This is a genomic window from Enterococcus infantis (assembly GCF_049166715.1).
Taxonomy (GTDB): Bacteria; Bacillota; Bacilli; order Lactobacillales; family Enterococcaceae; genus Enterococcus_C; species Enterococcus_C leclercqii.
The window spans coordinates 57,672-115,342 of sequence record NZ_JBMHFB010000010.1; the positions used below are offsets into that span (position 1 = coordinate 57,672).

At 39.4% G+C, this 57,671-nt stretch carries 53 protein-coding genes, 1 pseudogene and 1 riboswitch (2 of these 55 cut by a window edge); of the genes and pseudogenes, 31 read left to right on the forward strand and 23 right to left on the reverse strand.

Features of this window, described 5'->3' with window-relative positions; translation table 11 throughout:
* A protein-coding gene (locus ACOMA8_RS12290) for a CTP synthase (protein WP_161899330.1) crosses the window boundary here: on the forward strand, positions 1–273 show its 3' portion. 1,338 nt of this gene lie to the left of the window's left edge; the window shows 273 of its 1,611 coding nt (coding positions 1,339–1,611); its start codon lies off the left edge, out of view; it ends in the stop codon at positions 271–273.
* An 83-nt stretch (positions 274–356) separates the two neighbouring features.
* Here the strand turns inward: ACOMA8_RS12290 and ACOMA8_RS12295 are convergent, their stop codons facing one another.
* The 7 genes from ACOMA8_RS12295 to folB all read right to left on the reverse strand — a co-directional run bounded on the left by ACOMA8_RS12295 (position 357) and on the right by folB (position 4,719).
* Positions 357–1,136 carry a nucleoside phosphorylase gene (locus tag ACOMA8_RS12295; RefSeq protein ID WP_421371109.1) on the reverse strand — a complete coding sequence of 260 codons (780 nt, stop codon included), beginning with the start codon at positions 1,134–1,136 and terminating at the stop codon, positions 357–359.
* A gap of 85 nt (positions 1,137–1,221) precedes the next feature.
* On the reverse strand, positions 1,222–1,878 hold the full coding sequence (locus tag ACOMA8_RS12300) for a hypothetical protein (RefSeq protein WP_421371111.1): 657 nt from the start codon (positions 1,876–1,878) through the stop codon (positions 1,222–1,224).
* Entirely contained in the window at positions 1,871–2,677 is an 807-nt protein-coding gene (gene folP, locus ACOMA8_RS12305; protein WP_421371113.1) for a dihydropteroate synthase, read from the reverse strand. Before folP ends, ACOMA8_RS12300 begins: the two co-directional genes overlap by 8 nt.
* The gene (locus ACOMA8_RS12310) at positions 2,670–3,269 is read right to left on the reverse strand and encodes a non-canonical purine NTP pyrophosphatase (RefSeq protein WP_421371115.1); all 600 of its coding nucleotides are present in this window, start codon (positions 3,267–3,269) and stop codon (positions 2,670–2,672) included. The genes folP and ACOMA8_RS12310 overlap by 8 nt, the downstream gene beginning before the upstream one ends.
* 39 nt (positions 3,270–3,308) lie before the next feature.
* Complete coding sequence (folE, locus tag ACOMA8_RS12315) at positions 3,309–3,866, reverse strand: GTP cyclohydrolase I FolE (protein ID WP_420022081.1); 558 nt, start codon at positions 3,864–3,866, stop codon at positions 3,309–3,311.
* 2 nt (positions 3,867–3,868) lie between these two features.
* Positions 3,869–4,354, reverse strand: coding sequence for a 2-amino-4-hydroxy-6-hydroxymethyldihydropteridine diphosphokinase (folK, locus tag ACOMA8_RS12320; RefSeq protein ID WP_421371117.1), 486 nt, complete (start codon positions 4,352–4,354; stop codon positions 3,869–3,871).
* A complete protein-coding gene (folB, locus tag ACOMA8_RS12325) occupies positions 4,351–4,719 on the reverse strand; it encodes a dihydroneopterin aldolase (protein ID WP_161899337.1) in 369 nt (122 codons plus the stop codon). Before folB ends, folK begins: the two co-directional genes overlap by 4 nt.
* 375 nt (positions 4,720–5,094) lie before the next feature.
* On the opposite strand from folB, the gene ACOMA8_RS12330 reads away from it, so the two are divergent.
* Positions 5,095–5,964 carry a class II fructose-bisphosphate aldolase gene (locus ACOMA8_RS12330; RefSeq protein ID WP_161899338.1) on the forward strand — a complete coding sequence of 290 codons (870 nt, stop codon included), beginning with the start codon at positions 5,095–5,097 and terminating at the stop codon, positions 5,962–5,964.
* Positions 5,965–6,123: 159 nt separating this feature from the next.
* Here ACOMA8_RS12330 and ACOMA8_RS12335 read toward each other — a convergent pair whose 3' ends face one another.
* Positions 6,124–6,501 carry a YxeA family protein gene (locus ACOMA8_RS12335; RefSeq protein WP_161899339.1) on the reverse strand — a complete coding sequence of 126 codons (378 nt, stop codon included), beginning with the start codon at positions 6,499–6,501 and terminating at the stop codon, positions 6,124–6,126.
* Between the two features lie 194 nt (positions 6,502–6,695).
* Positions 6,696–6,794: riboswitch (TPP riboswitch) on the forward strand.
* 156 nt (positions 6,795–6,950) lie between these two features.
* Between ACOMA8_RS12335 and thiD the strand changes: the two genes are divergently transcribed.
* The 4 genes from thiD to ACOMA8_RS12355 all read left to right on the forward strand — a co-directional run bounded on the left by thiD (position 6,951) and on the right by ACOMA8_RS12355 (position 10,998).
* Entirely contained in the window at positions 6,951–7,742 is a 792-nt protein-coding gene (thiD, locus tag ACOMA8_RS12340) for a bifunctional hydroxymethylpyrimidine kinase/phosphomethylpyrimidine kinase (RefSeq protein WP_421371191.1), read from the forward strand.
* A gap of 284 nt (positions 7,743–8,026) precedes the next feature.
* The gene (locus ACOMA8_RS12345) at positions 8,027–9,298 is read left to right on the forward strand and encodes a UDP-N-acetylglucosamine 1-carboxyvinyltransferase (protein ID WP_421371121.1); all 1,272 of its coding nucleotides are present in this window, start codon (positions 8,027–8,029) and stop codon (positions 9,296–9,298) included.
* A 39-nt stretch (positions 9,299–9,337) separates the two neighbouring features.
* Positions 9,338–10,633, forward strand: a complete 1,296-nt coding sequence (gene rho, locus ACOMA8_RS12350) for a transcription termination factor Rho (protein ID WP_421371124.1) — start codon at positions 9,338–9,340, stop codon at positions 10,631–10,633.
* A gap of 101 nt (positions 10,634–10,734) precedes the next feature.
* The gene (locus tag ACOMA8_RS12355; RefSeq protein ID WP_421371126.1) at positions 10,735–10,998 is read left to right on the forward strand and encodes a type B 50S ribosomal protein L31; all 264 of its coding nucleotides are present in this window, start codon (positions 10,735–10,737) and stop codon (positions 10,996–10,998) included.
* A gap of 31 nt (positions 10,999–11,029) precedes the next feature.
* Here the strand turns inward: ACOMA8_RS12355 and ACOMA8_RS12360 are convergent, their stop codons facing one another.
* The 4 genes from ACOMA8_RS12360 to ACOMA8_RS12375 all read right to left on the reverse strand — a co-directional run bounded on the left by ACOMA8_RS12360 (position 11,030) and on the right by ACOMA8_RS12375 (position 14,047).
* Positions 11,030–12,253, reverse strand: a complete 1,224-nt coding sequence (locus ACOMA8_RS12360) for a site-specific integrase (protein WP_349734437.1) — start codon at positions 12,251–12,253, stop codon at positions 11,030–11,032.
* Positions 12,254–12,347: 94 nt separating this feature from the next.
* Entirely contained in the window at positions 12,348–12,623 is a 276-nt protein-coding gene (locus ACOMA8_RS12365; protein ID WP_349733975.1) for a DNA-binding protein, read from the reverse strand.
* Between the two features lie 21 nt (positions 12,624–12,644).
* Complete coding sequence (locus tag ACOMA8_RS12370; protein ID WP_421371129.1) at positions 12,645–13,490, reverse strand: rolling circle replication-associated protein; 846 nt, start codon at positions 13,488–13,490, stop codon at positions 12,645–12,647.
* 206 nt (positions 13,491–13,696) lie between these two features.
* Positions 13,697–14,047 (reverse strand): hypothetical protein, encoded by a 351-nt coding sequence (locus tag ACOMA8_RS12375; protein WP_349733971.1) that lies wholly within the window; start codon positions 14,045–14,047, stop codon positions 13,697–13,699.
* Positions 14,048–14,228: 181 nt separating this feature from the next.
* On the opposite strand from ACOMA8_RS12375, the gene ACOMA8_RS12380 reads away from it, so the two are divergent.
* A complete protein-coding gene (locus ACOMA8_RS12380; RefSeq protein WP_349733970.1) occupies positions 14,229–15,101 on the forward strand; it encodes a helix-turn-helix domain-containing protein in 873 nt (290 codons plus the stop codon).
* Between the two features lie 312 nt (positions 15,102–15,413).
* Here the strand turns inward: ACOMA8_RS12380 and ACOMA8_RS12385 are convergent, their stop codons facing one another.
* On the reverse strand, positions 15,414–15,875 hold the full coding sequence (locus tag ACOMA8_RS12385; RefSeq protein ID WP_349733968.1) for a helix-turn-helix domain-containing protein: 462 nt from the start codon (positions 15,873–15,875) through the stop codon (positions 15,414–15,416).
* Between the two features lie 484 nt (positions 15,876–16,359).
* Between ACOMA8_RS12385 and ACOMA8_RS12390 the strand changes: the two genes are divergently transcribed.
* The 6 genes from ACOMA8_RS12390 (at position 16,360) to ACOMA8_RS12415 (ending at position 23,249) form a co-directional block, all read left to right on the forward strand.
* Positions 16,360–17,073 carry a hypothetical protein gene (locus ACOMA8_RS12390; RefSeq protein ID WP_349733966.1) on the forward strand — a complete coding sequence of 238 codons (714 nt, stop codon included), beginning with the start codon at positions 16,360–16,362 and terminating at the stop codon, positions 17,071–17,073.
* Between the two features lie 518 nt (positions 17,074–17,591).
* The gene (locus ACOMA8_RS12395) at positions 17,592–18,092 is read left to right on the forward strand and encodes a hypothetical protein (protein WP_349733965.1); all 501 of its coding nucleotides are present in this window, start codon (positions 17,592–17,594) and stop codon (positions 18,090–18,092) included.
* Between the two features lie 366 nt (positions 18,093–18,458).
* Positions 18,459–19,658, forward strand: a complete 1,200-nt coding sequence (locus ACOMA8_RS12400) for an SIR2 family protein (RefSeq protein ID WP_349733963.1) — start codon at positions 18,459–18,461, stop codon at positions 19,656–19,658.
* Positions 19,655–21,565 (forward strand): ATP-binding protein, encoded by a 1,911-nt coding sequence (locus ACOMA8_RS12405; RefSeq protein ID WP_349733961.1) that lies wholly within the window; start codon positions 19,655–19,657, stop codon positions 21,563–21,565. Before ACOMA8_RS12400 ends, ACOMA8_RS12405 begins: the two co-directional genes overlap by 4 nt.
* Before the next feature lie 177 nt (positions 21,566–21,742).
* Positions 21,743–22,210: a hypothetical protein gene (locus ACOMA8_RS12410; RefSeq protein WP_349733960.1), complete on the forward strand. Its 468-nt coding sequence runs from the start codon at positions 21,743–21,745 to the stop codon at positions 22,208–22,210.
* A gap of 223 nt (positions 22,211–22,433) precedes the next feature.
* Positions 22,434–23,249, forward strand: a complete 816-nt coding sequence (locus ACOMA8_RS12415; RefSeq protein WP_349733958.1) for a DUF2971 domain-containing protein — start codon at positions 22,434–22,436, stop codon at positions 23,247–23,249.
* A gap of 586 nt (positions 23,250–23,835) precedes the next feature.
* Here ACOMA8_RS12415 and ACOMA8_RS12420 read toward each other — a convergent pair.
* Positions 23,836–24,066, reverse strand: a pseudogene (locus tag ACOMA8_RS12420) (tyrosine-type recombinase/integrase); the annotation flags it as partial.
* Between the two features lie 441 nt (positions 24,067–24,507).
* Between ACOMA8_RS12420 and ACOMA8_RS12425 the strand changes: the two are divergent.
* From ACOMA8_RS12425 to ACOMA8_RS12450, 6 genes are all read left to right on the forward strand, one after another.
* The gene (locus ACOMA8_RS12425) at positions 24,508–24,954 is read left to right on the forward strand and encodes a thioredoxin family protein (RefSeq protein WP_421371134.1); all 447 of its coding nucleotides are present in this window, start codon (positions 24,508–24,510) and stop codon (positions 24,952–24,954) included.
* 406 nt (positions 24,955–25,360) lie between these two features.
* Positions 25,361–27,265 carry a hypothetical protein gene (locus tag ACOMA8_RS12430; RefSeq protein ID WP_421371136.1) on the forward strand — a complete coding sequence of 635 codons (1,905 nt, stop codon included), beginning with the start codon at positions 25,361–25,363 and terminating at the stop codon, positions 27,263–27,265.
* 16 nt (positions 27,266–27,281) lie between these two features.
* Complete coding sequence (locus ACOMA8_RS12435) at positions 27,282–27,560, forward strand: hypothetical protein (protein WP_421371139.1); 279 nt, start codon at positions 27,282–27,284, stop codon at positions 27,558–27,560.
* 278 nt (positions 27,561–27,838) lie between these two features.
* Positions 27,839–28,501 (forward strand): hypothetical protein, encoded by a 663-nt coding sequence (locus ACOMA8_RS12440; protein ID WP_421371142.1) that lies wholly within the window; start codon positions 27,839–27,841, stop codon positions 28,499–28,501.
* Between the two features lie 423 nt (positions 28,502–28,924).
* On the forward strand, positions 28,925–29,947 hold the full coding sequence (locus ACOMA8_RS12445; protein ID WP_421371144.1) for a hypothetical protein: 1,023 nt from the start codon (positions 28,925–28,927) through the stop codon (positions 29,945–29,947).
* A 3-nt stretch (positions 29,948–29,950) separates the two neighbouring features.
* On the forward strand, positions 29,951–31,357 hold the full coding sequence (locus ACOMA8_RS12450; RefSeq protein ID WP_421371146.1) for a hypothetical protein: 1,407 nt from the start codon (positions 29,951–29,953) through the stop codon (positions 31,355–31,357).
* A gap of 558 nt (positions 31,358–31,915) precedes the next feature.
* On the opposite strand, the gene ACOMA8_RS12455 is transcribed toward ACOMA8_RS12450, so the two are convergent.
* Positions 31,916–32,509: a TetR/AcrR family transcriptional regulator gene (locus tag ACOMA8_RS12455; RefSeq protein WP_421371148.1), complete on the reverse strand. Its 594-nt coding sequence runs from the start codon at positions 32,507–32,509 to the stop codon at positions 31,916–31,918.
* Between the two features lie 121 nt (positions 32,510–32,630).
* Between ACOMA8_RS12455 and ACOMA8_RS12460 the strand changes: the two genes are divergently transcribed.
* Both ACOMA8_RS12460 and ACOMA8_RS12465 read left to right on the forward strand, forming a co-directional pair.
* The gene (locus tag ACOMA8_RS12460) at positions 32,631–33,332 is read left to right on the forward strand and encodes an ABC transporter ATP-binding protein (protein ID WP_161899344.1); all 702 of its coding nucleotides are present in this window, start codon (positions 32,631–32,633) and stop codon (positions 33,330–33,332) included.
* Between the two features lie 10 nt (positions 33,333–33,342).
* Positions 33,343–37,104 carry an FtsX-like permease family protein gene (locus tag ACOMA8_RS12465; RefSeq protein WP_421371150.1) on the forward strand — a complete coding sequence of 1,254 codons (3,762 nt, stop codon included), beginning with the start codon at positions 33,343–33,345 and terminating at the stop codon, positions 37,102–37,104.
* Positions 37,105–37,276: 172 nt separating this feature from the next.
* On the opposite strand, the gene ACOMA8_RS12470 is transcribed toward ACOMA8_RS12465, so the two are convergent.
* On the reverse strand, positions 37,277–38,161 hold the full coding sequence (locus ACOMA8_RS12470) for a LysR family transcriptional regulator (RefSeq protein WP_421371152.1): 885 nt from the start codon (positions 38,159–38,161) through the stop codon (positions 37,277–37,279).
* 112 nt (positions 38,162–38,273) lie between these two features.
* On the opposite strand from ACOMA8_RS12470, the gene ACOMA8_RS12475 reads away from it, so the two are divergent.
* The 6 genes from ACOMA8_RS12475 (at position 38,274) to ACOMA8_RS12500 (ending at position 46,357) form a co-directional block, all read left to right on the forward strand.
* The gene (locus ACOMA8_RS12475) at positions 38,274–38,870 is read left to right on the forward strand and encodes a DapH/DapD/GlmU-related protein (protein WP_161899347.1); all 597 of its coding nucleotides are present in this window, start codon (positions 38,274–38,276) and stop codon (positions 38,868–38,870) included.
* The gene (locus ACOMA8_RS12480; RefSeq protein WP_161899348.1) at positions 38,854–39,594 is read left to right on the forward strand and encodes an SDR family oxidoreductase; all 741 of its coding nucleotides are present in this window, start codon (positions 38,854–38,856) and stop codon (positions 39,592–39,594) included. The genes ACOMA8_RS12475 and ACOMA8_RS12480 overlap by 17 nt, the downstream gene beginning before the upstream one ends.
* A gap of 15 nt (positions 39,595–39,609) precedes the next feature.
* The gene (locus ACOMA8_RS12485; protein WP_421371155.1) at positions 39,610–40,119 is read left to right on the forward strand and encodes a cyclophilin-like fold protein; all 510 of its coding nucleotides are present in this window, start codon (positions 39,610–39,612) and stop codon (positions 40,117–40,119) included.
* A 152-nt stretch (positions 40,120–40,271) separates the two neighbouring features.
* Positions 40,272–41,681 (forward strand): aldehyde dehydrogenase family protein, encoded by a 1,410-nt coding sequence (locus ACOMA8_RS12490; protein ID WP_421371157.1) that lies wholly within the window; start codon positions 40,272–40,274, stop codon positions 41,679–41,681.
* A gap of 431 nt (positions 41,682–42,112) precedes the next feature.
* Positions 42,113–44,971: an endo-beta-N-acetylglucosaminidase gene (locus ACOMA8_RS12495; RefSeq protein WP_421371160.1), complete on the forward strand. Its 2,859-nt coding sequence runs from the start codon at positions 42,113–42,115 to the stop codon at positions 44,969–44,971.
* Positions 44,972–45,247: 276 nt separating this feature from the next.
* Positions 45,248–46,357 (forward strand): DNA/RNA non-specific endonuclease, encoded by a 1,110-nt coding sequence (locus ACOMA8_RS12500; protein WP_421371162.1) that lies wholly within the window; start codon positions 45,248–45,250, stop codon positions 46,355–46,357.
* Between the two features lie 235 nt (positions 46,358–46,592).
* Here ACOMA8_RS12500 and ACOMA8_RS12505 read toward each other — a convergent pair whose 3' ends face one another.
* The 3 genes from ACOMA8_RS12505 to metE form a co-directional block, all read right to left on the reverse strand.
* Positions 46,593–47,702: an ABC transporter ATP-binding protein gene (locus ACOMA8_RS12505; protein WP_161899353.1), complete on the reverse strand. Its 1,110-nt coding sequence runs from the start codon at positions 47,700–47,702 to the stop codon at positions 46,593–46,595.
* A gap of 187 nt (positions 47,703–47,889) precedes the next feature.
* The gene (gene metF, locus ACOMA8_RS12510) at positions 47,890–48,786 is read right to left on the reverse strand and encodes a methylenetetrahydrofolate reductase [NAD(P)H] (RefSeq protein ID WP_421371165.1); all 897 of its coding nucleotides are present in this window, start codon (positions 48,784–48,786) and stop codon (positions 47,890–47,892) included.
* Between the two features lie 172 nt (positions 48,787–48,958).
* Positions 48,959–51,208, reverse strand: a complete 2,250-nt coding sequence (gene metE / locus ACOMA8_RS12515; protein WP_421371168.1) for a 5-methyltetrahydropteroyltriglutamate--homocysteine S-methyltransferase — start codon at positions 51,206–51,208, stop codon at positions 48,959–48,961.
* A 176-nt stretch (positions 51,209–51,384) separates the two neighbouring features.
* On the opposite strand from metE, the gene ACOMA8_RS12520 reads away from it, so the two are divergent.
* Positions 51,385–52,311 carry a LysR family transcriptional regulator gene (locus tag ACOMA8_RS12520; RefSeq protein ID WP_161899356.1) on the forward strand — a complete coding sequence of 309 codons (927 nt, stop codon included), beginning with the start codon at positions 51,385–51,387 and terminating at the stop codon, positions 52,309–52,311.
* A gap of 77 nt (positions 52,312–52,388) precedes the next feature.
* Here the strand turns inward: ACOMA8_RS12520 and ACOMA8_RS12525 are convergent, their stop codons facing one another.
* Positions 52,389–53,258 (reverse strand): helix-turn-helix domain-containing protein, encoded by an 870-nt coding sequence (locus ACOMA8_RS12525; protein ID WP_421371170.1) that lies wholly within the window; start codon positions 53,256–53,258, stop codon positions 52,389–52,391.
* Positions 53,259–53,593: 335 nt separating this feature from the next.
* Between ACOMA8_RS12525 and ACOMA8_RS12530 the strand changes: the two genes are divergently transcribed.
* From ACOMA8_RS12530 to ACOMA8_RS12540, 3 genes are all read left to right on the forward strand, one after another.
* Positions 53,594–53,959 (forward strand): hypothetical protein, encoded by a 366-nt coding sequence (locus tag ACOMA8_RS12530; RefSeq protein ID WP_421371172.1) that lies wholly within the window; start codon positions 53,594–53,596, stop codon positions 53,957–53,959.
* Between the two features lie 33 nt (positions 53,960–53,992).
* Entirely contained in the window at positions 53,993–54,307 is a 315-nt protein-coding gene (locus tag ACOMA8_RS12535; RefSeq protein ID WP_161899359.1) for a hypothetical protein, read from the forward strand.
* A 177-nt stretch (positions 54,308–54,484) separates the two neighbouring features.
* A complete protein-coding gene (locus ACOMA8_RS12540) occupies positions 54,485–54,895 on the forward strand; it encodes a DUF2871 domain-containing protein (RefSeq protein ID WP_421371174.1) in 411 nt (136 codons plus the stop codon).
* A 71-nt stretch (positions 54,896–54,966) separates the two neighbouring features.
* Here the strand turns inward: ACOMA8_RS12540 and ACOMA8_RS12545 are convergent, their stop codons facing one another.
* The 3 genes in view from ACOMA8_RS12545 to ACOMA8_RS12555 are tightly spaced (at most 21 nt apart) and all read right to left on the reverse strand, a layout consistent with a single transcriptional unit that may run on beyond the window.
* Positions 54,967–55,785: a TPM domain-containing protein gene (locus ACOMA8_RS12545; protein WP_421371177.1), complete on the reverse strand. Its 819-nt coding sequence runs from the start codon at positions 55,783–55,785 to the stop codon at positions 54,967–54,969.
* Complete coding sequence (locus ACOMA8_RS12550; protein ID WP_421371179.1) at positions 55,782–56,924, reverse strand: TFIIB-type zinc ribbon-containing protein; 1,143 nt, start codon at positions 56,922–56,924, stop codon at positions 55,782–55,784. The genes ACOMA8_RS12545 and ACOMA8_RS12550 overlap by 4 nt, the downstream gene beginning before the upstream one ends.
* Positions 56,925–56,945: 21 nt before the next feature.
* Positions 56,946–57,671 carry the 3' portion of an SPFH domain-containing protein gene (locus ACOMA8_RS12555; protein ID WP_161899363.1) on the reverse strand. Its footprint extends 510 nt past the window's final position, so the window shows 726 of its 1,236 coding nt (coding positions 511–1,236); its start codon lies beyond the right edge, outside the window — the gene reads right to left on this strand; its stop codon occupies positions 56,946–56,948.

Here is a 57,671-nt window from a genome sequence, read left to right on the forward strand (position 1 = left end):
GCGACGGCTTATGATGGCGAGGATGTTGTCCAAGAGCGCCACCGTCACCGTTATGAATTCAACAATCGTTACCGTGAAATCTTCGAAGACAACGGCATGACATTCTCAGGTGTTTCTCCTGATAACCGTCTGGTAGAAATCGTTGAATTGACGGACAAAAAATTCTTTGTCGGTTGCCAATTCCACCCAGAATTGATCTCTCGTCCCAACCGCCCACAACGCTTAATCAAAGCCTTTGTCGGCGCGGCGTTGGCAGATAAAGAAAGCAAATAAACAACTAGCATCCTTTTGCTGGTTTGATAAGTGAAAGCAGATTAAAAGAGAAACGGCGACCGCAGCAATAGTCGCCGTTTCTCTTATTTTGTCTTTGATAATTCATCAGCAAATAGTAAGGCCACATCGAAATAGTCGCCAACATGGCGCCTGCGTTGATTTTTCCGACGATCCCAACCTTTCGTATGGATATGATCGGCAGAATAGAAAAAATGGAGCAGACGATGACCACGAAATTGAGCCCAGGCAAAGGTTGCTGCTGCCTCCATATCAACGAAAACGGCACCTTGTTCTTTGCGATGCGCTAATTTTTTTGGCGTTTCCCGAAAAAAAGCATCTGTTGTCCAAGTAAGTCCTTTCTCATAGCGAATCTCATGACGTTGCAAAACTTTTTCCATCAAGTGAATGGCATGAGGATCCGCTTTGATGACATCAGCTGGCGGAGCGTAATGGTAACTCATTCCCTCGTCTCGTAAAGCTGCCGTAGGGAGGTTAATTTGATCGGAAGCCTGTTCTGCCTTTAACACACCGCAACTGCCAAAAATAATGAAATTTGTGATTCCTAAAGGAGCCAGGTCTTCCAACGTCCCGATGCAGGCGGGGCTGCCTACTTTTGCCAGCGTGACAAGTACATCAGGACCGGCTGGGCGAGACAATAAATAAATTGGTGATTTTCCATTGATACTTTTTGTATAGCCAATCGGACGAATTTGCTTTCTCTGGAGTAGATGAGTGATGATTTCTCCAGAGAAAGGACAAAGAATTGTTGTCGGGAGCGGTAATCGATAATCTAGTAGTACAACATCGGAATCATCTGGATTGATGATAGCCTTTGGAGTTGGATCGAATTCTTCTAATAACATGGCAGACTCCTTTCTAAAATCGGGATCAGCAGCCTAAAACGTTACATAAACAGTAAAAAGTCGTTATTTTCTATTAAGCAGCTGTCTAAGACTCTGTCTCTAAATTATCAAACCAGGACCATAAATAGCGCCTAACATATAAAAATAAACGGAAAAAAAGATAGCCTGCCGCCAATAAAAAGAAGGCAAAGTGCCAAGCGAACAGCTGCCACACCATTGCCGGAAAGGTAATAAAAACCGTTCGACAAACTTCAGGAGCTAACACAAACCAATAGAGTAAGTGACTTCCTATACTACTGCCGACTAGTAGATAACCGATAAAATAAATACTCTGTAAGGCGAACTCAATACTGATAATTTCGGTACGTTCGCCAATTAAACTCATGATTTTGAAATCTGCTCTTTGGGTCATAGCAAACAGTCGGAAGATTCGGTGACAATAAGCGATTAGAAGAACACCGGCGCACAAGATGACAAGCATCGCTAGCCCTTGGAATAGTCGGATGGGAAGTAGTGGTGTCTGGATCATCTGTATCAATGAGCCAGTTGTCTCATTATTTTCAGCAGCAGTTGTGACGATTTCTTGGTACCAATGCTCAAGCAAATAAAAGCCATTTACTCCACAGTAGGTAATTATTCCAAGTAAAAAAATCAGCATGCCACTGGACCAGACCCCTGGGGTGCGCAACAGGTTTTTACCAGCATTTCCTGCGACATAACCAGCTTTTTGGAAATTAGACATGGGCATCGTCATTTTTCAAACGCGACCAGACCTTTAGCCCATCTACCATTCCTTTGACATTGTGCACTCGCAGAATCTCGACATTATCTCTATCACAGGCAAACAAAGAAGCTGCGATAGTACCATAATCTCTTTTTCGGGGATTCGGCTCGTCTGTCAGATGTTCGATAGTTCGTTTGCGAGAAACCCCGTAAAGGACTGGAAAATCGCGAAAACGAAACTTTTCCGGCTCACGGATAATCGTGACATTTTCTGCGGGCGTTTTACCAAAACCAACACCAGGATCAAAACACAGTCGCTGCGGATTGATACCACTGGCTAGACAAGCTTCGTATTTTTCCAGATAGAAAGATTGGATGTCCTGGGCAACAGTCAATTCCTTGCGTCGAGGACGAGAATGCATGATGATAATCCCGATATGGGGCGCTTTGGCTAAGACGGCTAGCATTCCCGGCGTGTCCAGTCCGCGGATATCATTGATGATGTCACAGCCGGCAGCAATAGCGGCTTCTGCAACTTCTGGAAAATAAGTATCTACTGATAGGGGAACAGAGGTGGTTTTCTTCAATTCTCGAATCACTGGTACGATACGAGCGATTTCTTCTGCCGGTGACACTTCCACATAACCTGGTCGAGTGGACTGGCCACCGATATCCAAAATGGCGGCGCCGTCAGCGATTAGTTGTTGTGCATGAAGTAGCGCCTCGTGGGTATCAAAATGTTCACCACCATCAGAAAAAGAATCTGGTGTGACGTTTAAGATGCCCATTACTTGATATTTTTTTGTAAAATCAACCATGTTCTTCACCTCGTAGTTGTTCAATAAGTGCCAGCAGTGCTTGTACCCGTGGACTGTAGCCATCTCGTTGTGACTGAGGCAACTGCGCCAGCGTCTTTTTTTCAGTTGGCAACCAAAAGATTCGATCGAAGCCGTAGCCCATCTCGCCTTTTTCAGAAACAATTTCCCCTGTCAAGGTGCCCTCTGCTGTCAGAAAATCCTCGGAGGAGCGATAATAGACGAGGCAGGCATGCAAATGGGCTTTTCGTGATGCAGCAGTATTTTCAAACAAGGAAAGGATTTCTTGATTTTTGGCCCGGTCACTTTCGCCTTTAAAAAAACGACTGGTGTGAAGGCCCAACAAGTTGGGAAAAGCTGTCAGCTCAAGACCGCCATCGTCGGCAATGACTGGTCGGCCTAGTAAATCAGCATAAAAGGTAGCCTTAATCAGAGCGTTTTCCAGATACGTCGAGCCATTTTCTGCGGGAGCATCCGGTAAAGAGGAAAGAAAATCAGTCACCGGTCGCAACCGAACCGTCGGGGCCGCTTCTCTTAGTCCTCTGCGCATTTCCTCGAGCTTTCCCAAATTATGTGTTGCAACAATCAGCTCCATTGAATGAGTTCACCTCCAGAAATAACTTCGTGGGATTACTTATGAACGAATTGCCAATAGAAAATCATCTTTTTGTTCACGGTCTTCATTGAAGCAACCGGAATAATAGAAGGTTTTCGTTTTAGATTGGGGACTGCGAACGCCCCGCATCGCCATACACATATGCTCGGCTTCGATAGCGACAGCTACTCCTTTGACCGGGATATGGGCTTCCAATTCCTGACCAATCATCTTGGTCAGGTTTTCTTGAACAGACGGACGGCGGGCACAATGTTCCACCAAGCGCGGCAGTTTTGAAAGACCAATCACTTTATTTTCTGATGGAATATAGGCGATGTGGACGTGGCCAAAAAAGGGTAGTAGGTGATGCTCACACATCGAATAAAAGAGAATATCCTTAACTACGACCATTTCGCCAGCACTTTCAGAGTCAAATAATTTATAGTCATCAAACTCGTTGTTCAGTCCACTGAACACTTCTGCATACATGCGAGCAACTCGTGCCGGGGTTTCTTTTAAACCGGACCGTTGGGGATCTTCTCCGACAGCTGTCAGTATTTCCGTGACGGCTTTTTCAATAATTGCTTGTTCTTCCATCCTTACCACACCTTTTCACTTTTTCGTACTTCTGAGCGATTTCCGGAAGCGGTGATCCACTCGGTTAGCGGGCGCCCCAGTAAGTTTTCATCGGGGTAGATATCTTGTAGGGGAACCAACACAAAAGAACGCTTGGTCAGCTCTTTGTGAGGAATCGTCAATTGTGGTGTATCCATCACAAGATCTCCCAGTAAAAGAATATCAATATCTACCGTACGAGGCCCCCAGTGAATTTCTCGAGTTCGCCCCAATGCGGCTTCGATACGATGAATCTCTGCTAATAACATTTCCGCAGGGAGCTGGCACTCGATTTGAAGCACCGCATTTAAAAAATCATCTTGAGCCACTGGACCATAGGGATCAGTTTCGTATAGCTTGGAGGACTGTAAAACAGTGACTCCCTCTAACTGATCCAATTGGTCGCGGGCGGCAGTTAGGTTTTTCAAGGAATCACCCATATTGGAGCCCAGAGCCAAATAGCCAATCATTTGGGGAACCTTCTTTCCAGCTGCACCTCAACATTGTCAAAGGTGCCGGGCATTGGTACCCCGTATTTACGCACCCGTACCAAGGCACTAGCCAACTGCTGAGAAAAATCGGCTTCGATGTCATCTAAAAGAGCAGAAGCGACAGCCTCAATCAAGTTGAAGGAGCGAGTAGTGATCGTTTGGCTGATTTTTTCATTTACCTCCGCATAACTCACCGTATCAGCAACGTCATCGCTTTTACCAGCTTTGGCTAAATCAAGGCGTAATTCGATATCGACCTCTAGTTGTTGGCCCAAAACCCGTTCTTCAGGCAGGACCCCATTTTTCGTATAAAATTTCAGATTGTTGATTTTGATCAAATCCACCAAAACAACCTCCAATCACAGTTTGGATAGAAAGCGACACAAATAGCCAAGTGTTGCATTAGACCATTGGCCGCAAACTATCATTGGGCTTATTATACCAAGAAGCAGCCGCAAGTCGACTGTTTCCGGCTTTTTTAAAGATTTACGGGGCTTAAACAGTTGCTTTAGTTATTTTTTCTATCAGGCAGACCGCTTTCTTTGTTTTAACAATCATTAGTTTTCTGAAAAAAGCCGGAAAATTTCGCTATTTTATTGTAAATCAGCTAAGAAAAAGTCGGTAACACTAGCGCTTAGCGGATAAGTTTGCTAAAATATAAGCGTTGGTTAAGTCAAGGCTTAACAAATAAAGTACTCAATTTTAGGAGGAATTTTATCATGCCAGTAGTATCATCAGCAGAATTTCTGAAAGCAGCTCGTAAAGGCGGCTATGCAATCGGCGGTTACAACACAAACAACTTGGAATGGACACAAGCTATTTTGGAAGCTGCAGAAGCTAAAAAAGCGCCAGTTCTGATCCAAACATCTATGGGTGCTGCTAAATACATGGGCGGCTACAAAGTTATCAAAAATATGATTGAAAACTTGGTTGAATCCATGAATATCACAGTTCCAGTTGCTATCCATTTGGACCATGGTGACTACGATGCAGCTATGGAATGTATCGAAGTTGGCTACACTTCAGTTATGTTCGACGGCTCTCATCTGCCTTTTGAAGAAAACTTGGCAAAAGCTCGCGAAGTTGTTGCAGCAGCACATGCAAAAGGTATCGCAGTAGAATGTGAAGTTGGTTCTATCGGCGGTGAAGAAGACGGAATCATCGGTGCTGGCGAATTGGCTGACATTGAAGAATGTAAACAAATGGTAGCTACAGGGATTGACTCTTTGGCTTGTGGTATCGGTAACATCCACGGTGTTTACCCTGAAAACTGGCAAGGTTTGGCATTTGACCACTTGCAAGAAATCGCTGACGCTGTTGGCCATGAAGTACCATTGGTATTGCACGGCGGCTCAGGTATCCCTCAAGAACAAATCCAAAAAGCAATCTCTATGGGTATCTCTAAAGTCAACGTAAACACTGAATTCCAATTGTCATTTGCTAAAGCAACTCGTGAATACATCGAAGCTGGCAAAGACCGCGAAGGTAAAGGCTTTGACCCTCGTAAATTGTTGGCACCTGGTAAAGCTGCCATCATTAAAGACGCTGAAGAACACATCGACTGGTTTGGTTCAGCTAACAAAGCATAATCTAACATTTGCATGATAAAAATCCCTGCTTCTGATAGAGGCAGGGGTTTTTTCTATTTTCTGAGAAAGTCATTTCGGCTGCTAAGGCCAACAAGCGGGAAGCCTTCTTACAAATTGTGGCCTGTGGGTTGTTACTATCAGCTCAGAGGGGGGAAAAGATTATTTCTTCAATACCGCCAAGGCGGCCGCTGGGATTTCATCTTCAAAGACCTCTTCATAAGTCTCCACGTAAGCTCCTTTATTTTTCAACTTCAGGTAATGACCCACTTTTAGCTCGCTCATACCGGAAAATTCGATGGTTCTGGTTTGACCGTCTTTGTCCACTGCAGTTTGCCGATAAGTAGCGGTGCCGTAGCCGTTGACTTCATCGGCTTTTTTGGTTTTGACATAGACTTCACCTTCTGCTACCAGGGGATTGAAACGGTCAATGATGCCAGCGATTTCCCCACCACTGTTCTTGGTAAGCTGAGGAATCACCAGTAGTGCACCGCCAATTAATGTGCCGCCTGCGAGTAGTGTAATGAACAATTTTTTCATAGTTAATTCTCCTTTGGTTTGTTTGTTGCTTGCCCAGGGGCAGCTCAACTTGATGTTCTTATCTTATCAAGGAGAAAATCGTGTGATATCGGCCTTGAGAACCAGTTTACTCTTACACTTTCGTCATTTTATCTCTCTTAGGTAAAAGAATAAACTTGTCAATAGCGATTCGATGCGCTATGATGCAATCAAATCACTGTTTGCAGGGGGACGCATTTGGCGTTGAGAAGGTAAAACCTGACCCTTTGAACCTGTTGGCTAACACCAGCGTAGGGAGCAACGTCGAGCGCAGTCTTGTAGCTTTCAGCGGCTACCGACCCAGCGGATTCAGACATCTTCCTATTGCGGGAAGGTGTCTTTCTTTTTTGCAAGGTGATTGTCAGAAAATCGTCAGCTTATTTACCAAAGCAGTGAGAATCAGCCTAAACCTAAAGGAGAACAAGCAAATGATGAAAACAGCATTGACCATCGCCGGCTCTGATTGCAGCGGCGGTGCAGGGATCCAAGCGGACTTGAAGACATTTTCGGCTCACGGTGTTTTCGGGATGTCTGCTATTACCTCAGTTGTCGCAGAAAATACGGTGCGGGTAATCAGCGTACAAGATATCACTCCCGAAGTCATTCAGCAGCAAATCGATGCCGTCTGTGAAGATATTTTTCCTGATGCCGTCAAAATCGGCATGTTGTCAGGAGTGGAGACGATGAAAGCCGTCGCAGAAAGCCTAGAAAAATGGCAGCCACAAAATATTGTATTGGACCCGGTAATGTATGCGAAAAATGGTGCGCCATTGATGGCTCTGTCTGCCATCGAGACCTTGATTGAAAAAGTGCTGCCCTTGGCGACGTTGATCACGCCAAATATCCCGGAAGCTGAGCATATTGCCGGGATGAAGATCGAATCACTGGAACAGATGAAAGAAGCCGCCGCTGTGATTCAGCAACGCACCGGTGCCGCGGTTTTAGTAAAAGGGGGGCATGCAGCAGGGGATGCCACCGATATTTTATTTGATGGGAAAAGCTACTATAGTTTCAATTCTCCTCGGATCGACACGAAAAATACTCATGGTACCGGGTGTACCTTGTCTTCAGCAATCTGTGCCCAGTTGGCGTTGGGAGCGGAGATAAAAGAAGCCGTAGCTAGTGGAAAAGACTACATCACACAGGCAATCCGCTATTCGTTGCCATTAGGAAAAGGACATGGCCCTACCAATCACTTTTGGAAATTTTTTGCAGCAGAATAAACCGAGTTCAGTTAACACCCGTCGATTTTCGGCGGGTGTTTTGCTAGAAACGAAGACCGCTAGCGAGTACCAAACACTTAGTTATAAGGAAACCAGTTGTTATTTAAATAAAAAAAGAGTTATCATTTAGGATCACCACAAGCAGTTAGCTCGTGAATTTTTGAAGGAGCTGCGGCAGCGAGCAAGGGGATTTACTGTTTAGAAATGACAGTGCCTGTGTTAAAATCGAAAGTGAATGTAGTCAATACATACCAATAAAAAAACGTGATATAAGGTGACGATAGATGAAAAAAATAAAAATTCGCGGTGGCCGTCCATTGAAGGGCGAAGTCACCATCAGCGGTGCAAAAAACAGCGCCGTGGCACTGATCCCAGCTGCGATTTTGGCAGATTCGCCGGTGACTTTAGAAGGCGTACCGGATATTCAAGACGTCCATTCTTTAATTGAGATTCTGGAAATCATGGGAGTGCGCACAAACTTTTCTGACAACACCTTGATGATTGATCCCACCGACATCGTGTCAATCCCAATGCCGAGTGGTAAGATCAACAGCTTGCGGGCGTCTTATTACTTTATGGGAGCATTGCTGGGGAAATTCGGCGAAGCAGTTGTCGGTCTGCCGGGGGGCTGCTATTTAGGCCCTCGCCCTATTGACTTGCATATTAAAGGCTTTGAGACTCTCGGTGCACAAGTGACCAACGAGCACGGGGCAATGTATCTGCGAACGCAGGACAAAACCCTTCATGGGGAACGAATCTTTTTGGATATGGTATCCATCGGCGCCACCATCAATATCATGCTGGCAGCGGTCAAAGCAGAAGGCCGAACGATTATCGAAAATGCTGCCCGGGAGCCAGAAATTATCGACGTAGCGACCCTTTTAAACAACATGGGGGCGAAGATTCGCGGTGCCGGTACCAATGAAATTAGAATTGAAGGCGTAAAAGCACTTCATGGCTGTCGACATGCGATTATTCCCGATCGCATCGAAGCCGGTACCTATCTGGCTTTAGCCGCTGCGGTAGGTGAAGGAATCAAAGTAAACAACGTCATTTATGAGCATTTGGAAAGCTACATTGCCAAACTGGAAGAGTTAGGGGTGCCGATGTCGATTTCCGAAGATACCATTGAAGTTGGAACAGCCACGGATTTGAAACCAGTTGTGGTAAAAACCTATCCTTATCCGGGATTTGCTACCGATTTGCAACAGCCCATCACGCCACTTTTAATCAAAGCCGGTGGTACCTCAGAAGTTATCGATACGATTTATTCCAAACGAATCAACCATATTCCGGAACTGAATCGCATGGGGGCAGACGGACAAATCGAAGGCAACATGATGATTATCAATGGTCCAACAAAACTCCACGGAGCCGAAGTCGTGGCTAGCGATTTGCGGGCAGGAGCTTGTTTGGTAATCGCCGGGCTCATGGCGGATGGTGAAACGACTATCACAAATGTAGAATTTATCCTGCGGGGCTACGACCATATCGTCGAAAAACTCACAGCATTGGGTGCAGACATCGAAATGATCGAGTTAGATGAATGCCAATGATTTACGGTGAAGAGCTGACAAAAAAAGACGAGGTGGCCCATGGCTGATTATTTGACAATGGCGGAGTTGGAAAACAAAACCTTAAAGGAAATTTACAACTACGCAAAGCAATTCAAGATTCCTTATTACAGTCAGATGAATAAAAAGGAATTGTCCCTGGCAGTTATCCGCGCACAGGCTGAGAAACAGGGCTTTTATTACATGGAAGGAATCTTAGATATCATTGGGCAAGAAGGTTATGGCTTTTTACGGCCAATCAACTATGGCCCCAGTGCTGAAGATATCTATATTTCTTCTTCGCAAATTCGACGTTTTGGTCTTCGCAATGGAGACAAGGTAGCCGGAAAAGCCCGGCCACCTAAGGAATCCGAGCGTTATTATGGATTGATGCACGTAGAGTCTGTCAACGGCAAAGATCCTGAAGAAGCCAAACAGCGTCCGCATTTTCCGGCACTCACTCCCTTATATCCGCAAAGACAACTACAATTAGAAACCACTTCGGGACGTCTGGCTACCCGCATGATTGATATTTTCGCACCAGTGGGCTTTGGTCAACGAGGCTTGATCGTCGCCCCACCAAAAGCCGGAAAAACCAGTATCTTAAAAGAAATTGCCAACGGGATTACCGATAATTATCCCGAAGTAGAATTAATCGTACTTCTCATCGACGAACGACCAGAGGAAGTCACCGATTTGGAACGCAGTGTCAAAGGGGATGTGGTATCTTCGACATTTGACTTGCAGCCGCAAAACCACACGCGGGTTTCTGAGCTGGTCTTAGAGCGAGCCATGCGTCTGGTTGAAGATAAGCGGGACGTTGTCATTCTGATGGACAGTATCACTCGATTGGCTCGCGCTTACAATCTGGTTGTTCCTCCCAGCGGTCGGACACTAAGCGGCGGGATTGACCCGGCGGCATTATACAAGCCAAAGAAATTTTTCGGTGCCGCCCGTAATATTGAAGAAGGCGGCAGCCTCACCATCTTAGCCACTGCCTTAGTGGATACCGGCAGCCGCATGGATGACGTGATCTACGAGGAATTCAAGGGAACCGGTAACATGGAACTCCACTTATCTCGGGAACTCTCGGAGCGTCGCATCTTCCCAGCCATCGACATCAAGCGTTCTGGTACCCGCAAAGAAGAATTGCTGATGACGGCAGCTCAGTTGGATGAAACCTGGAAGCTGCGCAACAATATGATCGGTGATGCCTTGGAATATACGGAACAGTTCCGCCAACTTCTGAAGAAAACCAAGAACAATCAAGCGCTCTTTGAAGCATTTTCCGAAGTTTCTTTCGGTCGTAAAAATAATAGCCGGAATCAAAAAAGATAATTGCATCTGATTTTGAATCATGGTAAGATGTTCATGTTGTAAATCAGACAAAATGAACTCTGGTGCAGCAGATGGACCAGGGCAAAGGAGCGAAAACGACTATGAAAAAAGATATCCATCCGGATTACCATCCAGTTGTATTTATGGACTCAACAACAGGTTTTAAATTCTTGTCAGGTTCTACTAAATCTTCACAAGAAACTGTTGAATGGGAAGACGGCAACACTTATCCGTTGATCCGTGTCGAAGTTACTTCCGACTCTCATCCATTCTACACTGGCCGTCAAAAATTCACCCAAGCAGACGGACGCGTGGACCGTTTCAACAAGAAATACGGTCTCAAAGACAAGAACGCTGCACAATAAGAAAAACGCTGATATATCAACGTTTAGCAGACTATCTGATAGGGATAGTCTGCTTTTTTTCGCTTTTGACCATACTTTTGACCTTCTGCAAATTTTCTTGATTTTCCTCTGTGGAACTCATGAAATCTGCAAAGCGATTTGCCGTTTCTTCTGTCTGTCGTTTCGTAACATGGGTATAGATGTCCATAGTCGTTTTAATATCTGTGTGACCAAGTCGAACTTGAACTTCTTTGAGTGAAGCACCGGATTCAAATAGCAGACTACAATGAGTATGACGAAAGCCATGAGGTGTGATCCGTTTTAAGTTGTTCTCTTTTATAATGATTTTTAAGTTGTGATTTACATAGTCTAAATACAATGGTTTATTTTCTTCTGATACAAATAGGAGTTGTTCCCCATTTTTTGCCGGTTTGATTCCCATTTTTAGAAAATATTCTTTTTGCTTCAATTGCCATCGTTTAATCACTTGTAATGTTTCAGAGTCTATCGAGATTGTTCGAAGGCTCTTTTCTGTTTTTGGAACTTGAAATTTAATTTCCCATTTGTCACAAGTAGCTAAGGTTTGTTTGACGGAAAGGGTTCTTTTCTCAAAATCAATGTCTTTCCAACGTAAGGCTAAGAGTTCACCTTTACGTAATCCTGTAAAAGCTAAAATCCGAAAAATCGGATAAATCGGATCTGGATAGTTTTTCGCAATTTCGAGGAACTCCAATAGTTCTTCCTTTTCATAGTAAGGTGCGGAATAGCGTTCTTCGTCAATTCGCTTCTTACGTTTTGGACGAATCACAGCGTCCATGGGATTATTCCGAATAAGACGTAAACTCAAAGCATATTTTAAAATGGAAGAAGTCAAACCAATCAAATTGGAATACTTTTTGTAGTAGCTGTACCAATGATTTACTTGTTTTTGACAGTATGGAATTGAAATTCTTGAGATTTTCAAATTACCAAAGAGAGGGAAGATATGCTTTTTGTAAGCTAATTTTTGGGCGACATAGGTACTTTCACGAACCGTATTTTTGTATTGTTCAAACCACTCATCTGCCAATTCTGAAAAAGGACGTTGTGAATCTGTCACTACATCATTTTCTTCTACTTGTACCATCAAGCGATTGTAAGCTTTTCTGGCTTCTTTCGATGATTTAAAACCACGTTTTGTGGTATATTTCTTTTTTCCTGTAACAGGATCAATGCCAAGATAGGCTTTGAACATATAGGCGATTGTGCCATTTTTCTTTTGATATTTTTTGATCATAATTGTCTCCTTTGATTCACTCGCCAGTATATCAAAGAGAAGATTGACTCCTTTCTTATGGGTATCATAGGCAGCCACAACAGGTAAGTCAAGGCTAGATTTTCAGACTATCTAAAAATAGTTTTACATCTTCACGGTCAAATCGAGTTTCTTTCCCAAAAGGAATGATTTTTAAACCATGATTAATCCAGCTATTGAGGCGAGTATCCCCAATTTTTAGGTGTTGCTTTAATTGTTTCCTTGTTGGATAGGGAGGCAACTCGTTTAAGTTTGATTGTTGTGCGCTTTCTTCCTCAATTTTTTGCTTTGTTAATTGAACAAGTTCTTCAATTATTTCTTGATTAAATTCAATCGGTACAGTAACAGTCATATTTTTACCTACTTTCGAGATTCATTTTTTTATTTTTGTATAGCGAACAATGCTTTCTTGAAAATCCATCTCTTGTTCAGGATTTCCACCTTCATTTACAGCACTGTAAAAAATTGGGCGCCTTACGAGGTACTCATTGGTATATAGCACGTCTTGGTTGGTGGTATCAAAAGGTTGCTCCACCAGTTGTTTTGTGACGCTGGGTATTTTGAGGTTGCGGGATTTGAAGAAGGCTTTTTTCTTATGCTCTTTCATATCCAAATCCTTATCGAAATATTTGCTGATGTAGCGCCCACGATTTTCGATACTATCCACATCGATCTTGTTGATTTTGACAAATCCATGTCCCCAGATGGTAGTAAGGCGATTGACGGAGATAAAAGAAAAGTCAAACAGGATAATGTGGTAATGGATCGCACCTCGTTCTTGTTTTTCCCACGTGGCAAGGTATTTTAGGTTTGCCTTTTTTGTGTGATAGAGTTCGTAATTGAGTCGTTTGATAAATTTTTTGAATTCATTGTTCGCATAGGAAATGTCTTGAATGTTTTCTCTGAAAGTGAGGGTTAAAAATTTCGTCTGATTGTCAAAGTTTGTGTCCACGAGTCGGGCAATTTCAAAACGCATATTTTGATAGTATTTTTGTTTTCGCTTTAAACTGTCGTATTGTCCTTGAGCAGATAATTCATCATAGTTTCTTCTTTTATCGGTAGTGGTATTTTCTTCTTCATAAAGCCAAGCGAGTTCTTTTTTTCGTTTTGGATTGGTTTCATTTTTGTCTGTTTTTTGTTTGGGAGTAATGATTGCTTCATAATCATAAATTTCAAGGTACGTGGGAGTTTCAATGATTTTCTGATTATAAGCGTTCAAAAATCATCACTCCTTGATGTGTATTCAATTGTCAAAGAACCATCATTTTTCGCCTGATGTTGTTCTATAAATCAAGTTAAGGGGAAGTCCTGCAAAGCAGTCCTTCCAGCCTATGGATTTATTGGGCGGTCTTAACGGACAGAAACGGCTCTGTGGGCGCTGCCCCGCCGTTCCCGTCCTAACCACCCAACAAACCCATAGGAGAATTAGATTTGTGAAGTATTGCCTTGTTTTTTCGGAATCAAAGTTGCCGCATCTGCCGTTGCTGATAAACCGTAGCTGACGAATTGACCATTTGAACGTCCCCAAGGAGAAATTTCTAAATTAGTAAACGTAACCATGGCTAGACCTTGTTGAGTAAGCTCTTCAAGAGTAATCACAGGCTGTTCAGATTTGACTTTGACACTGATTTTCTCGTAGCGGAGTTTAGGTAGGATACATTCGTAACTCCAACCTAGAATTTCTCCGTCTTTTTGCCAGCGAGTAACATTGACGACTTGGTATTCTTTTTCGAGTTTTTCTTTTGGTAAAGTGAGATCATTGATTTTGATTGGCATAATAGCCCTCCTTTTTAATATACGATAATTTATACGTTTGGTTTAAAAAAATATAGACGGCCATCTATGATTTGTATTTTATACGTTTGTTTATACGAAGTCAAGTGATTTTATCAAAAAATGTATACGAAATTTTATACGAGTGATATAATAAGTAAAAATGACAAGGAGGAAGTAATCTATGTTTGGCTTATTACAACCTGATAAAGTGAAGGTAGGACAACGAATCAAAGAAATCAAAGAAAGTATGAATCTTTCCTTTACAGAGTTAGGCAATCGCTTGGGTGTAAAGAAACCAACAATCAGTTCCTATGTTCAAGGCTATGCATTGGCCCCTGAAAGTGTCATTAATCAATTATCTAGTATTAGTGGGAAACCGGTAGGATGGTTTTACTTTGGTGATATTGAAGAATATATTGCGGACTATTTGCAGTTAAAAGGGCAGAACAGGATTGTGCAAGAACATCCAGAAGTTGTGAAAGCAATCAAAGAAGAGTTTTACACTGGGGAGTTTAAAAACCCGGCATGGGAAAATGAAGTTGGTTATCCATGTGAGGAGTTTATGGATGATTATTTTTATGAATTACAGCAAGAAGTAATCAAGAAAGAAATCCAGAAATTGACAACTTATGAAATCAATCAGTTGCCGATTGCCGATGAATTATCTAAACAGAAGAAAGATGAGGCAGTCACCGTTATTACGAGTGGAATCATCGAATACATGGATGTAGCCGGTGAATTTAATTATGAAAAAAAAGATGATATGATTAAGATGGTTAAGCAAGAAGTCGATAAGTACGATTTTTTTGCGGATAGTAATTTTGAAAATCAGTATTTAGTGGGGAAACTAATTAATATCTTGGCAGATCAACAAAAAACTGGAGAATTAATCAATCGATTGTCCGAAGAACTGACGAATAAATCTTTTTCTGGACGGTTTGGAGGAGAAGAATTGATAGAGGCATTTGAAACGTTACGTCCGGTACTAATCCGAATTTATAGTAAAGTTACTACGGATGAATTGGAGGATTGGTTTAGAGAGGATATTCTCTAGTACTGGGATAATTTTCCATCAAAAAAACTCCTTTTGTATAGTGAATTTGAGCAGAAGAATTAATCCTGCTAGCTTCGTTATACTAGGGAGATACATTGGTACTTATACTAGAATAAAAATGTGTTTGGCTATTTATTCCTATTTTTAACGTACTTTAAGATAATATAAAAACCATGAATGTTAAATAAAATCCATTCAAGTAAAAAAATTACCAGAAAAATTGTAGAATCCGTCCATAAAAACAATAGGTAAAATAGCAGAATATTTAAACTTATTACTCCATAAAAGTATTTGGGAGGGATTTTTTTTAGCCTATTCATTTGATTTATTTTCACTCTCTTTCGCTTTCTTTTCTTGCCTTTTCACAGTGAAATAGCAGATTGGAAGAATCGGACCAATAGGTAATAATATTATTGAGATTAATATAAGTGTTAAGCAAAATAGAAATTCGTCTTTTTTGTCGTATTCCCCAAATTCAGGTTCCTTATTTTCTTTGATTGTTTCATTCAATTTATCTAGCTGTCCTTTATATTCTTGAATCCGTTTTTGGTTACGTTCGATTTTTTCTCGGAGTTCTTCGTTATCTTTTAGCAAATCATCAATGGATAGTTTATATAATTCTGATAAAGAAATTAAGTTGTCTATTGATGGATAAGAACGATCATTTTCCCAGCTGGAGATTGATTGGCGGCTAACATGTAACTTCTCGGCTAAATCCAATTGGGAAATTCCATGTGTTTTTCGCTGAAACTTTAAAATACTACCCAGACTCATATTTTCCTCCTATAGCTTTGAATTTATTTTAGTATACTTTATTTAGTTAAGATAAATAAGAAGGTTTTGCTTTACATTTCTCTTTTTTTATCTATTTTACGCTTTACATATTGAAAAAGAAGTAGTTATAAAGAGAAATTCAAGGGTGAGGATAATGTTATTACGGAGAATGATTTGAATGGTAATGAACGAGTTCGTATCAGTATCAATTTGTTTGATGCTAGATTCAACTTAAGGATTATTTTTCAATGTACTTGGTCTTTTGAAAGAGAAGTCAAAAAGGCAACTTTCTATTTTTATAAGTACTTTTAAATTCAAAATTGTGAAAGTCTCTAGCTTAGCGGGTATATGGATAAAACAAGAGAACGGATATATGTAAAGAAAAATGAAGTAACGTAAAGGATAAACTGCTTTTAAACGAACTTTTCGTATAATAACATTAATTTGTTACAAAAATAAAAATGCGAAAAGAGGACGTGTTCTTATGAAAAGACAGATTGTAATTGCTGGAACAGTAGCATTAGCTACTTTATTTTCAGTGACAGTACCATCAGGCGTGAGTCTAGTAAACGCAAGTGAAATTCCTAAGGTAGAAGTCAAAACGGGTCAAAATGGTAAATTTATTGGGGGTAGTAACGTTACTTTATCTGAAGGATCAAATATTAGTGATAAAAGTATCCAATACGAGAATGTTTTAAGGACAGATGATTCAATTTATTTTAAAGATATTAATAGTCTGACCACTTTTGCCTCAGATAATAATTTATATTTGCCTATTAACTTGGAACCTTATTTTTATGAAGATTCGCAGGGAAACATTCAATTAGATTTAAATAATCAAGACTTGCGAACTAAACTACATCTAACAGATAAAGATTTGCGAGATTTGTCAATCTTAAATCAAGAGACACAGTCTTTAGATCAATCAAATGCAAGAGGGTTTGTGGGGCTTCATATTAAACTAGGATCAAAAGTTAGAGGAATGTCAGCTGTGGTTGCTGGAGGGTTTGCTGCTGGATATTGTGGATTTTATCTGAAAAAATTTGCAGTTAATCCAGTAACCGCTGGAGTAGTTGGGGCAATTAGTGCCGCTATTGGCGGAACTGTTGGGTGGGCTGTGAATAATCATTTAAAGCAAGTTGACGTTGGGGTGGACATACCTGGTATCTCATTGAGTTATACGGTTAAGGTCCCTTGATAGAATGAGAACAATTAAGAAAAATTTGAAAAGATATTTGCATATATTTATGTTAATCATAACTCTTGTGTGCTTTTTCATAACCTATGTATTTAATATTTCTGGATTAGTGATGTTTTTAATCATTGGTATCCCATCTGTGTTAACGGGATACTTATTTGCAAAAAAAAGTGAGAGCTGTAGATAAAGCTTGGAGCTTAAGAATACAGAATGTTGAGTATGACTGATAATAATGTATATTATTTGCTTATAATTCCTTTGGCTATTTTTTCGATAGCCGAAGGAATTTTTTCTTGAGCTAATGTTAACTTGGCAAAATAAGGAGTTGTTATGAAAGATATATTAACAAATCATATTAAGTCATTGTTGTATTTAAATGCGAATAAAAAAACATATAAAAAATAAGATGTAAAGTGAAACTGGGGGATGTAAAGAGTAAACTGCTTTTAAATGGACCTTCTACATAATAATATTAACTTGCTTCAAAAATAAAAAAACGAAAAGAGTGTGGATGTGTTATGAAAAAAACGATTTTGATTGCCGGGTCAGTGGCGTTAGCTACTCTACTTTCAGTGACTGTACCGTCAGTAACAAGTGTGGTATACGCAAGCGAGACAGCTAAGGTAGAACTTGAATCTGTGCGAGAGGATAAATTTATTGGAGTTTCTGATGATCAATTGAAAAAACTAGGATTTAATGATCAACAGATTGGGAACTATCATACTAACCTAGAAAATCCAGTCATGATAGAAAATGGCTTGATAGAAAACAATGGACAATCAGGAGAACGAGGGAAATTCACTTGGGCAGTAAAACTAATTCGAAAAGCTTATAATTTATTACCAGCTTCTGTAAAAGCATATATCGTGGCTCATTCATCATTAGATACTTTATTAAGTTTTATTGAGAATGCTACAGGAACAATTCAAGATGCAGTTTACAACGCATGTCGGAAGGTTGGCATGAATGCTACTGTTGCCAACCTTGTAACTGCCGCGATTATGACCTTGGTTTTTTAATCTCGATTTTATGAAGGAAAAGAAAATAATCAGATTTATTGTAGCCGAGAGAGTCTTTCTCTTGGCTTTTTTTGTATTCTCGCTTATCGCAAGATGAAATGATTCATTTTATTAAGTATAGTAGTTCCATTATTAACATATAATTTTCAAAGTATATGTACTAAAATATACATGAACAGTATACTGGGTGAGAGATCATCCAGCCTTATTTTAAATACAAAGGAAAAGTCTTTTTTCGGTAGTCGCTAAAAAGATTGACTTGAAATTTTCCGAGTAATATGTTTACTTTGCTAAAGTTATATTCAAAAAAGCTTAAGAAAATCTTTATGATTAGATTAAGAAATAAATCAAAAACGGGGGAAGAACATGGAGGATAGATATAGTAATTTTCTAGATGAGATTAATGGAAAAAATATTAGCTTTTTGATTGGATCTGGTGCATCGGTTGGGATAGTCCCAACGCTGTGGATTGAATCATTTTCAAAATCTTTCGAAGAATTGTTGACTTCAACAGAATATGATGAGAATCAAAAAATAGTGCTTTATTATATATGGTTCAATCTTTGGATCAAAAAAACTCAAATATTGGAAATACCAAGTGAACCTAAAGAGGTTTTTGAAAATTATGAGAAATTTATTTCCAATTTAATTACTATATCTAACCATGAAGGGTTTGATAAACCAAAAAGAATAAACATTTTTACTACGAATTATGATTCTTTATTTGAAGTCTCATTTGATAAACTGGCTTCAAAAAATAGACTTACATTTTTCAATGACGGTAGTAGAGGATTCATTAAAAAATATGTCTCTTCAGAAAACTTTTATATCACTGCTTCACACTCCGGTATTAGTGATGGATTTCAAAGAAGTATTCCAACTATTAATTTAATAAAATTACATGGATCGGTAACCTGGAAAAAAAATAATGAAAAAATAGAAGTGAGCTTAAAAAATGAAATTTTTGAAGAACTTGTAGAATGTACTGAAGCAATCAATGGAGTGATTTTGAGAAAGAAGGAAGATGATTGGCCATTTTTTGAAACTTCTGATTTAAATGTAGCCATTGATTTTTTTGATAATAAAAATATTGAACAATCTATTTTTGATACGAACCTTACAGAAGAAACATTAAGAAATTATATTAATCAAATTTATTCTATTGTTGGAGGAGAACTAAATGACTTCAAAAAGTGCTATGACTCATTGCCCATAGTAAGCCCAACGAAGAAAAAATTTTCCGAAACTGTATTTGAACAGCATTACTATCAGATGTTGAGGATGTTAAGTTTTGAGTTGGAAAAAAAAGATAGCATTTTAATTGTCTTTGGTTTCTCTTTTGCAGATGAACACATATTGGAAATAGTTAGAAGATCTATGGTAAACCCTTTTTTAAAAATATATGTCATTGCATACAATAAACAATCAAAAAAATTGATAGAAGAAGCTTTGGGAAAGGGAACCCAAGTTGAATTTATACCAAAATTTAATGAGGAGGCAGATGGTGGTTGTGTAAATGGGGACTTTAGTTTTTTAAATAATTTGTTAGGTGGTAGAAATGGATGAATGAGTCAAATGATAATTCTTCCCTAAATTTTGTGGTTGGTGCAGTTCGTGAGATTAGAGGTACTTCTGTACTGATAAGACTCTTCGAAAATACAAGTCAATTAGTGCATTTCTTTCATGGAGAAAAATATTCAGGCATAATCATAGGATCATATCTGGGAATCGTTCGTGGGCAATACACAATTGTTGGCAAAGTGGAAAAGGAATACGCTTATGATCAAATGAAAGATTCTACTGTACAAGAGTTTCGAAAAGACCGGTTTGTAAGAGAAATTGAAGTGAAAATAATTGGTAGTTTCAAGAGAAATGAGTATAAATCAGGTATGGTCGCTTTTCCACAGATATTTAATGATGTCATTTTATTGTCAGATAGCCAAAAAGGAAAAATTATTGGCGGATATGAAAGCTGTAATGATTCGAAGGACTTGATGATTCCACAAATAAGTATAGGAAAAGTTTGGCCTGATGGGATTAGATTTAATTTGAAATGGTATAGACTTTTTAATAGTCATCTAGCTATTTTTGGAAATACAGGAAGCGGGAAATCGAACACTTTAGCCAAACTATATCACGAATTATTTAAACTGGATTTTGAAAATCAATTGTTGGATTTTGGAAAATCAAAATTTGTACTGTTGGATTTTAATGGTGAATATACAGGTGATAAAACAATAACCGATAGTAAAAAAGTATATAATTTGACTACTAATAGAATTAAAGATAATGGAGATAAAGAAATTGACTATTTAAATATTCCCGAAGAAAGATTTTGGGATAAGGATATGTTATCTGTTCTTTTTGGAGCAACTGAACAAACTCAACAGCCTTTTTTAAGTAGGGTTTTAAACTATTATTTTGAAGAAGAAGGAAGCTTTCAAGATAGTTTACCTCGATATATTGCTGAAGCTTTTTCTAATGTTTATATTGTCTCGAATAATAATAGCCTGGATCTCTTTAAACAAACTCTAAAATTGTTAGAGTTGAGAAATGAAGATGTTTCGGAATGGATTAACAATACATTATATAACAATACGAATGAGAGTTTTTATTCAAAACAATATTTAGACGGTTGGACCCACTCTGGACAGTGTTTTTATTGGAATCCAGATGAAGATTTATTACGTGAAGAAAAACAAAAAGTTTTATCAAAGCTAACTGAACAAACTTTTAATATCGATAATCCAATGAAAAATTTACAAATTGCTTCATATTTAAAAATGATATTTGAGTTAAGACAGCATACAGTCCAGTATGATCATATAGCACCGTTGCTTCATAGAATTGAATCCCGTGTAAATGATTTTTCCAAAGTATTTAAAATAGTAGGTGGAGACAAAGAAATATTTCGTGATACTATCAACGTGGTATCATTCAAAAATGTTAACCAAGATATGAAAATGTTAATACCAATGGTTATAGCTAAACTGACTTATGAAATGAATAGGGAGCAAAATAATAATCGAGACAGAATTTTTAACTTAATTATTGATGAAGCACATAATATTCTTTCTGATTCATCTAGTAGAGAGTCAGAGAAGTGGAAGGATTACAGGTTAGAAGTATTTGAAGAAATAATCAAAGAAGGTAGAAAATTTGGATATTACTTAACTGTTTCTAGTCAACGACCGGCTGATATTTCTGCAACGATTGTCTCTCAAGTTCATAATTATTTTATTCATCGGTTAGTTAACGATAATGATCTACGACTTCTAGATAGAACAATGTCCTCGCTAGATAGTGTCTCAAAAGAAAGTATTCCCAACTTAGCCCCAGGACAAGTGATACTAACAGGTGTGCTATTTGATCTTCCGATAATTGTACAGGTGGATCAATTGAAAAAGGATGAAGCTCCAAATAGCGAAAACACACCTTTATTGGATATTTGGAAAATGAAAAAGAATAATTAATCTATCTGCTTTATTGCGTACTTTTATCAACACTATTCTTAAAAGTTGAGATTGAAAAGTGGTAAGTTCAATTGAAGATTTTACAAGTACATTCAATCAAATTTATAAATAGCAATGAGAAATAAAAAATACGTAAAGTAACCTTTGAGTTACTTTATAGTACGGAAGTGAATACTAATGATAAAGAGTAAGAGTATATGGGAAATATATATAGATAATTTTCTTAATAATGATGTAACCATTACTGATATTACAAAATTTTTAAAAAATATATATAACATTAAGTTAGAAAGATATGAAATAAATGTTCAGCCTCGCACACATTGGAAATTTAAACTAGAAAAAGAAATAAAAGACAAAAAAAATATTGTATATATTAACTGTTATGAGAACAAGAATTATGGAAGTAAGCCACTTATTTGTGGAGTTACTAAAACTGGAAAATGTGGTACAGTAGATTTTGATTTTAATAAAGATGCCAACAAAGATACACAAAATTATTCAATTACAGGGAGAGCCTTTTTAAATGATAAGGGTTTTGATTATGATAAACATGCAATTTATTTGTTCGGATGTCAGGATAAGCAAGAAGCATATCTATTAGAGCGTGAAATACAGCAACGATTTCATTTGTTCGGGAGCTAAATTATCAAATATGGAATTCTGTTCGAAATGTTTAATATATACTGTATAAAGGCTTATTGAACAACTAAATTTTATTAGGAATTTCCTAGTAAGGAATTATTTCATTATCACTCCATGAAACCACAAAAATCAGATTTATTTCTGTTGATTTCAAAATGTAGGCAATAAAAATGAGTACTACTAGTAATTGTTGTTGAATAGTTGTGTAAAGGAATGACGAGTTATGGAATACTTATATCATTATACCAATGTGGATACGTTAAAACTTATTATAGAGAATGGAACATTTCGGTTTAATTCTTTACAAAATGTAGATGATTTGGAAGAAATGGAGACTGAAGATTTTGGGAATTTAGGAAGATTCTGTTATGTCAGCTGCTGGACTGATGAAATGAAGGAATCAATACCTATGTGGAAAGAATATACTTCTCCTAAAAAGGGATTAAGAATACGATTGCCAATAAATATTTTTGAAGAAGTACAAGATATAGGATTTACTAGAGAACAATTAATACAATTGGGTGGTAAAAAGAAAGATTTTCAAAGTTTTGCTGGCTTTCCCTACACAAAGGGATTAGCTAACTATGAAAGAGAAAATTTAGTTAAATTTATGCCGCAGATTGTAGAATTATTTCCCGTAACATATACAAAAGATCCTAAATTACTTTGTTATAGTGTTTATAACGAGGATGAAAACAGTTCTCGCCTTGAAACAAAATTAATTGGAAAATTTAAAAATATTGATTGGAATTATCAATCTGAATGGCGATATAAATTATTTGCTTTCCCGTTTGGATTGTTCACTATGGCAGCTAATCCTCAATTGATGGCTAATCCTCAACAAATTTTAAATATTATAAAGACGGTCGCTATTCCTTACGATTATTTTGATATTCCTTTCAGGAAAGAGTGTTTAAGTGAAATGGAGATTTTAACAAGTCCGATTTTTGATGAAGAGGCTAGTCAATTATTAACAACTATTACTGATACTTTATCAAATGTAAAGATAAAACAATCAACGCAGCGATGGGTGAGATAAATTGAATAGTTTATATTTTTGAGGTATAAACTATCTTTTGCTTTGATTAGCGATGTAAGGATATTTGTTAATTTTGAAATGATTAATTAATATGAAGATACGATGTATTAAGCATTTTAAATCAAGGCGAATTCCGGCGCACAAAGTATTAATATCATTGATTTATAATAATTTGAAAGTCAAGGGGATTTTTTAATTATTTAAACTGTGGAAAGCGTTGCTATTAAAGCAGCATAAGCTATCAGAAAAACGGCTAAGCTATCTAGGGCTTAAAAAAGCCTGAAAAACTATGGATTTTAAAACGTCAATACACTGGCGAGTTTTTTTTTGACCATACTTTTGACCTTCTCAATCAAATTTTACTGGGTTTCATTAGATTTTATAATTCCTCAAGAATACCGTACTTACCCTGTTTTCTACCTATCAAGTAGCACCAGAAAGCAATCCAGCTCTCAATACGGTCTCAAAGACGCCAACGCTGCGGAATAATTCTAACTCGGTTAGAATACTGTTGTATCAACAGTTCAGAGGTTCTTCCTTTACCCGGAAGAGCCTCTTTTTTTTGCGTTTGAATGCCATATTGAATGCCATACCGAACTTGAACTTCTTTAAGAGAAGCTCCAGATTCAAATAGCAGACTACAATGGGTATGACGAAAACGATGAGGTGTGATACGTTTTAAGTTATTCTTATTTAGGATGATTTTCAAGTTGTGATTTACATAGTCTAAATAAAGTGGTTTATTTTCTTCTGATACAAATAGGAGCTGTTCACCATTCTTTGCCGGTTTAATTCCCATTTTTAGAAAATATTCCTTTAGTAGGAGATAATTATAGCTTTGCGAGTAATCTTACAGTTGTTTTTGATTCTAGTCTAAAATCTTATACGTATACAGAGACCGCACTCACAAAATCAGAGAATGATTTTTTTAGAGTTGATGTTTTTAATGATGGTAAACAAATTAAATCTGAGGAGTTAGATATTCCTTATTTATCTGACTCAGAAATTAAAAGTGAAATAAGTAGATTAACAGAGGCGCAGAACGTGTTAGACAGTAATGTTTCAAGTCGAGGGGGTGTTGATAAAATTGCATGTATAGTGGTGATTCTAGGTGTTACAAAATATATCGCAGGAATAATTGTATCATTTTGTGCAGGTTCTTGTGCAGCAGGAGTTGCCCCACTTTGCGTAGCATGTGTAGGCGGGATTGTGACATTCGGGGGGCATCATTAACGGCCTTAATTAAATGTTTCAAACTATGAGTAAAAAGAAGAGAACTCTATTTGGCATAATAATCGTATCAGTGCTTGTTTTTTATAGCGTTATTTTGTTATTGAAAAATACAAGTGCTGTTAACGAAATCAAAATCTCTTCAATTACAACCAGTGATCTTATCAAAAGGCTAGGTGAGAAAAATGACTTTATCTTATTCATTGGTCGTCCAACTTGTGAAGAGTGTCAGAAGGCTAGCAAGATCCTGAAGAAAATGAAGCTAGATACTGAGATAGAAATTGTCTATTGGAATACGGATAAAGCAAGAGAAGATGAAGAAAAATTAGATGATATATTAACTGAATTGGATGTGGCTGCCGTACCAACGGTGCTAAAAGTAGCTGATGGTGAAGTGGAAAGAAGTATCATTGGAGTGGGTAGTGAAAATGAGTTTGTTAAGGAAGTTAGTGATCTTGTTAAAAGGGAAGAATAAAGGTTATGTGCTGCTTCCTTTTCTGGGAATATTCGCTAAAATAATAAAGTTTTTTTGTTCGTATATTTTGGATATTCATCATGGAAAAATTTTTGATATAATCTCATTTATATCTGAATACGGATTTATCATTGGAATACTGCTTCTGATACTTTTATATGTTGAAGAGAATGGTAATGACATTGAAGAATAAGTTATTTTGTTTATAATAAAGTCTAACTGCTCAGCGTGTATTCTATTAAAAGGAAAAGAAGCTTGGGAGATAAATCTCTTGGGCTTCTTTATTCGTGATACAATGAAATTACTAAAATTTTTTTCTTGAATATCTTTATTTAGTACTAACATTTTTAGGCAACTATGTACATATGGGATGATTTAAATAATAGAAAGATTCATGGTGAGTGAGATGGAACGAATTAAGTATTACGGAAACGGATATGGGAACAAAGATAAATCAGAAATATTAAATTTTATTGAAAATTTTGATTGTGATATGACTTTAGATTTAGAAGACATTGTGGAATTATATAATGTTTTACTATTTTCAGAATCATATGGATGTATCGACAAGACAGAACCAATTGAAAATTTTAAGAAGTACTCATCTGCAATCTTCGGAAAGTTTTTTTCAATCTATAAGTTGAATGAAGAGGGGGTAAGTGAATATAATGAGTTGGAAGAATCATATCAGAAAGATTTTTGGTCCATTTTTGTAAGATTTGGTTTGATGAAGAAAACTATAGTCTCTGATTTTCAAAATTTTATTGAGACGGCAGATGTACCCGCATGGTATTTGCTCCAGCATGAGGGAATTGTAAAAAAATATGATTTTACAATTAAAAGCTTTTTGTTAAACAAACCAAAGTATTTCGAACTTTTTCTTGATTTTTATAATAGAACGACTAAACCAGACTTTTTTTTCCCAACAACTTTTAATGAGAATAAAGTAAATGAGTGGGCCAGAAGATATTGTGAGTTGCCAGATGGAAATACAAACTACTTGGAAAGCATTATGAATTGGAGCAACAAACAAACCTATAAATTATCACCTAAAGTTAAGTTGTTAGCTGAAAGAGCTCGTAAGGGAATACTTGACAAAATTTTTAATAAGAATACTGGTCACCCGATAAAAATGGCAGTTAGTTTTCAAGACAATCTGGATAGAGATTTTGATTTAAAAAAGGGAGACGGTCTAAACTTTACATTACTATTCAATAATAAATTACTTTTAGATAATATGGAACCACCATCTATTTTAAATAACTTTATTTATGTATTTGGGTTTTATAACATACTTGAAGGATTTACCCATGCTAGAAGTGGACATGAATCTGAAGGGTTATTGGATTTATTAACACAGCAGAAGTCAAAGTATACTTATACTAAACGTTATTCGCAAAAGGCTATCGAGGATTTGTATGATCTTGTATTTTATGCTTACTTTGATTTTTTAAATTATAATGGGGTAGATTTGGAGGAGGTTTTTTCTGATTTCTATAATACTCAGATTGAAACGAATTATCATAAAAAAGGTTTCTTCTTCTCCAAATCATCAACTCAAGTTTCTTTTTATGAACGATGCAAAGCGTTATTGCCAGAAATGGATTCCATTTTAAAACAATATGAATTGTTTTATGATGAAGGTGAGATAGATGAGGAACTTTTTGAAATTGGTTCTGTAGGAGATAGTTATCAAAGTCTACGGTCATTTAATGAGAAAAAATTTTGTTATTTTAAATCCAATAGAATTATTAAACTTAGTAATCTCCTTTTTTCAAACCAATCTATCTTAGCTACAAATAATGAAGGCAATAAATCAAAACCTTTTCACTTACGTGTCGTAGAAGGTGTTACCAAAGAGGATTTCAATCAATACCAGATTGAGTACGTTGATAAATTAATCACTGAAAAAATACTAGGATATAATGTTGCCAACCAGTTATATTTTAAAGATAAAAATTTGATTGTTCCTTTACACGCTTTATGGAGTGCAGGGTATTTGAACCTGCAATATTTCCCAGATGAAATCCTAAAATGTATTCAAAGAATGCATGAGTCGGGCGACGTTAGATATGGAAATACTCTCTTTTCCGAACAAGAAATCGATATGATCTCATTCTATATGGACGATAAAAAATTTGGAAATTCATTAGCAATCAGAAATAAAATTACTCATGGTAGAATGGCGCGCAAAAATGTAGCAGCAACCAAGTCATATTACTTGAAGCTATTAATGATACTGTTGCTTTACACCATAAGAATCGCAGAAGAATTGGATATGCTAGATAATCCGAATGAAAACTTAGCTTGAGAAGAGGAGAAAAGTAATGTGGTGGAATGATAAGCAATTACAAAAATTTCAACAAAAATGCGACAGAGCCTATGACACTCATAACTCTGAACTTCTTTTGGAACTGAGTAAGGATGGATACGAATTTGGACACAATGAAAGTTTTGAAGAAATATTAAAGGCTAATTATTTATATTGTGCAGCAACTAGTTTATCTGGATTGATAGAAATTTCATTTGAAAGTTTGACGGGTGATATCATTGAAGAATATTACGAGAAATGTATATACTTGTTTAGAACTGCTAGAGATTGCTAAAAAAATAAGAATTACAATGGAGCATAGATACCTAAAGGTTTTGGATTATTTTGATTTAGATGCACCACATAATAATCACAGAATTGATGATTCAGCACATATAAATTAGTTTTGAGAAGTGGACAATTGAGCTACTAAAACTTACTTTGAAGCATTGGATTAAAGGGAATTATCCAAATTAAAGTTAAGTAGATTATTAAGAACTTCACAGTATCCAATTACTTATGTGATATTTATCAATATCAGTATAAACTAAAGAAGGAGATTAGTTATTATCGATGAGTATATTATTTTGGAGTAGTATAATTTTAACTTTAGTGATCGCATACTTTAGTGGAAATAGTAATTCGAGAAATAAGATTTTGAATTATGCTCTGTTGTTTTTTTTGATTATAGATTTTCTTTTTATTGGTACTTTTTTAGTAGAAAATGTACCTGCTCTTATAAAAAAAATTCTTGATTATCTAAGTAATATGACATCTAGTCTGGATGTAGTAATCTTGGTTGCTTTAATTACGGGTTTAGTTTCGTTATTAAATTCTTTCTATTCAAGATACTCTGACAACAAAAACAAGCGAAGAGAATATTTGTCAGCTAAGAGAGAAGAACCTTATTCTGAGTTTATAGAACTAGTTTATAAACTGACTCAAAACGAGAAGAGTGAGAGTGAGTATAACAATGAGCAAATGGGTAAAGATATTAATAGTTTTAACAGTAAGCTGACACTTTGGGGATCACCTAAGGTTGTAAAAAAGTGGAATATATTTAGGAAGAATTCATTAGAGGGAAACTCGGAAGTGAATCCAGAAAAAAATTTGATTTTGATAGAAGAAGTAATGAATCAGATGCGAAAAGATTTAGGAGTGAAACCCGTTGGCAAGGGTAATCTATTATCTTTTTTTGTAAATGATATAGAAAAAATAATAGGTAAAAAAAAGTAGTAGCTTTTTTTGAATAATAAAATAATATACCGCCAAATATTTTTCAATCATACTTTTGATCTTCTTTAAACTTTCTTGTTCAAGCGTTTTGCAATCTATTTTGTGAAACGTTTTTTGTGTACATTTAAGCTAAACTAGTGGAATAGTGATTGCTGAAAAAAATTTGTAAGATGAGAAAAATATAGTAAAGCAAGATATATCTGGACAAGATTAAACAATAGGTTATTTTGCAAGATTTTTGACTTTTGGTTATGTGATTAATTGTAGACAATGATGGTAGTAAAGAATAATATGGAGATATTATCTAATTAAATTAAAGAGTTTTTTTTGAGTTCATACTCAACGTTTCAAGGAATCATTATCTTTAAAAAGAAGACTAAAAGTATGAGAAATTACGTATTTTGAGAAAGGGAGTTAAATGAAATGATAGATAGTTTTGCAAGGATTTATAAAGTGAACTCAACAAGCGACTTAGCTGAGAATGTCACAAAAGTATCCAGTGAGCTTAAGGAATATTCAAAAGAATTGATTGAGGAAAATGAGGTGAGAAAAAATAATCGGGAATATATATATCAAAGTGATTTAGTGAGAACAAAAGGTTTGATTGATAATCTTTTGAATACTATTAGTGATGACGACAAATTAGAAGAAATGTTTATTGAAATTTGTGATGCATTAGCAGAGAACTTGCTTATTGCTCAACGGAAGTTTTCTGAACGTTATCCTATGGTTAAATTGAGAGAAGGAAATATTATTTTTTATTTAAATAGTAATGGATTTTTAATATCTAAAATTGACAGGTCCCGATATTTAAATGGTGTTACTTATGAACGGGAAGTAGGCTTACCAGAGGAAAAACCCGGGCAAAAAATCGCCTATTTTCAGTTTTTAGATAATAATGAGGTTTCAATAACATTATCCGACTCAAATCCTAATATTTCCACTTTCTGGTTTGATGAGTTTTTAGAATTAAAGCCTATCAGTGATAATGAAAAAAATACAAAAAGAGCATTTATGGCGATTGAGGGATTCATTAATCGACAAGTAACAAAAATATCTAAAGCTGATGGTGTTGAATTAAGGAATAATCTGATTGGATATCTTAGAACAAATGAGGTTTTTTCGATTACAGAAGCTAAAGAGCGTATATTTGGCGAGTATAGGCCGCACAATGAGGAAATTAATATGGAAAAAATCAAGTCAAGTTTTGAAAAAAGTTATATAGAGAAGAAACCCAATTTTGATACCCAATTTCATATTTCTCCAGATATCATAAAAGCCAAAATGAAAAAAGTTTATAAAATAAAAGAGAATATTGAACTGAAAACTAACGGTTATATTGAAAATTTACGAGATGATATTATCGCAATTAGAGATGATGAAGGTCATTTTCATTTACAAATTTTAGATGTCACTTCGGAGGTATATGAAAGCTTTAAGAGGTAGAGTATGAAAAAAATGTTTGAATTTTTCAAGACACCCCACAACATAAAAGAAACAATGACTATTTTTGAATTTAAGCAAGAGTATGCAAATATTGATTATCAAATTGTTTCTGAAATTAAATCTGAAATATTTGAAATGGTTACAAGTAGAGATAAAGTGACCATAGTTTTTTATGAGACGGAATATGAGGATAATCGATTATCTATAGAAGAGATAAATAATGAGGATGACTTGACTCTTTTTACTGGCAAAGTAACTCTATATTTAAAAGTGAATAAAAGAGTATCAAATGGTTATTTATCTGTATACAATTTAAAATTTTTTGAGAAATTCTTGATTGAACGAAATTTTATTGAATTGATTCGAATTTTAAGCAAGTATATTTTTGAAAAAGGTATTGAAAAATTTTCTGTTTTAGATAAACCAGATGTTAAAATTTTTTCTAGTAATACTTTTGAAATTTCTGGAGAAAAAGTTCCAAGAAAGATAAAAGAGAACATTGAAAGATACAAGATATTAAATAAATTTCATGATATTGGTCAATTGATAGATTTTAATGATGTCAAATTTGTTCCAGAGGACTTTGAGAATCAAATAGAAAATTTAGAGTATATGGAACTCATAAATAAGTTTGAGAAGTGTAAAATATTTTTTTCTATCGTTTTCTTGGTAAATAGTACTAAATTTAATGATAATTTTAGCTTTCAAATTGAAATAAAATCAAAAGAAAGGCATAAAGAACTGATCAAGTATGATTCTTTGTCATCGAATTTTTATAATAAAGCTTATGAAATTTATCGATGGGTGTATTCAGAAATAATTGTTGATAAAGTTCAAATTGTTCGATATTTTATGATTGAAAGCTTCAACGATGTTGTATTACTTGATAATGATGTATATAAATCGGTCTTATTTTCATATTCACAATTTATTAATAAGGAACTAGATAAGTTTATCAGTGCCCAAGATAAAGCCTTAGTGGCAATCAAAGAAAATCAAAAAAAGTTTAAAGAACTGAGAAGTAATGTAGTTTCTATATTTAAGACAAATTCTTTTACTATGTTAGGTTTTTTTATTTCGAATTATTTAGTTAAACAAATTAATAATAATAATCTTGGTGCAACCAGTATATTAAAAGTATCTGGTCTAGCTATCTGTGGTGTTTTTGGAATTTACTTATTATTGACAGTTCTTCAAACATTTATTGAGACTAAACGGTTGAAAAAGGATTATAAAGATTTAAGAAATATGTTATCTGAAAACCTCGTAGAAAAGTATGTATTTAAATATTTGCCTGATGAGGTTATTAACGCAGAAGTTAAATATATTTTTTACTATTCGTTAGTTGTATTTCTTGCATGGGTAATAGAAATAGTATTAATGATGTATTTTATTATTAAGTTAGTATAGCCAATCAGTGATAACTATTTTAAAAATTCTGATTTCACTCGAATTTCAAATAGTCAGATTAGTTCTGATAAATTATCTATATTATCTCGATCATCCTGAAAGAATAATACACTGGCGAGTTTTTTGACCATACTTTTGACCTTCTCGAACAAGTTTTATTGACAATTAACAAGGTTTTATATTTTGTCTGAAAGCTGATTTAAATCGGTTCGTGTTATGCTAGATACAACCAGATTTTTAGGAAACACACAATACGGTCTCAAGGACGCCAACGCTGCGGAATAATTCTAACTTGCTTAGAATGCTGTTGTGTCAACAGTTCAGAGGCTCTTCCTTTATCCGGAAGAGCCTCTTTTTTGTCTACCTATTGATCCCAATAGTTAACCCTTCCATAAGTAGACTACTTCTCGCCTGTCATGGGGGCAGCGGATCAACTTAGAAAGTTCAGATTAAACTGAAGGTACGGCTTTAACCATTTATTTTGTAAGGCAAAGAGCCAAAAGAAATTCCGTTCTTTTGGCTCTTACTCCAGCTAAAATATGGTTTAATACAGTATCCTCACAGCAAAAGTTCATAAGGGGCGATTCTTTTTGCGAGATCGATCATAGCGGCTATTTGCTCTGGTGTTTCCGTGGCGCCTTTGCGAATCCAAACCATAATAATGGCGATGATGCTGGATAAAAGAATTTCCATGGCATAGTCTTCCGGGATTTCTTTTTTGGGAAACAGCAGTTGATTTGTGGCTTCAAGTTGGGCATGAATCATTTCTTCCATCACTTCTTTGATAAGGGTGGGAAAATTAGGATCGCCGCCTTTACTTGCCAGTGCCGCGACAAAGGGGAAGTCATCTTTTATATAATGCATGGCAGTTACAATCCGATCATAAGGGACTAAATCAATGGTTTGACCATGCATGGTTGGAGTGGATGCATCATCTGACAACATAATTTGTTTTAAATCATAGATAATTTCCATTTCCAATTTTTCTAATAAGTCATACTTATCTACATAATGAAGATAAAATGTTCCCCGATTAATCTCAGAACCACGGGCAATGTCGCTGACGGTTAGATTATCAAATCCTTTCGTGTTTAATAAATCGATAAAGGTTTTCCGAATATCATTTTTTGTTGATGTTTGACGTTTTTTCAACGTAGTCACTCCTTAAATGAACACTTCGCTTAGTAGTGTCAATTGCCAATTTCTATTACTCATTCTATACTGAGTCCATCGTTAAATCAACACGGTGTTTTAATTACAAGGAGTGAGTCAAATGAGTTACATCGAGGTAAAAAATAGTTGGAAAAGATACCAGATGGGTGACACGATTATTGCTGCAAATAATAATGTCAGCTTTGAAGTTGAAAAAGGTGAACTAGCGATCATTTTAGGAGCATCAGGTGCAGGAAAATCAACGATGCTGAACATTTTAGGTGGCATGGATACCAATGACGAGGGCCAAATTCTCATTGACGGCAAGGATATTTCAGGTTATAACGCAAAACAGTTGACCCGTTATCGTCGCGAGGATGTGGGCTTTGTCTTTCAATTTTACAATTTAGTTCCCAATTTGACGGCTAAAGAAAATGTAGAGCTGGCCTCTGAAATTGTTGAAGGGGCGGCCGATCCGGTGGCGACTTTGAAGAATGTCGGTTTAGCTGATCGGATCAATAACTTTCCTGCGCAACTTTCAGGTGGGGAGCAGCAGCGTGTTTCGATTGCTCGAGCAGTGGCTAAAAATCCTAAAATTCTATTGTGTGATGAGCCAACTGGTGCATTGGATTATGAGACTGGGAAACAGGTGCTGCAAATCCTACAAGACATGAGCCGGGTGCAGGGGGCGACGGTGATCATCGTAACCCATAATGCAGCAATTGCACCGATTGCGGACCGGGTAATTCGCATGCGAGATGCCAAGGTTCAAAGTGTCGATCTAAACCCAAATCCAACGGCAATCGCAGACATTGAATGGTAGGTGATACAAAATGAAGAAGAAAATGCTTTGGAAGGACGTTTTCAAATCTATTTCAAAGTCTAAAGGACGATTCTTTTCGATAGTTGGACTGATGTTGTTAGGTTCCTTTGCATTGGTCGGATTAAAAGTGACCGGACCCGACATGCGGGCAACCGGCGAAAATTATGTGAATAGATTAGATAGTGCCGATATCACTGTAATCAGTCCGCTTGGCTTGGATGATTTTGACGTAAAGACTCTCAATAAAACCAAAGGGACTCAGCATATTGAATACGGCTACTTAAAAGACGTGGTTATAAAAGGCAGCGATGAAAGTATTCGTCTGTATTCAATGGGAAAAGACTTATCTGGCTATCACTTGGTGAAGGGCCGGCTGCCGGAGAATGCCAATGAAATTGCCTTAGACAATATTCATAATGAAAAGTACCAGATTGGTGACACCTTTAAAGTGGCTGAAAAAGCGGATGCTACGGGAACGAAAATCTTAAAAATGAATGATTTCAAGATTGTGGGCTTCGTCTATTCAGGAGAAATTCTCTCCAACGTTAATATGGGCCAGTCCACAGCTGGTAGTGGTGAATTAAAAGGGTATGGCGTTGTTACGAAAGAGACCTTTGATTCTCCATATTACATGCTTGCCAGGATGAGTTTTAAAGATACAGTTGCTGTGGATCCGTATTCGGATGACTACACGAATAAGATTCAAGCCCATAAAGAGGCATTAAGTAAATTGTTAGAAAACCAACCCGAAATTCGGTTGGCAGCTATTCAAAAAGAGTATCAACAACAAATTGACGCCGGACAAAAGAAAATCGATGATGCTAAAAAACAATTAGCAGATGCTAAAAAACAATTGACTGCTGGTGAGTTGAAAATGAAAGCTGGTCAAGAACAGATTCAGCAGGCGCAGGACGCCATAAGTCAAGGGGAAACGCAATTAGCCAGTGCAAAAGAAGCCTTGTCGTCAGGTAAAACAACGCTAGAGGAAAAATGGACACAACTACAAGTAGGAAACAGTCAGTTAGACAGGGCTAAAAGTTCATTAGATGTTGGGGCGCTCCAATTATCTGAAGCCGCAAATGCAATTGCAGATGGCAAAAGCCAACTGGATTCCGGGCAAAGGCAAATTACTCAAAAAGAAACCGAGCTAACCGCAGCAAAACAAGAATACGCGGATAAAAAGGCACAACTTGACACTGCACAAGTAACGTATAGTGCTGGAAAGAGCAAATATGATGTGGCAGAAAAAGAGATTGAAAAAAATGAGCAACAATTAGAGACCGGAAAGGATAAGTATGAATCTGGCTTGCAACAATTATCCACTGGTATCGATCAGGTCAATGCCGGACTCAGCCAAATCCAGCAACAATTAGTAGATATTGAAAAAGCTCTGGCACAGCCGGACTTACCAGAGAACCAAAAACAGCAATTAGCAGCCCAACAGCAAACCCTAAACCAGAAAAAAGCGGAAGCTCAAAAGCAATTAGCTGCTTTGACAATAAAACAAACGGCTACTCAAGCAGAATATGATGCCTTTAAAACGAATACTTACACTCCTGGTAAAACGAAGCTGGAGATGGCGAAAAAAGAATTGGCAGCTCAAAAGAAAGCGTTGGACCAAGCAGCTGAAAAAATCAGGACAGGACAACAACAGCTGACCGCAGCAGAGGCTCAGATAATTAACGGCGAGCAGCAATTAGCAGCAGCCAAAGAAACGATTGCTGCAAATCAACAAGTGTTGGCTGAAAAAGAACAGGAGTATCAAGCAGCTCTTGCCCAGTACAATAGCGGCTTGGCCAGCTATAACCAAAATCAAGCGGCCTATTATGCGGGCTTAGCCCAATGGACCCAAGGAGTGGAGACGCTAGATACGAAATCAGCGGAATACCAAGCAAATAAAGACAAATTAGCAGCTGCCAAGTCAGAACTGGCAGACAAGGAAACGGATTTGTCAGAAGCAAAAGATGAATTGGCGGAAAAGCAAAAAGCGTTTGCTGAGAAAGAACCAGATGCCAAAAAAGGAATCGAAGAGGCCGAGGAAAAACTAAACGACGCGCAAGAGACACTAGACAAGTTGAAGGCGCCAGTTTACAGTTTGGATAGTCGCCGTGAAATTCCCGGTAGCGAGGGGTACAAAATGTATAGTACCATCTCAGAAATTGTCGATGCTTTAGCCAATGTGTTCCCGATTTTCTTGTATTTTGTTGCGGCATTAGTCACCTCGACAACGATGGCGCGTTTTGTTGATGAAGAGCGAATCAACTCAGGAACACTGAAAGCACTGGGTTATTCCAATAAAGATGTTTTGAAGAAATTCACTTTTTATGGATTAGTATCAAGCTTACTAGGAACAATCATCGGGATTATTCTGGGGCATACGCTATTACCTCTTATTGTGTATAATGCTTATCACGATGGATTTGTGTTCCAAACTATTGAACTGCATTTCAATCCGGGAATTTCTCTGGTTGCTATATTATTGGCGGTCATCAGTTCTGTTGGTCCCGCCTGGTTAGTCGCAGCAAGTGAGTTGAAGGAGCAGCCGGCCACATTGCTATTGCCTAAACCACCGGCAGCCGGCTCCAAGATTTTATTGGAAAGAATGCCGTTTATATGGAAAAAAATGAGCTTCACTCACAAAGTAACTGCTCGAAATATTTTTCGTTACAAAAAGCGCATGCTGATGACGATTTTTGGGGTAGCCGGAGCCGTGGCATTGCTATTCGCCGGCTTTAGCGTGCAACATTCCATTGGTGGAATCAGTGAACGACAATTCGGTGAAATTATTCACTACGATATGATCATCGCTGAAACCGATCACCTGCTAGCTAAACAAAAGACCGAGGTAGAAGATCAATTAAAAGAAACTGAAGTGAAGGAATCTTTGGGAGTTCACTTTGAATCCATGACAAAAATAGCAGGAGCTAACAAAGATGCCCAAGAGATTAAGCTAATTGTTCCAAGTGATACGAAAAAACTGCCAAATTATGTGTCTTTAGATAATCGCAAAAGTGGGGCAAACCTGACACTCCCAGATGATGGTGTGGTTGTCTCAGAACGATTGGCAAAATTATTGAATGTGCAAATAGGAGACACAATTACTCTGGAGGATGGCGAGAATATTAGCCGTAAGCTGAAGATTAGCGGGATTGCTGAGCTGTATATGGGACATTTTGTCTTTGCCAGCAAGACAAGCTATGCCCGTATTTTTGAAACGGATTATCAAACGAATGCCTATTTAGTGAATTTAGAAAATAACTCCCTTGGCAATACAGAAAAACAAGCGGCGAAATTCATGAATCTTGCCGGTGTAAAAGGCGTCGTCCAAAATACGACAATGATTAATCAAGTGCATACTATCGTGAATTCATTAAACAAAATCATGAAAGTCTTGATTGTGATTGCCGCTCTATTGGGAATTGTTATCCTGTATAATTTGACCAATATCAATGTCTCCGAGCGAATTCGTGAGCTTTCTACGATCAAAGTTCTTGGATTTTACGATGGGGAAGTGACGATGTATATTTACCGAGAAACGATTCTCTTAACAATTCTCGGAGTATTAGCTGGATTTGGGATTGGTGAAGCACTCCATCGTTATATCATTACGGTTGTGCCGCCAGATGATGTCATGTTTAATCCGGCTTTAGGTACAACAAGCTTTGTGATTCCAGCGATAATTATTGCGCTGGTGACTGCAATTTTAGGCTTTGTTGTCAACTATCGCTTGAAAAACGTGGATATGTTGGAAGCATTGAAGTCCGTGGATTGATTTTCTTACGACGAGAGGCCCACTGATCTGGATACTGGGAAAGCCTTCAGTCTGACAGTCAATTAGCGCTTTACAGAAAAGTAAAAAGAGGTTCTCTCAATTTCGAGGGAACCTCTTTTTGCACGAGCAGTTATTTAGAGAGTCGGTATTTTTGCAAAGGGACTTCTGATGTTTAGCGATTTTCCTGCGAGGCGCTGTGGACCAGTTCGTTAAAGAAGAGTCTGGCTACATTTGAAAAAGTTCCATTTTTCTTCCAAATGACACTGGTGTTGGCAGTCAGAGGAGGGGCAAAGGGAATAAATGTCAAACCGAGGTTTTTAGTGTTGATGATCCCATCAATACAAAGCGCGATGGTTTGGCCGTATTTTACTAAGACTGAAGCGTTGTAAAGCAGATTATAAGTTCCAACAACGTTATAGTTGCTTAGGTTTCCACCTAACCAGTCAGCTAGTTGATTGTCCACTAGAGACTGACTGGAAATTAAGAGTGGTTGATCAACCAAATCTGCCGAAGTAATTTGCGTTTTGCAGGCTAACGGGTGACAATCGTTAATCAAAATACCCCAGCGATCAGAAAGTGGCAAAGGCAGATAATCATATTTTTGCTTTTCAACAGGATCAATGACTAACCCAAAATCCAACAGGCCCTTATCAATTTTTTCTTTGATGTCATCGGCATTTCCACTGTAAAGATGGACGTTGATCTCAGGGTATTGTTCTAATAAAACATTTAAAATACGAGAAATAAATTGAAACGCTTGAGTTTCTCCACCACCGATTGTGATATCACCACCGATGATATCATTTTTTTTCAGGTTGGCAGTGGTGGTTTCTACCAATGAGAGGATCTCTTTTCCACGATTCACTAAGTAAGTTCCTTCTTCGGTCAAAGTGATTTCACGGTTGCCCCGGATAAAAAGTTGTACGCCAAGTTCTGCCTCCAATTCTTTTAATTGCTTGGAAAGAGCAGGTTGTGAGAGGTATAAAGTCTCTGCGGCTCGACTGATTGTCTTTTCTCGTGCAACAGTCATGAAATAATTTAAAACACGTAAATCCATTGGCAGCTCCTTCTATAATAAAAAGTTATATTTAGGTATGTTCTATAAGTATTATTCATTATTAGTGTACCTGATTATACTTAAACTGACAAACCAACAAGGAGGCAAATAGATGACTGAAGCGAGCTTACTCGAACAAATAAGCAATAAAGAAATTTTGGCTGATTCAGAATTATTTAAGGAGATCCATCGAATAAAGCATCAAAACGAAGGCGTAATTGCAGAAATGAATACCGGCTACCATGATGCGGTAGAGACGTTACAATATTTCGAAGCTATCACAGGGAAAAAACTGGATTCCACTGTGACAGTGTCGCTACCTTTTTACACTGACTTTGGTGCTCACATTATGCTGGGCAAGAATGTTTTCATCAATCAAAATGTTACCTTTGTAGATCTAGGAGGGATTGTGATTGAAGAGGATGTGTTGATTGGACCAATGAGCCGGCTGATTACAGTAAATCACCTATTGGATCCGCAAAAGCGCAGAGGTTTGCTGACCAAGCCAATCACAATTAAGAAAAATGCATGGATTGGTGCAAATGTTACGATCTTACCAGGGGTCACCATCGGAAAAGACAGTGTAATTGCTGCCGATTCAACTGTAACCACAGATATTCCTGAGGGGGTCATTGCCGCAGGAACACCAGCCAGAGTAATCAAGCAGCTAATAAGCGATGAGGAGGAAAAAAATGAAGACTTTAAATGATACAGTAATTGTAATTCTTGGTGCTTCTTCTGGTATTGGGGAAGCTACTGCAAAAATATTAGCTGAAAAAGGTGCGCAGTTAGTAATCGCTGCTCGGCGAGAAGATCGACTGAAAAACTTGGCAACAACGTTAGGGAGAAATGTCTATTATAAAACTGCGGATGTTACAAAAAGAGAACAGGTACAACAAGTTATTGACTTAGCGATGGAAAAATTTGGCAAAATTGATGTCATCTTTAATAATGCTGGGATCATGCCCCAAGGTAATTTAGCAAAACTAGAATATGAACAATGGGAGCAGATGCTAGCGGTCAATATCATGGGTGTCTTAAACGGAATCGGAGCCGTTTTGCCAATCATGCAAAAGCAGCAGGCTGGTTTGATCATTACGACAGATTCGATAGCTGGGCATGTCGTTTATCCAGGATCAGCTGTTTATAATGGAACGAAATATGCGGTGAGAGCAATTATGGAGGGGTTAAGACAAGAGGAGCTAGAAAATGGCATTCGCGCAACAATCATTTCCCCGGGCATGGTTGCATCTGAATTGTTCAAAACAGTAGGAAATCCTGTATTAGAAGCCTCTTTGCGGCAAACCGCTAGTCAACCAGGAAATAGTTTGCTTCCACAAGACGTAGCTCGAGCCGTTTTATATGCGATTGAACAGCCGGCCCATGTTACTGTCAGTGAAGTGCTTATCCGGCCAGCAAAACAATTGATCTAGCTGAGGATAGTGAAAATGACGAAACGAGTAAACAAAGCCTATCTTTTTTTATCTTGCATGGGATTGAGTGATTGTTGCAGTGTAGCAAAGGAACAGGTAAATGTGGATGATATGGACAGAACGCCGCCTTATATTTCCTCAGAAAATGAAAATACTCTGACTTCTGGGGGTGATAAACAGGCGAGTCTAACCCTGTGGATTGAAGATGAAAAATTTGAAATCTGCCTAGCGGAAACCCCTGCAGCCGCGCAATTGGTGCAACTATTACCAAAATCATTTATAATGCATGATTTGAACCAGCAGGAGAAGTATTATGTGCTTTCGCAAGCGCTACCTGAAGAGCCAATAAGTGTTGGCCAGATTCAAGCTGGCGATGTGATGTTATACGGCCGTGATACGCTGGTAATTTTTTATAAAAAATTTGAGACTTTCTATTCCTATACTAGACTGGGAAAGGTTGTGAATCCCGTTGAGTTAGCAAAGCTTTCTAGAAATGGCCCACTTGCTGTGGAAATCAATAATTAAGATCCAGAACGTTGGAAAACTGCTAGAGAGAATTTTTCATAAAGAAAGATGCGAGCTAAAATCCGACATAGTATTTCATGAAGCCGCTTTTTTGACGCTTCTTTTCATCCGTGTTACGTTTAAATTAGCACTTTTTCCTAAGGAGGCCGAGGATGAAAAGATATGACAAGCTTTTTTATGATGGTAATTGGCAGGCAGCACACTCAGAAAAATTGGCAGAAGTAATCAATCCCACGACTGAAGAAGCAATCGCACAGGTAATTCAGGCAGACCACGAGGATATTGACCGGGCAGTGGCGGCAGCTAAGGAGGCTTTTCCAGCTTGGAATGAGACAGCCCCTTTTGAGCGATCCGTTTATTTGAAAAGAATTCTAGCGGGATTGACAGCGAGAAAAGAGGAAATTGCGGATGTAATCGTTCAAGAGTTAGGAGCTAGTCGATCATTTTCGGAACAGGGGCAAGTGGGCCTAGCTCTTAAGGAATTGCAAGCAACGTTGGAAGAATTGGCAGATTTTGCCTTTGAAGAAGAAATCGACAATGCGACAATTATTAAAGAGGGCTTTGGCGTGGTAGCTTGTATTACACCATGGAACTATCCCCTAAATCAGATTCAGCGGAAGATCACGCCGGCTCTTTTGACTGGGAACACAGTGGTTGTCAAGCCAGCGTCCAATACGCCGTTAACCGCGATTTTATATGCGGAGATCATCCAAGAAGCAGGATTACCGGCTGGGGTCTTTAATTTGGTGACAGGCAGTGGCAGTGATGCCGGAAACTATTTGGCTGAACATGAAGACGTGGCGGTGGTTTCTTTTACGGGATCAACAGCAGTTGGGAAAAAACTATCTGCCAGTGCGGCTGCTACGGTCAAAAAAACAGTGATGGAACTAGGAGGCAAATCTGCTATGATTTACCTTCCTGGCGGGGATCTGGCGCTTGCCGTCAAGCTGGCAGCAAGTACAGTATTAGACAATCAAGGGCAGACCTGTTCGGCCCTCACTCGATTATTGGTTCCAGAAGACATGCTGGCTAAAACCAAAACAGCGCTGAAAGACTACTATGAGACCGTCACAGTCGGAAATCCGGCAGAGTCGACAACTCGCGTGGGCCCGGTGGTTTCGGAAGAACAGTTAAAGACTGTGTTGGATTACATTGAAATCGGAAAAAAAGAAGGAGCCGAAGTTTTGATCGGGGGCAAGGCCATTGAAGGGACTGGCTATTTCGTAGAACCGACTGTCTTCATTAATGGAAATAATCAGATGCGTATTGCTCGTGAGGAAATCTTTGGACCGGTTTTGACAGTCTTGACCTATAGTTCAGTTGCAGAGGCCATCACTATCGCCAATGATTCCGACTATGGCTTGTCTGGTGGAGTCGTTGGTCCAGAAGAGGCTGCCTATGAAGTGGCTAAAAAAATGCGAACCGGCAATGTCATCATCAATGGCAGTAATCGTACACCGAAAGCTCCTTTTGGCGGCTATAAACAGTCAGGTATTGGTCGAGAGAATGGCCGTTTTGGATTGGAAGATTACGTAGAGATTAAAGCAGTCTTTCATGGATGAGTAGAAATAAGTTTTAAAAGGGTGAGTGTCTTTTCAGATGCTCGCTTTTTTTTGGATACATTTTGCCACCGATGGATTGTTTTATTTATCACAATTATTTCTAAATTCACGAATTTGAAAACTTCTTTAATTTGTTTCTTTATACCTTTAGTTTGTATCTGTAAGTTTCCCTCTGGAAGCGGTATCTTTGGATTGATCACAAGCTACCTAGTTATGACATAGCGAAAGTCTGGCGATTTGAACTGCTTGTTCTATAATCTTATGTTATTTATCAGAAAACAGCTTTTATTTTAAGAGATTGCAGAAAAATCTCATTACGTTGAGAGTTCGTTTTTTTGTCAGTACTTTAGTCTTTATAACCGGTAAGTAATTGGGATCTGGTCAGTGTTGACGAATTTTCGTGGGCACAAAAAGTTACGAGGAGGAGAAACATGAAAAACATTCGCTTCAAAAGTGTGGCAGTTTTGACATTGTTGGCAGCGCTAACAATGGGAGCAGCCGGCTGTCAGAAGAACACAGGTCAAAGTCAGACCAAGGATGAAACCAAGATTGTGTATTCCGAAACCGAGGAAGCCAAATTGAATCGTGGGATGGACAATCAGCCCCAGTCTTCTTATTGGTTCCCAGAAGATCTGTTGAAGTGGGATTTTGCCAAGGATCCTGATGCCAAATATAACGTCAGCACCACACCATTGGCAAAACGAGCAGATAAAAAATCATTGGCAACTGTTAATGATACGCAAGATCCGGATATGCAGGTAGTGGCACTGTCCATCATGAATTCCAGTACGAGCGGCAATGCGCCTCACGGGATTAATACCTTTGATGCCAACATCTTTTCATCCTGGCAATACATCGACAAAATGGTCTACTGGGGTGGCTCTTCTGGTGAAGGAATCATCGTGCCGCCAAGTGCTGATGTAATTGATGCTGCCCACAAAAACGGCGTACCGGTTTTGGGAACGATTTTCTTCCCGCAAACTGCCCACGGTGGGAAAATTGAGTGGTTATCACAATTTTTGGAAAAAGACAAAGACGGGAATTTTCCAATCGTAGACAAGATGATCGCAGTGGCAGATGCCTACGGATTTGACGGTTGGTTTATCAACCAAGAGACAGACAATGAAGTCACCAGCTTTGACGAAGCCGCAGAAAACAAGACAGAAACAAAAGAGGATAAGGCCACTTCTGAGTTGAATAAAAAACATGCCGAGCTGATGCAGGAACTGATTAAAGCCTACAAAGCCAAAGTCGGGGATAAGCAAGATCTCATGTGGTACGACTCCATGACCAAAGAAGGTAAGATGGATTGGCAAAATGCATTAACCGATAAAAACGATGCTTTCATGGTGGATGCCGAGATGAATCCGGTAGCTGACAATATGTTCCTGAATTTCTGGTGGAATACCGATGAACTGGCTGGCGACAAACTGTTGGAAAAATCTGCCGCCAAAGCTAAAGAATTGAACATCGACCCTTACGAGCTGTTTGCTGGTATCGACGTTCAAGCAGATGGCTACATGACACCAACGCGTTGGAGTCTATTTACTGATAAAAATAACAAACCCTACACTTCTCTTGGACTATATGTACCAGATTGGACGTATTTCTCCGGTGGCACACCAGATGATATCCAAGCCCGGGAAAATACCTTCTGGGTCAATGGTCAAGCTGATCCAACTTTGAGCGTTCCAGTAGAAGATGGTGCTTGGCCGGGGGTTTCCACCTATGCAGTGGAACAGACGGCCATCACAGACATGCCTTTTGTTACTAATTTTAATTTGGGAAATGGCTACAATTACTTTATTGATGGTAAAAAAGTTTCGGGTCTCGACTGGAACAATCGCAGTCTGCAGGACATTTTGCCGACTTACCGTTGGATCTTCAATCACGGCAAAGGCAATGATTTGGACGTATTGATGGACTATGCAGAAGCTTATCAAGGCGGAAATTCCTTGAAGCTGCGGGGCAACATGAATGAAAAAACTGCTAGCACAATTAAGCTTTATGCCACTGATTTTGAACTGGCAAAGGATGCAGTCTTTACTACGACCGCCAAAGCGACAGAAGATACTGCCCTTGATTTAGTTTTGACACTGGCAGATGGCAAAGAAGAAACCTTCAAAGCCGATAAAAAAGTTGGCTCAGATTGGACGACAGTCACTTACGATGTTGCCAAAGCAGCCGGCAAAGAGATCAAAGGTATTTCTTACAGCATCACCAGTGAAAAAACCAGCGACGTTTACGAGCTGAATTTCGGTCAAATTTCCCTCACTGGTAAAGAGAGCAAATCTGAAATGGCTGTAAAAAATGTCAAGATTGAGGATACACTATTTGACGAAGAGGAAAGCAATTATGCCGGCGTGCGTTTGACTTGGGAGGCTGTCGATAGCGATAATTTTTCGCATTATGAAATCTATCGGATTAATAAAGACAACAGCCGCTCATTTATCGGTGCGACACCGGCAGCCAACCATTATATCAATGCGCTGGAACGAAATGATGACACCAATAAGACGAATTTTGTGGTAGTGCCAGTAGATATCTGGGGCAACCGGGGCAAGGATTCCGATAAAGTGACAATGGAGTGGCCGAACAACGCGATTCCAAAAGCAGCTTTCAAAGCATCCCGGACCTTGATTGCACCTGGTGACAGCGTAACCTTTACCAATGCGTCTTCTGCCAATACCGAATCAGTTAAATGGGAATTTGAAGGAGGCAATATCAGCGACAGTACCGACGATGCACCAGTCGTAACTTACGACAAAGCTGGTACCTACGCAGTGAAATTGACGGCTAAGAACAAAGCCGGTGAAACACCTGTTGAAGTCAAAGAATTCATTACTGTTTCTGAAGATACCAAAGGAGACTTGGCCTTGTTGTCAGCAGGAGCCAAAACAGAGGCATCCGGCTTCACCAACGATAACGAAGCGCCACAAATGGCAGTTGACGGCAAGTTGGATACCAAGTGGTGTGCCACTGGAACACCGCCTCATGAAATTACTTTGGATCTAGGGGCAGTCAAGACCGTCAGCGAAGTACACTTGGCTCATGCCGAAGCAGGTGGTGAAAGCCCAGATATGAATACGAAAGCTTACACAATTTTTGTCAGTGAAGACGGCAAAGAGTTCACGCAAGTTACCCGGGTCATCAATAACGCAGCACCGGAATCGGTCGATACGTTCCCGGCAGTCAAAGCTCGCTATGTAAAACTTGCTACTGACAAACCGACACAAGGCTCTGATTCAGCAGTTCGTATTTATGAAATGGGTGTGTACGGATTGAAATAAATGACGACAGGTTGAAAGGCTCACTTAAATGAAGCAATGACAACCGTTTTGTCACCCCTCCTTTAAAGGGAATATGACTAAATGACAAGCAACTTCCATTGAAAAGCAGTGGAAGTTGCTTGTTTTTTCGCTTCAGAATACTTGATGTCACACCTGTTTTCTTGTGAGTCCAGGCTAACAGCACGGGTCTATTCAAGACAGAAATCAGCTTCTGGGATTGACGGGCTGGTAAAGAAGCGGGATAATCGCTTTATGTTGAAAAAAAGAGGGCAGACTATGAAAAAGATCATCAAACAGACGCTGACGGCAGCGGCGTTGCTTTTATTACTGGGGGTTGCCGGTTGTGAGAAGAGAAACAGCAGTGACCAATCGACTGCCAAAAACAGTACTGAGACAACGGTGCTACAGGAGAGTACAACGGTTGCTGCAAAATCCTCAGAAGCATCCGCAGACAAGACTCCAAGTACTACTTCACAATCAACAAGCTCAGATTCAGCTACTGACGCGACAAAAACGACACAGCAGCTGCAAAAATTGCGAAATGAGACGCTTGAGGAATTGGCAGTAAAAGATTACAGTGGGACTCAGACGATTGAAATCAATGGGAATCGGCCCTTTTTCTCTGATACGGATCTTTCCACCAAAGCCGGCTCTTGGGAAAAATATGGTGAGCTGGATCATTTGAATCGAGTCACGACCGCAGAAGCCCTTTTAAATCAAGATTTGATGCCTACGGAAAAAAGAGGGGATATTTCCAGTGTTACTCCCACCGGTTGGAAGAATAAAAAAATCAATGGTGCCTATTTGTTCAATCGTTCTCATTTGATTGGCTATGCACTGGCCGGAGAAAATGCCAATTGGAAAAATTTATTTACTGGTACTAGGCAACTGAACTCCCCGGAAATGCTGCGATATGAAATGGATATCAAGTATTATTTGGAAAAAAGTTCCGAGAATTACGTTCGCTATCGGGTCACACCGATTTTCCGCGAAAATGAGTTGGTGGCTCGGGGCGTACAGATGGAAGGACAGTCGATAGGCAGCGACGCCATCTGTTTTAATGTCTATATCTTCAATATACAAGACGGAGTGACGCTGAATTATGCGGACGGCTCTAGTACTATTACCTCTGCTGGTTCTGATGCGTCTCAAAGTAGCGATACAGCACCATCCACTTCTAAAAATGATGCTGCTGCAAATACGACAGAAGCAGCAGAAAAACAATATGTTGATGAAAACGGCAAAGGTCTAATCAAAGGATCTAAATCAAAAATCTACCATATTCCCGGCTCAAAACACTATGAACAGACCACCAACCCTAAAGCCTGGTTTAAGACTGTCAAGGAGGCCGAAGAAAGCGGCTATCGAGCACCAAAAGATCAGTAACTGTTTGGCAGTGCCAATTCTCAAAAAGGATAGCCGGGTGCAGAAAACCAGTAAAAGTTAAGCGAAGTAAATCCGTAGCTGTCGATTGAAGCAATCGACAGCTACGGATTTTTTTTGGTTTTGGCAAAAGTCTAGGCAAGACAAAAGACCCGGCGTAAGCGCACCGGGTCTTTCAAGGAAAATAAAGAATATGGGGTTTAAAGAAATGAACACAAGGGTTAAATCAAATTACAGATTAAGGCAATTTGATAACTTCTTCAGATTCTTTGTCGAAGAAGTGGGCTTTGTTGATGTTGAACGCCAAGTCGATTTGTTCGCCTGGTTTGTGGAAGTCACGAGCATCAACTTTAGAAATGAACTCTGTATCACCAGTTCTAGTGTACAACATTGATTCAGCACCCAACAATTCAGATACGACAACTTCAGCGTTAACTGTTGCTTCAGGTGAAGCTTCAATAGCCACTTGTTCAGAATGGATATCTTCTGGACGGATACCGAAGATCAATTGTTTGCCTTCGTAACCTTTTTCTACCAAGACTTTGTTTTTGCCTTCAGGAATGCGCAAGTTCAAGCCGTGGCCATCAGAAATCATGCCATTGTTCAAGGTAACGTTGAAGAAGTTCATTGCTGGAGATCCGATAAAGCCTGCAACAAAGACGTTAACTGGAGTATCATAAACTTCTTGAGGTGTACCGATTTGTTGGATGAAGCCATCTTTCATGATAACGATACGGTCAGCCATAGTCATCGCTTCTGTTTGGTCATGGGTTACGTAGATAGTTGTTGTGTTCAAGCGTTGGTGCAATTTCGCGATTTCAGCACGCATGGCTACACGCAATTTTGCATCCAAGTTTGACAAAGGTTCATCCATCAAGAAGACTTTTGCATCACGAACGATGGCACGACCCAAGGCAACACGCTGACGTTGACCACCAGACAATGCAGCTGGTTTACGGTCCAAGTATTCAGTCAAGCCCAAGATTTCAGCAGCGTTGTCAACACGAGCTTTGATGTCTGATTTGTCATATTTACGCAATTTCAAACCGAATGCCATGTTATCAAAAACAGTCATATGTGGGTACAATGCGTAGTTCTGGAATACCATGGCGATGTCGCGGTCTTTAGGAGCAACATCATTCATTACAGTGTCGCCAATGTACAATTCGCCTTCAGAAATATCTTCCAAACCAGCGATCATACGCAGAGTAGTCGATTTACCACAACCGGAAGGACCTACGAAAACGATGAATTCGCGGTCGGCGATATCCAAGTTGAAGTCTGTAACGGAGTAGTTATCGTTATTGTCGTATTTTTTGTAAACGTGTTTTAATGCCATTTCTACCATAAGTAGTTACCTCTTTTCGTTTTTCTGTACCCATAATATAACTGAAAACGCTTTTCTTGTCCTATGACAATCTGCACAAAAGAACAGCTATTTTTTTGTATAGTTTGTTGAAAACGCAAACACCACCGGCTTTATCTGATAGCCGATGGTGAAAGAGACACTGATATAAAAGGGTTTATACTAATTTTTAGCCCAATTGGAGGATCTGTTGGTTTTCTTGTGCAGGTTTACCAAAAAGTGAAGAGGTGGCATTGTAGATGTGCCGAGCCGTGGTGGCGTTGTTCATAGTGTACAAATGAATACCAGCGACATCTTGGGTCACCAGATCCACGATTTGATCGATGGCATAGGCCAAACCAGCATCTCGCAGTGCCACCGGATCATGTTCATACTTGTCCAAAATTGCTAAAAACTTGCGAGGCAGCTTGGCTTCAGAGGTTTTGATTAAGCGCAGCGCTTGCTTGCGGTTGATGATGGGCATGATTCCCGCCAAAATTGGTGCTTGGATGTCTGCTAGTTGGCAGTTTTCTTGAAAGCGATAGAAGATTTCGTTGTCGAAAAACAGTTGGGTAATCAGATGTTCACAGCCCTGGTCCGCTTTGTTTTTCAAATGCTTGATGTCGGTCACCCGGTCACAAGATTCTGGATGAACCTCGGGATAGCAAGCCCCGCTGACTTTGAAGTGGGGAGCGGTTTCTCGAATGAAAGAAACCAGGTCTGACGCATAGCGAAAATCAGTTTTCGGTGGGACATCAGGAATGATATCTCCTCGCAGGGCTAATATCTGATGGATTCCCAGCTGATCCAGAGCTTTTAGAATATCGGTTACCTGCTGACGAGTAAGATAGGCTGCCGGCAGATGGGCGATGGTAGCAACCCCCAAGCGATTTTTTACATAACCAGCGACTTTCAAAGTCGTCTCTTCAATGTTGCGTTTGTTATTGGAACAGGTGACACTGATAAAATCCGGTGCCAAGCCGCCCAACTCGGCCAAAGTTCCCATCAGTTTTTCTTCTCCGACTTGGGTATTGGGTGGAAAGATTTCAAATGAAAGTGTTGCGTGTTTTTGTTGAGCAGCTGACATGGCAGGGATTCCTTTCTTGACTACCGTTATAATCAATTGCTGAGGGCAGCCGAGTATTTTTGTAGTGACGTGTTTATTTGTAAATTCTGTAATGAGGAAGCTTAGCGCTTTGAAAGAATTTCAGAGACTTCAGCAACTCAAGAAACAGGTCGTATCTTTCAGAGTGGGTGTCTTACAATTCATCACGGACTTGTTTAGCAGCAGTGGTCATATGGATGAGGCTGGCGCGAGTTTCCGGGATGCCTCTGGTTTTTAATCCACAGTCAGGATTGATCCAAACTTTGCGGGCCGGTACTTTGGCCAAAATTTTATGGATGGTTTCAGCGATTTCTTCCACTGCCGGTACCCGAGGAGAGTGGATATCATAAACCCCTGGCCCCACTTGTGTTTGGAAGTTCTGCGCTTTGAGTTCATCCAAAATCTCCAGATTGGAACGAGACGCTTCAAAAGAGATGACATCTGCATCCATGTTGTCGATTGCGGGGATGATGTCGGTGAACTCGCTATAACACATATGGGTATGAATCTGGGTCTGCGGTTGGACTTTGCTGTGAACCAGACGGAAAGCGGGAATTGCCCAGTCAAGATATTCGCTGAACCAGTCGCTTTTACGCAGCGGTAGTTTTTCCCGCAGTGCAGCTTCGTCAATCTGAATGATGCGGATGCCATTTGCCTCTAAATCCAGCACTTCTTCTTGGATTGCTAAAGCAATCTGTAAAGTTGATTCCTTCAATGAAATGTCTTCTCGCGGAAATGACCAGTTCAAGATAGTTACCGGTCCTGTCAGCATCCCTTTGACAATCTTATCGGTTTGCGATTGGGCATATTTGGACCATTTAACAGTGATCGCCTGTTCTCGTTTGACATCGCCCCAGATAATCGGTGGTTTCACGCCGCGGGTACCGTAAGATTGGACCCAGCCATTCTTACTAAAGAGATAACCGGAAAGATTTTGACCGAAGTATTCCACCATGTCGTTGCGTTCAAACTCACCGTGGACCAGGACGTCAAGTCCAATTTCTTCTTGCCAGGCCAACCAATCGTTGATTTGTTGTGCGACAAACGTGTCATAGTCATCTTGGGAAATCTCGTTGCGGTTAAATTGAGCCCGAGTCCGCTTAACTTCCCTGGTTTGAGGGAACGAACCAATCGTAGTCGTCGGCAATAGCGGAAGTTGGAATTGTTGGGCTTGTAGCGCTTCTCGTTTTGAAAAGGCCGGTAAGCGGGTAAAGTCCGCATCTGTTAGACCGTTGACTTGTGCTTGGACGCCTGCATCTTTTTGGATACGCTCTTTTGTAAAGAGCTGGTGATTTCTTGTCAGCAGGTCCTGTTTGTCTGCGGATAAGATAGCGGACAGCTCGACGAGTTCGGTCAATTTTTCTTTGGCAAAGGCAAAATGTTCCAATATTTCTTGTGGAAAAGTTTCATTTTCGGTTGTGAAAGGCACATGCAACAATGAACAACTCGTGGAAAGAACGATCTGTTTAGCTGGTAACTGCGTAAGGATAGCCAGGCTTTTTTCATAGTCGTTGCGCCAAATGTTTTTGCCATTGACGATGCCGGCAAAAAGGATCTTATCTTCAGGAAAGCCTTGTTGCACCAAAGCTTGCGTTTGGACACCTTCCACAAAATCTAAGCCGATCCCGTCAAAGTCTAGTGCGGTAACGGTTTTATATGCATCTCGAATATCACCAAAATAGGTTTGGAGTAAGACCTTTAATCCGGACTTGGCTGCCAAAAGCGGGGTATAAAGAGCAACAAAGAGCTCTAAATCTGCTGAGGTGAGGTCTTTTACCAGGGCGGGCTCGTCGACTTGAATCCAGTCGGCACCTATTGAGGCCAACTTGGCAAAAATTTCCTGATAGGCACTGATTAGACCCTCGAGATAATCTGCAGCAGTCTGGCCATCAGCATACTCTCCTAATGCCAATAGGGTAAATGGCCCCAAAATTACTGGTCGCGTGGTAATATCCAGCTCTTTTGCTTCAGCAAATTCGGTGAAAATCTTGTCGCCGGTGACTTTGATTGCGGTGTTCTTTTCAAACTTCGGTACCAGGTAATGGTAATTGGTGTTGAACCATTTTTTCATGGGGCGTGCTTTGATGTCCCCTTTTTCTCCTTGGTACCCGCGAGCCAAGGCAAAATATTTATCTTGAGAAGACAAATCGATAGCTGCCACTTCTTCGGGGATAATATTTAACAGAAAAGCAGTATCCAGCGTTGTATCATAGAAGGAAAAATCATTGGAAGGAATCTGATTGATGCCAGCTTCTTTGACTGTCAGCCAATGTTTTTGCCGCAGCTCTTTTCCCAGCTGTTGCAGTTGGTCTTGGTCGATTTCTTGGCGGAAATATTTTTCAGTCGCAAATTTCAGTTCTCGGTGTTCACCAATCCGAGGAAAGCCGATGATGGTTGTTGTCATAGTATCTGCTCCTTTAACATTTTCTGAAAAAATTCAGGAAATGTAAGATTCAATTGCTTGTTAGCAATTTACCACGTTTGAGAAACCTTGGATAACTGAAAAAAAATATCACTGGTTATAGCTTTAAACTATAGATTGGATTAAACTATAAGAAAAATAAGGGAGAAGGTAGACAAATGCGCATTCAGCAGCTGGAATATTTAGAAAAGATTGTCGAGAAGGGCTCCATCAATGAGGCTGCCAAAGATTTGTTTTTGAGCCAGCCCAGTTTGTCTAATGCATTGAAAGATCTGGAAGAAGAAATGGGGATCAAGATTTTGCGGCGACATAAATCCGGCGTTAGTTTGACAGATGAGGGGCGGGAATTTATGGTCTATGCTCGCCAGATTTTAGACCAGGTAAATCTATTGGAAGAAAAGTACAAACGAGGCACTCCCCGCAAACAGGCTTTTTCGGTTTCAGCACAGCACTATGCCTTTGTTGTCCATGCCTTTGTCCAACTGATTCGGGAAGTAACGACAGAAGAATATCAGTTTACTTTGCGAGAAACGGAGACCCGCAATATTCTCGATGATCTGACAGCTTTCAAAAGTGAGTTGGGGATCTTGTATCTCAATCGTTTCAACCGGCAAGTTATGGAAAAGCTTTTCAAGGAGCTGGATTTGGAGTTTCAGCCGCTGTTCACTGCAACCCCTCATGTGTTTGTCAGCCGCAGCAATCCTCTGACCACGCAAAAAACGGTAGCCTTGGCAGATTTGGCGGAATATCCTTATTTGTCTTATGAACAAGGGGATGCGGAATCTTTTTATTTTTCCGAAGAAATACTCAGCACGTTAAATCGTAAAAAGAACATCAAAGTCAGCGATCGGGCGACGATTTTCAACTTGATGGTAGGCTTAGACGGCTATACAATCAGCTCAGGAATCATTTCCAGTGAACTAAATGACGACAAAATCGTAGCCATCCCGTTAGAAGTCGATGATCCCATCCAACTAGGCTGGCTAAAGCACCGGCAAGTTATCTTGTCTCCTTTAGGGGAGCGCTACTTAAATCTACTGAAAGAACATATCCAGGGTTACGGATTTTCAGTAGCGCAAGAATAGCTGATAGTAAAAAAAGCCCCCGCTCAATTGAACGGGGGCTTTTTTAAGATAGTCGGAGTTCATGTCATGCACAGTAATCACTGTTCGGAAAAAACTGCGATTAACAAATGACAGAAGACAAGATCATCCATATTTTTCAAATCCAAACGGGTAGCTTCTTGAAACTTGTCGATGCGGTACAAAACGGTATTGCGGTGCAAAAAGAGTTCCTTGGCAGCAGAGCTAACATTGCCTTGATTTTCCCACAGTGCTCTGAGAATGGCTACCATCTCAGGGTCACTGAACCATTCTCGAAAAAGCGAGTTCATCAACGGGCTTTCTTTGATTGGCTCATTGATAAAAAAACTGATTGCAGAACGAGTAAAAGGAAATTCTTTTTGACGTGTGCTAGCTGCCAGTTCTTGCTGAAAAATCTGACGTTCTTCTAGGAAATTAGCTGCCAATAAAGCTGATTCATGATGAAAAGCACCAACGAAAACCTGAGTATACAAATCAAAGTCGCTGTCTAATGCTTGAAACAAACCGAAAATTTCTTCGACGGGATAGTTGGTATCATCCTTTTCTTCCACCAGAATCAACTCAGTTTCGCTGATAAAAAAACTGTCCGCCAACTGTAAAAACATGTCTTTAATTTCTGCAAGCCACTCTGTCTGTAAAAAGGCACGAGGGGTCCGTATTCGAATCTGAATTACACGAATCGGAGTGGTTGTCACAGGCTTTTCGCCATCAAATAAAATCCGGTACCACTGGTGATTTCGAGCTGGGTTTTCAGTAGGTGCCTGTGGCATCAAAAGCTCGATCAGCTGCTGTTCTTTAGGCGACAGCCGCTCTTTTTCTAAAAGAAAAAACCCCTGATCGGTGGTGAAAGTAAAGACGGCATCACTTGTGGCGGCTTCATCTGAAAAGTGGCCTTCCGGAAAAAGGGTTTGTAATTTTTTACTGTCCATAGGGGTCATCCTTTTCTTGAGGGAGATCCGGCAACCAACAGCCGGTCATCATCTTTTTCATTCTAGCAGTAAAAAATAAAAAAAGGTAGCTGTCTGAAAAAAATGCGAAAGATCGGAAAATTTGCTTTAATTTTTTTACCTGTTAGAATAGATTATAGCGCTTGTTATTTTTTTGCGAGCAGACATGAATAAAAGGGGGTGATGAACCATGCATGATGATCACTTCCGGCAGGTCATCACCTGGCGGATCCATTGATAGAAAACAATAGGACAAAAAGACAAGCTTTCATATTTGAGCTTGGCTTTCTGCCTTAAAATCAGGAGGATTCCACCATATGTATATTATTGAAGGAAACGGAAGAAAAACTCAGCACGTCTGGGAACACATCAAACGGCGACACACCGGCGATAAGATTTGTGTCGTGGGCTTTGCCAACGGGCTGCCAGAAAACTATTTGCGGAATAAGCAAGTTATTTTTTATGAAGCATTACGGCAACAAGAGTGGTTGCCAGAAGCTGAAACCTTTATTGCCAAGTTTGAAGAACAGTTTGACGGTATGATTTTTTATGTTGATTGCACACCGGAAGAGGCAGCCGGCCTAGCCGAAATTGCAGCGAAATACAGTAGCCGTATCACGGCAACTGTTGCCGGTGAAGGGGAGATTGCAATCAAAAAGCTTCCATTAAAAAAAGCAGTCTAATCCTCTCCTTATTTGAAAAGGGGAGGTGAAAAGATGTATAAAGAAGTGATTCGCACGGAAACTGTCAAAAATTCAGTTCTCTTCGGAGGATTACGACTTTTCCAAAAAGCTGACTGGCGGCGCAGTAAAAAAGCGAAAGAACTAAATCGCTTGTCCCGTCAGCTTCAGAATATGATGCAGCTTCATCTGGCCACTGATCGTCTCGTGGTGGGAATACCTATGGCCAACTATGAGGTAATCTTGATGGAATTAGCTAGCAGTGAGCCTGGAGAATTTTATCATCAAGTAGAAAAGATTGTTGAATCCAACGAAGGCCATTTTGTCAAGGTGACGAAGATTGCCGCATAAAGCAGCACTACTGCCTGTCGAAAGTGAAAAGCAGCACCGCTGAATCTTCAAGAGAGAAGATTTAAGTGGTACTGCTTTTTTGAATCCTCTTCTTACCAAAGTGATGAAAACTACTTTAGTGACAAAATGTCACTAAAGGTGGTATACTGAACTAAGTTAAAAGAGGAGGTGATATGAATGGAAAAGCTTTATAAAACAAGCCGCAATTATTTGATTCTGGGATTGGTGCTGGGTGTTTTCTATCGAGAGTTTACGAAGTTTAATGATTATACTGATTTTACACAGCTAGCCGTTTTACATACCCATGCGTTAGTATTGGGGATGTTTTTCTTTTTAATCTTAGTCATTTTAGAAAAACTTTTTCGACTCTCAGAAGCCCCTCGTTTCAAATTGTTTTACGGCGTATACAATGCCGGATTAGGTCTAACGCTACTGCTGATGTTAATTCACGGTGTTTTGACTGTACTGGGAAAAGAAAGCGGAGCAGCCATTTCAGGAATCGCCGGCTTAGGACATATTCTCTTGACAGCAGGGTTTCTGTTGTTTTTCTCTGTCCTTCATGAAAGAATCAAAGCTGTTCACTTTTGAAAAGTTACTTTTAAAACTTGAACATAATAAAAACGTACCCGTGGAATTTCTCCCATGTGTACGTTTTTTTATTAGAAACTGCGACCACCGCCGCCAAAAGTACCGCCGCCAGAAGAATGAGTGGTGGAGCCGCCGCCACCACCGGACCCGCCAGAGCCACCGGTATTTCGTGGAATCCGTCGTGTTGTAACAAAGGAATTGATCAACTGGTTTTCGTTGACTGTCAGATTGACATCTGAGTTTTCTTGGTAGGGGTAGGTGTAAGTACCAAGCTTTAGCTGATACTTGGACTTGATGACTATAAAGAAAGCTGCGGCGATTACCGCGGCCACTAGTAAAGCGATGACAGCTTCCAGTGGTGAAATAGTCCTGTAATAGGTAATTTTTCCGGTGTCTGCATCCACACGATAATGCCCCCGTGGTACACCGGCCTCGACATAGTCAGCTCCTTGATCATAAAAGGCCGTCGCTGCTTCATAGGGATTATCAGCTGACATGGCATCGTACACCTGATCCAAGATATTGCTGATGCGATTATCATCTAAATAATCAATCATGTTACCAGAAGTTGAGATATAGAGTTCTCGTTGCCCCATATCCATGAGCAGAACCGCACCATTATTATCATTTCCCACTTTTTCTCGTAGGTATTCGTCTGCAAATTTCGCCGGCTCAAGAGTGTTGTTCGTATTGGTAACAATATAAACGTTCCCTTTGATTTTTTCGCCTAGAGACTGGGCCTTGTTTTCCAATGCTTGAATTTGTGCATCAGAAAAGAGGCGGGCACCGTCTTCGATATGGGTACTATCTGCTGTAGCATTGAGGGGCAGAAGAATCACAGTTAGTAGGAACAATAACACTGGGGTCAAAAAATTCAGCCATTTTCTCATATCAGATACGCCACCCCCAAAAAGATTGCTGCCAAAACAGCGAAGATTCCGAAGCTGACCAAGCCCAGCTTTTTATAGCTGATGGGGAGGATTCCGGCAACTTTACCAGTTTGTCCATTCATTGCATAATAGAAGGTTCGCTTTTGCTGGTCGTCAGCCTTATAAGTTACCAGCCAAACCGGCAGCAATAGGTATTCTTTTTGCTGATCCCGCAGTTCAAGGTGACTGCTGTTGGCAACAAAAGTAGAGAAGCTGCCAACAGTTCCCCGTAAGAGACTGTCCGCATATCCCTTCAGTTCTTTTTCGACATCCGGTTCCAATTTTTCGTATTCGATGTCTCGTTTTTCCGCTTGAAAACCCGACAAGTACTGATCTTTAAATGGGACTGCCCGCTCCAGCTGGAAAGGCTGTACAGAAGCCACCATTTTTTGCTGAACATTTTTGGACAGGGCATTTTTCACTAAATCGCGAAATTTAAAGCGCCCTGCTCGCCGAACAGAATACTGCTTGGTCTCCGTATATTCAATATCCCCTACAATCCAGATTCGAATAGAAGTTCCTGTTCCGTTTAAGCCACCTTCTGCTTCAGCGTTGACGTTCCAATAAGGAAAGTAGACACCTGTGAGCTTTTCAACCTGCGCTTTATTGAAGAAATCTTTGGGAACGAACCACTTCTTCTGAGACCATTCCAAAAATTTCGCTACGGCCTCATCTTTGGCGACTGCAAAAGGCAACACTTTGTCTGGCAGAAATTGACCGGACAAACGCCCCTTCAGCACTACCGGATTATGGCAGTAATAACAGTAGGTAGCTGCTGTTGTTGCATCGGTGACGATTTCTGCTCCACAGTTAGGACAGAGGTAAAGCTCCATCGTTGCGCTGGCGGCTGTCTCTTTTGCCGAACTGACACTGCTTTTTGAAGCTGCAGTGTCACCTGGACTGTCACCTGAGCCATCAGAAGTCGTTACTGCCTCAGTGGTTTCATCAGCTAAGCGGGCTTTTTGCTGCTGCTCTTCAAAAGCTGTGACTTCTGCTTCGGTGAAAATGCTTAGGCAGTAGGGACAGTGAAATTTCTGATCGGAAGGTTCGAAGGTCAACGGACCGCCGCAGTTGGGGCATTTGTGTGTGATTACGTCCATAGTTTCGACCTACCTTCTGTATTAGTCATCCAAAGGGACCCCTTTGAAGGGTTTACCGCAATGAGGGCAAAACTTCGGCACACCGTTGGATAAGTCCACGACTTCTCCACATTCGGCACACTTCATTTCAACTTTAGCGCTGCTGGTTGCCTGAGGTGCTGGCTTGGGCTCACCACAGTTGCTGCAGAATTTGCCAGTGTTCTGAGTGCCACATTTTGGGCAAGTCCAAGTATCAGCGGCAGCTTGCTGATTTTGTTGTTGCATCTGTTGATTGTTGTTTTGAGATGCCTGGTTCAAAAAGCCACCACCGGCATTCATTCCCATACCCATGCCGACAAACCCCGTCGTTGCACCGGCTTCGTTTTTACCGGCAGCTTCCATGCCCCGGGCAACCGAGCCTTGAACGTATCCTTCGCGTACACTGGGATCACCCAACATCGCTCCTTGGTTGCGCATGTTAATTAACTGCATGGAGTCGTCCGTATAAGAAATGCTAGCCACGGCCACCGCTACGATTTCCATACCGCGCAATTGACGCCAGTTTTCGTCTAAGACATCCCCCATATACTTGGAAAGCTCCATGCTTTTTGATGGAACGTAGCTGATCCGTTGACCGTCAGCAGACATTTGGTTGATGGAAGATTGCAAGGCGGTCAGAAATTCATTGAGGTACTGTTCGTTGATATCGTTGATGTCGACTTGCGTTTTATTTTTGGGAATCGCATTTGAATAAAACAAGATTGGGTC

What these genes read in the sequence shown, in the direction of transcription:
- ACOMA8_RS12295 (WP_421371109.1), bottom strand. Translation starts at nt 1,136, where the DNA reads ATGTTATTAGAAGAATTCGATCCAACTCCAAAGGCTATCATCAATCCA.
- ACOMA8_RS12300 (WP_421371111.1), bottom strand. Translation starts at nt 1,878, where the DNA reads ATGTCTAATTTCCAAAAAGCTGGTTATGTCGCAGGAAATGCTGGTAAA.
- folP (WP_421371113.1), bottom strand. Translation starts at nt 2,677, where the DNA reads ATGGTTGATTTTACAAAAAAATATCAAGTAATGGGCATCTTAAACGTC.
- ACOMA8_RS12310 (WP_421371115.1), bottom strand. Translation starts at nt 3,269, where the DNA reads ATGGAGCTGATTGTTGCAACACATAATTTGGGAAAGCTCGAGGAAATG.
- folE (WP_420022081.1), bottom strand. Translation starts at nt 3,866, where the DNA reads ATGGAAGAACAAGCAATTATTGAAAAAGCCGTCACGGAAATACTGACA.
- folK (WP_421371117.1), bottom strand. Translation starts at nt 4,354, where the DNA reads ATGATTGGCTATTTGGCTCTGGGCTCCAATATGGGTGATTCCTTGAAA.
- ACOMA8_RS12330 (WP_161899338.1), top strand. Translation starts at nt 5,095, where the DNA reads ATGCCAGTAGTATCATCAGCAGAATTTCTGAAAGCAGCTCGTAAAGGC.
- ACOMA8_RS12335 (WP_161899339.1), bottom strand. Translation starts at nt 6,501, where the DNA reads ATGAAAAAATTGTTCATTACACTACTCGCAGGCGGCACATTAATTGGC.
- thiD (WP_421371191.1), top strand. Translation starts at nt 6,951, where the DNA reads ATGAAAACAGCATTGACCATCGCCGGCTCTGATTGCAGCGGCGGTGCA.
- ACOMA8_RS12345 (WP_421371121.1), top strand. Translation starts at nt 8,027, where the DNA reads ATGAAAAAAATAAAAATTCGCGGTGGCCGTCCATTGAAGGGCGAAGTC.
- rho (WP_421371124.1), top strand. Translation starts at nt 9,338, where the DNA reads ATGGCTGATTATTTGACAATGGCGGAGTTGGAAAACAAAACCTTAAAG.
- ACOMA8_RS12355 (WP_421371126.1), top strand. Translation starts at nt 10,735, where the DNA reads ATGAAAAAAGATATCCATCCGGATTACCATCCAGTTGTATTTATGGAC.
- ACOMA8_RS12360 (WP_349734437.1), bottom strand. Translation starts at nt 12,253, where the DNA reads ATGATCAAAAAATATCAAAAGAAAAATGGCACAATCGCCTATATGTTC.
- ACOMA8_RS12365 (WP_349733975.1), bottom strand. Translation starts at nt 12,623, where the DNA reads ATGACTGTTACTGTACCGATTGAATTTAATCAAGAAATAATTGAAGAA.
- ACOMA8_RS12375 (WP_349733971.1), bottom strand. Translation starts at nt 14,047, where the DNA reads ATGCCAATCAAAATCAATGATCTCACTTTACCAAAAGAAAAACTCGAA.
- ACOMA8_RS12380 (WP_349733970.1), top strand. Translation starts at nt 14,229, where the DNA reads ATGTTTGGCTTATTACAACCTGATAAAGTGAAGGTAGGACAACGAATC.
- ACOMA8_RS12385 (WP_349733968.1), bottom strand. Translation starts at nt 15,875, where the DNA reads ATGAGTCTGGGTAGTATTTTAAAGTTTCAGCGAAAAACACATGGAATT.
- ACOMA8_RS12390 (WP_349733966.1), top strand. Translation starts at nt 16,360, where the DNA reads ATGAAAAGACAGATTGTAATTGCTGGAACAGTAGCATTAGCTACTTTA.
- ACOMA8_RS12395 (WP_349733965.1), top strand. Translation starts at nt 17,592, where the DNA reads ATGAAAAAAACGATTTTGATTGCCGGGTCAGTGGCGTTAGCTACTCTA.
- ACOMA8_RS12400 (WP_349733963.1), top strand. Translation starts at nt 18,459, where the DNA reads ATGGAGGATAGATATAGTAATTTTCTAGATGAGATTAATGGAAAAAAT.
- ACOMA8_RS12405 (WP_349733961.1), top strand. Translation starts at nt 19,655, where the DNA reads ATGAATGAGTCAAATGATAATTCTTCCCTAAATTTTGTGGTTGGTGCA.
- ACOMA8_RS12410 (WP_349733960.1), top strand. Translation starts at nt 21,743, where the DNA reads ATGATAAAGAGTAAGAGTATATGGGAAATATATATAGATAATTTTCTT.
- ACOMA8_RS12415 (WP_349733958.1), top strand. Translation starts at nt 22,434, where the DNA reads ATGGAATACTTATATCATTATACCAATGTGGATACGTTAAAACTTATT.
- ACOMA8_RS12425 (WP_421371134.1), top strand. Translation starts at nt 24,508, where the DNA reads ATGAGTAAAAAGAAGAGAACTCTATTTGGCATAATAATCGTATCAGTG.
- ACOMA8_RS12430 (WP_421371136.1), top strand. Translation starts at nt 25,361, where the DNA reads ATGGAACGAATTAAGTATTACGGAAACGGATATGGGAACAAAGATAAA.
- ACOMA8_RS12435 (WP_421371139.1), top strand. Translation starts at nt 27,282, where the DNA reads ATGTGGTGGAATGATAAGCAATTACAAAAATTTCAACAAAAATGCGAC.
- ACOMA8_RS12440 (WP_421371142.1), top strand. Translation starts at nt 27,839, where the DNA reads ATGAGTATATTATTTTGGAGTAGTATAATTTTAACTTTAGTGATCGCA.
- ACOMA8_RS12445 (WP_421371144.1), top strand. Translation starts at nt 28,925, where the DNA reads ATGATAGATAGTTTTGCAAGGATTTATAAAGTGAACTCAACAAGCGAC.
- ACOMA8_RS12450 (WP_421371146.1), top strand. Translation starts at nt 29,951, where the DNA reads ATGAAAAAAATGTTTGAATTTTTCAAGACACCCCACAACATAAAAGAA.
- ACOMA8_RS12460 (WP_161899344.1), top strand. Translation starts at nt 32,631, where the DNA reads ATGAGTTACATCGAGGTAAAAAATAGTTGGAAAAGATACCAGATGGGT.
- ACOMA8_RS12465 (WP_421371150.1), top strand. Translation starts at nt 33,343, where the DNA reads ATGAAGAAGAAAATGCTTTGGAAGGACGTTTTCAAATCTATTTCAAAG.
- ACOMA8_RS12470 (WP_421371152.1), bottom strand. Translation starts at nt 38,161, where the DNA reads ATGGATTTACGTGTTTTAAATTATTTCATGACTGTTGCACGAGAAAAG.
- ACOMA8_RS12475 (WP_161899347.1), top strand. Translation starts at nt 38,274, where the DNA reads ATGACTGAAGCGAGCTTACTCGAACAAATAAGCAATAAAGAAATTTTG.
- ACOMA8_RS12480 (WP_161899348.1), top strand. Translation starts at nt 38,854, where the DNA reads ATGAAGACTTTAAATGATACAGTAATTGTAATTCTTGGTGCTTCTTCT.
- ACOMA8_RS12485 (WP_421371155.1), top strand. Translation starts at nt 39,610, where the DNA reads ATGACGAAACGAGTAAACAAAGCCTATCTTTTTTTATCTTGCATGGGA.
- ACOMA8_RS12490 (WP_421371157.1), top strand. Translation starts at nt 40,272, where the DNA reads ATGAAAAGATATGACAAGCTTTTTTATGATGGTAATTGGCAGGCAGCA.
- ACOMA8_RS12495 (WP_421371160.1), top strand. Translation starts at nt 42,113, where the DNA reads ATGAAAAACATTCGCTTCAAAAGTGTGGCAGTTTTGACATTGTTGGCA.
- ACOMA8_RS12500 (WP_421371162.1), top strand. Translation starts at nt 45,248, where the DNA reads ATGAAAAAGATCATCAAACAGACGCTGACGGCAGCGGCGTTGCTTTTA.
- ACOMA8_RS12505 (WP_161899353.1), bottom strand. Translation starts at nt 47,702, where the DNA reads ATGGTAGAAATGGCATTAAAACACGTTTACAAAAAATACGACAATAAC.
- metF (WP_421371165.1), bottom strand. Translation starts at nt 48,786, where the DNA reads ATGTCAGCTGCTCAACAAAAACACGCAACACTTTCATTTGAAATCTTT.
- metE (WP_421371168.1), bottom strand. Translation starts at nt 51,208, where the DNA reads ATGACAACAACCATCATCGGCTTTCCTCGGATTGGTGAACACCGAGAA.
- ACOMA8_RS12520 (WP_161899356.1), top strand. Translation starts at nt 51,385, where the DNA reads ATGCGCATTCAGCAGCTGGAATATTTAGAAAAGATTGTCGAGAAGGGC.
- ACOMA8_RS12525 (WP_421371170.1), bottom strand. Translation starts at nt 53,258, where the DNA reads ATGGACAGTAAAAAATTACAAACCCTTTTTCCGGAAGGCCACTTTTCA.
- ACOMA8_RS12530 (WP_421371172.1), top strand. Translation starts at nt 53,594, where the DNA reads ATGTATATTATTGAAGGAAACGGAAGAAAAACTCAGCACGTCTGGGAA.
- ACOMA8_RS12535 (WP_161899359.1), top strand. Translation starts at nt 53,993, where the DNA reads ATGTATAAAGAAGTGATTCGCACGGAAACTGTCAAAAATTCAGTTCTC.
- ACOMA8_RS12540 (WP_421371174.1), top strand. Translation starts at nt 54,485, where the DNA reads ATGGAAAAGCTTTATAAAACAAGCCGCAATTATTTGATTCTGGGATTG.
- ACOMA8_RS12545 (WP_421371177.1), bottom strand. Translation starts at nt 55,785, where the DNA reads ATGAGAAAATGGCTGAATTTTTTGACCCCAGTGTTATTGTTCCTACTA.
- ACOMA8_RS12550 (WP_421371179.1), bottom strand. Translation starts at nt 56,924, where the DNA reads ATGGACGTAATCACACACAAATGCCCCAACTGCGGCGGTCCGTTGACC.